The sequence below is a fragment of the Burkholderia crassaminum genome (assembly GCF_964265005.1).
GTDB lineage: Bacteria > Pseudomonadota > Gammaproteobacteria > Burkholderiales > Burkholderiaceae > Burkholderia.
In genome coordinates this window covers 1,424,395-1,482,065 of the sequence record NZ_OZ183800.1, presented here as the reverse complement: position 1 = coordinate 1,482,065, position 57,671 = coordinate 1,424,395, and the positions used below count along the sequence as shown (strand labels likewise).

At 66.8% G+C, this 57,671-nt stretch carries 47 protein-coding genes (2 of these 47 only partly in view); 19 read left to right on the top strand and 28 right to left on the bottom strand.

The window, feature by feature from the left end; translation table 11 throughout:
* Together ACPTTF_RS23665 and ACPTTF_RS23660 are read right to left on the bottom strand one after the other, a co-directional pair.
* Nucleotides 1-306: the start of a LysE family translocator gene (locus tag ACPTTF_RS23665; protein ID WP_423369861.1), read on the bottom strand. It extends 327 nt beyond the left edge of the window; only the first 306 of its 633 coding nucleotides appear in the window; its start codon is at nucleotides 304-306; its stop codon lies beyond the left edge, outside the window.
* A gap of 124 nt (nucleotides 307-430) precedes the next feature.
* Complete coding sequence (locus tag ACPTTF_RS23660) at nucleotides 431-1,327, bottom strand: LysR family transcriptional regulator (protein ID WP_423368445.1); 897 nt, start codon at nucleotides 1,325-1,327, stop codon at nucleotides 431-433.
* A gap of 317 nt (nucleotides 1,328-1,644) precedes the next feature.
* Between ACPTTF_RS23660 and ACPTTF_RS23655 the strand changes: the two genes are divergently transcribed.
* The gene (locus ACPTTF_RS23655; RefSeq protein WP_166952065.1) at nucleotides 1,645-2,493 is read left to right on the top strand and encodes a sulfite exporter TauE/SafE family protein; all 849 of its coding nucleotides are present in this window, start codon (nucleotides 1,645-1,647) and stop codon (nucleotides 2,491-2,493) included.
* Between the two features lie 369 nt (nucleotides 2,494-2,862).
* On the opposite strand, the gene ACPTTF_RS23650 is transcribed toward ACPTTF_RS23655, so the two are convergent.
* Nucleotides 2,863-3,813: a LysR substrate-binding domain-containing protein gene (locus ACPTTF_RS23650; protein ID WP_423368444.1), complete on the bottom strand. Its 951-nt coding sequence runs from the start codon at nucleotides 3,811-3,813 to the stop codon at nucleotides 2,863-2,865.
* A 108-nt stretch (nucleotides 3,814-3,921) separates the two neighbouring features.
* Between ACPTTF_RS23650 and ACPTTF_RS23645 the strand changes: the two genes are divergently transcribed.
* The 3 genes from ACPTTF_RS23645 to ACPTTF_RS23635 all read left to right on the top strand — a co-directional run bounded on the left by ACPTTF_RS23645 (nucleotide 3,922) and on the right by ACPTTF_RS23635 (nucleotide 6,138).
* A complete protein-coding gene (locus ACPTTF_RS23645) occupies nucleotides 3,922-5,247 on the top strand; it encodes a D-serine ammonia-lyase (protein ID WP_423368443.1) in 1,326 nt (441 codons plus the stop codon).
* A gap of 54 nt (nucleotides 5,248-5,301) precedes the next feature.
* Nucleotides 5,302-5,556 carry a hypothetical protein gene (locus ACPTTF_RS23640; RefSeq protein WP_423368442.1) on the top strand — a complete coding sequence of 85 codons (255 nt, stop codon included), beginning with the start codon at nucleotides 5,302-5,304 and terminating at the stop codon, nucleotides 5,554-5,556.
* Nucleotides 5,557-5,838: 282 nt separating this feature from the next.
* Complete coding sequence (locus ACPTTF_RS23635) at nucleotides 5,839-6,138, top strand: DUF4148 domain-containing protein (RefSeq protein WP_423368441.1); 300 nt, start codon at nucleotides 5,839-5,841, stop codon at nucleotides 6,136-6,138.
* 99 nt (nucleotides 6,139-6,237) lie between these two features.
* Here ACPTTF_RS23635 and ACPTTF_RS23630 read toward each other — a convergent pair whose 3' ends face one another.
* The 3 genes from ACPTTF_RS23630 to ACPTTF_RS23620 form a co-directional block, all read right to left on the bottom strand.
* Nucleotides 6,238-8,028, bottom strand: coding sequence for a diguanylate cyclase domain-containing protein (locus tag ACPTTF_RS23630; RefSeq protein ID WP_423368440.1), 1,791 nt, complete (start codon nucleotides 8,026-8,028; stop codon nucleotides 6,238-6,240).
* Nucleotides 8,025-9,155, bottom strand: coding sequence for an extracellular solute-binding protein (locus ACPTTF_RS23625; RefSeq protein WP_166952036.1), 1,131 nt, complete (start codon nucleotides 9,153-9,155; stop codon nucleotides 8,025-8,027). Before ACPTTF_RS23625 ends, ACPTTF_RS23630 begins: the two co-directional genes overlap by 4 nt.
* Before the next feature lie 162 nt (nucleotides 9,156-9,317).
* Nucleotides 9,318-10,040, bottom strand: a complete 723-nt coding sequence (locus ACPTTF_RS23620; RefSeq protein WP_166952031.1) for a FadR/GntR family transcriptional regulator — start codon at nucleotides 10,038-10,040, stop codon at nucleotides 9,318-9,320.
* Nucleotides 10,041-10,306: 266 nt separating this feature from the next.
* Between ACPTTF_RS23620 and uxuA the strand changes: the two genes are divergently transcribed.
* The 6 genes from uxuA (at nucleotide 10,307) to ACPTTF_RS23590 (ending at nucleotide 17,234) form a co-directional block, all read left to right on the top strand.
* Entirely contained in the window at nucleotides 10,307-11,371 is a 1,065-nt protein-coding gene (gene uxuA / locus ACPTTF_RS23615; protein ID WP_423368439.1) for a mannonate dehydratase, read from the top strand.
* A 71-nt stretch (nucleotides 11,372-11,442) separates the two neighbouring features.
* Nucleotides 11,443-12,753 carry an MFS transporter gene (locus tag ACPTTF_RS23610; protein WP_423368438.1) on the top strand — a complete coding sequence of 437 codons (1,311 nt, stop codon included), beginning with the start codon at nucleotides 11,443-11,445 and terminating at the stop codon, nucleotides 12,751-12,753.
* 129 nt (nucleotides 12,754-12,882) lie between these two features.
* Complete coding sequence (locus tag ACPTTF_RS23605; protein ID WP_423368437.1) at nucleotides 12,883-14,316, top strand: PLP-dependent aminotransferase family protein; 1,434 nt, start codon at nucleotides 12,883-12,885, stop codon at nucleotides 14,314-14,316.
* Between the two features lie 103 nt (nucleotides 14,317-14,419).
* Nucleotides 14,420-14,815 carry a hypothetical protein gene (locus ACPTTF_RS23600; protein ID WP_423368436.1) on the top strand — a complete coding sequence of 132 codons (396 nt, stop codon included), beginning with the start codon at nucleotides 14,420-14,422 and terminating at the stop codon, nucleotides 14,813-14,815.
* A 206-nt stretch (nucleotides 14,816-15,021) separates the two neighbouring features.
* Nucleotides 15,022-16,806 carry a nitrite/sulfite reductase gene (locus ACPTTF_RS23595; RefSeq protein ID WP_423368435.1) on the top strand — a complete coding sequence of 595 codons (1,785 nt, stop codon included), beginning with the start codon at nucleotides 15,022-15,024 and terminating at the stop codon, nucleotides 16,804-16,806.
* Nucleotides 16,803-17,234, top strand: a complete 432-nt coding sequence (locus ACPTTF_RS23590; RefSeq protein ID WP_423368434.1) for a DUF934 domain-containing protein — start codon at nucleotides 16,803-16,805, stop codon at nucleotides 17,232-17,234. The genes ACPTTF_RS23595 and ACPTTF_RS23590 overlap by 4 nt, the downstream gene beginning before the upstream one ends.
* A gap of 78 nt (nucleotides 17,235-17,312) precedes the next feature.
* Here the strand turns inward: ACPTTF_RS23590 and ACPTTF_RS23585 are convergent, their stop codons facing one another.
* The 6 genes from ACPTTF_RS23585 to ACPTTF_RS23560 form a co-directional block, all read right to left on the bottom strand.
* Nucleotides 17,313-18,593, bottom strand: a complete 1,281-nt coding sequence (locus ACPTTF_RS23585; protein ID WP_423368433.1) for a virulence factor family protein — start codon at nucleotides 18,591-18,593, stop codon at nucleotides 17,313-17,315.
* Nucleotides 18,590-21,184 carry a bifunctional lysylphosphatidylglycerol flippase/synthetase MprF gene (mprF, locus tag ACPTTF_RS23580; RefSeq protein WP_423368432.1) on the bottom strand — a complete coding sequence of 865 codons (2,595 nt, stop codon included), beginning with the start codon at nucleotides 21,182-21,184 and terminating at the stop codon, nucleotides 18,590-18,592. Before mprF ends, ACPTTF_RS23585 begins: the two co-directional genes overlap by 4 nt.
* A gap of 541 nt (nucleotides 21,185-21,725) precedes the next feature.
* Nucleotides 21,726-22,361 (bottom strand): hypothetical protein, encoded by a 636-nt coding sequence (locus tag ACPTTF_RS23575; RefSeq protein WP_423368431.1) that lies wholly within the window; start codon nucleotides 22,359-22,361, stop codon nucleotides 21,726-21,728.
* Nucleotides 22,362-22,472: 111 nt separating this feature from the next.
* On the bottom strand, nucleotides 22,473-22,901 hold the full coding sequence (locus tag ACPTTF_RS23570; RefSeq protein WP_423368430.1) for a hypothetical protein: 429 nt from the start codon (nucleotides 22,899-22,901) through the stop codon (nucleotides 22,473-22,475).
* A 357-nt stretch (nucleotides 22,902-23,258) separates the two neighbouring features.
* Nucleotides 23,259-23,693, bottom strand: a complete 435-nt coding sequence (locus ACPTTF_RS23565) for a hypothetical protein (RefSeq protein ID WP_423368429.1) — start codon at nucleotides 23,691-23,693, stop codon at nucleotides 23,259-23,261.
* 71 nt (nucleotides 23,694-23,764) lie between these two features.
* Nucleotides 23,765-24,673, bottom strand: coding sequence for a LysR family transcriptional regulator (locus ACPTTF_RS23560; protein ID WP_423369860.1), 909 nt, complete (start codon nucleotides 24,671-24,673; stop codon nucleotides 23,765-23,767).
* A 95-nt stretch (nucleotides 24,674-24,768) separates the two neighbouring features.
* Between ACPTTF_RS23560 and ACPTTF_RS23555 the strand changes: the two genes are divergently transcribed.
* Together ACPTTF_RS23555 and ACPTTF_RS23550 are read left to right on the top strand one after the other, a co-directional pair.
* Nucleotides 24,769-25,206: a GlcG/HbpS family heme-binding protein gene (locus tag ACPTTF_RS23555; RefSeq protein WP_423368428.1), complete on the top strand. Its 438-nt coding sequence runs from the start codon at nucleotides 24,769-24,771 to the stop codon at nucleotides 25,204-25,206.
* A 4-nt stretch (nucleotides 25,207-25,210) separates the two neighbouring features.
* A complete protein-coding gene (locus ACPTTF_RS23550) occupies nucleotides 25,211-25,987 on the top strand; it encodes an SDR family oxidoreductase (protein WP_423368427.1) in 777 nt (258 codons plus the stop codon).
* Between the two features lie 175 nt (nucleotides 25,988-26,162).
* Here ACPTTF_RS23550 and ACPTTF_RS23545 read toward each other — a convergent pair whose 3' ends face one another.
* Genes ACPTTF_RS23545 through ACPTTF_RS23530 form a run of 4 tightly spaced genes read right to left on the bottom strand, consistent with a single transcriptional unit; the run spans nucleotide 26,163 to nucleotide 34,697 of the window.
* Nucleotides 26,163-30,350, bottom strand: coding sequence for a molybdopterin-dependent oxidoreductase (locus tag ACPTTF_RS23545; RefSeq protein ID WP_423368426.1), 4,188 nt, complete (start codon nucleotides 30,348-30,350; stop codon nucleotides 26,163-26,165).
* Between the two features lie 16 nt (nucleotides 30,351-30,366).
* A complete protein-coding gene (nirD, locus tag ACPTTF_RS23540) occupies nucleotides 30,367-30,714 on the bottom strand; it encodes a nitrite reductase small subunit NirD (RefSeq protein WP_011354949.1) in 348 nt (115 codons plus the stop codon).
* 38 nt (nucleotides 30,715-30,752) lie between these two features.
* Complete coding sequence (nirB, locus tag ACPTTF_RS23535; RefSeq protein ID WP_423368425.1) at nucleotides 30,753-33,350, bottom strand: nitrite reductase large subunit NirB; 2,598 nt, start codon at nucleotides 33,348-33,350, stop codon at nucleotides 30,753-30,755.
* A 21-nt stretch (nucleotides 33,351-33,371) separates the two neighbouring features.
* Nucleotides 33,372-34,697 carry an MFS transporter gene (locus tag ACPTTF_RS23530; protein ID WP_166951978.1) on the bottom strand — a complete coding sequence of 442 codons (1,326 nt, stop codon included), beginning with the start codon at nucleotides 34,695-34,697 and terminating at the stop codon, nucleotides 33,372-33,374.
* 676 nt (nucleotides 34,698-35,373) lie between these two features.
* Here ACPTTF_RS23530 and cobA point away from each other — a divergent pair.
* From cobA to ACPTTF_RS23495, 7 genes are all read left to right on the top strand, one after another.
* Nucleotides 35,374-36,144, top strand: a complete 771-nt coding sequence (cobA, locus tag ACPTTF_RS23525) for a uroporphyrinogen-III C-methyltransferase (protein WP_423368424.1) — start codon at nucleotides 35,374-35,376, stop codon at nucleotides 36,142-36,144.
* A gap of 165 nt (nucleotides 36,145-36,309) precedes the next feature.
* Nucleotides 36,310-36,906: an ANTAR domain-containing response regulator gene (locus ACPTTF_RS23520; RefSeq protein WP_166951972.1), complete on the top strand. Its 597-nt coding sequence runs from the start codon at nucleotides 36,310-36,312 to the stop codon at nucleotides 36,904-36,906.
* Between the two features lie 5 nt (nucleotides 36,907-36,911).
* Nucleotides 36,912-37,964 carry a CmpA/NrtA family ABC transporter substrate-binding protein gene (locus ACPTTF_RS23515; protein WP_423368423.1) on the top strand — a complete coding sequence of 351 codons (1,053 nt, stop codon included), beginning with the start codon at nucleotides 36,912-36,914 and terminating at the stop codon, nucleotides 37,962-37,964.
* A gap of 121 nt (nucleotides 37,965-38,085) precedes the next feature.
* On the top strand, nucleotides 38,086-38,685 hold the full coding sequence (locus ACPTTF_RS23510; protein WP_423368422.1) for a uracil-DNA glycosylase family protein: 600 nt from the start codon (nucleotides 38,086-38,088) through the stop codon (nucleotides 38,683-38,685).
* 60 nt (nucleotides 38,686-38,745) lie between these two features.
* On the top strand, nucleotides 38,746-39,531 hold the full coding sequence (locus ACPTTF_RS23505; RefSeq protein WP_423368421.1) for a YkgJ family cysteine cluster protein: 786 nt from the start codon (nucleotides 38,746-38,748) through the stop codon (nucleotides 39,529-39,531).
* Nucleotides 39,532-39,650: 119 nt separating this feature from the next.
* Nucleotides 39,651-40,592, top strand: coding sequence for a helix-turn-helix transcriptional regulator (locus ACPTTF_RS23500; RefSeq protein ID WP_423368420.1), 942 nt, complete (start codon nucleotides 39,651-39,653; stop codon nucleotides 40,590-40,592).
* A gap of 125 nt (nucleotides 40,593-40,717) precedes the next feature.
* Complete coding sequence (locus tag ACPTTF_RS23495; RefSeq protein WP_166951951.1) at nucleotides 40,718-41,416, top strand: fumarylacetoacetate hydrolase family protein; 699 nt, start codon at nucleotides 40,718-40,720, stop codon at nucleotides 41,414-41,416.
* 63 nt (nucleotides 41,417-41,479) lie between these two features.
* On the opposite strand, the gene ACPTTF_RS23490 is transcribed toward ACPTTF_RS23495, so the two are convergent.
* The 12 genes from ACPTTF_RS23490 to ACPTTF_RS23435 all read right to left on the bottom strand — a co-directional run.
* A complete protein-coding gene (locus tag ACPTTF_RS23490; RefSeq protein WP_423368419.1) occupies nucleotides 41,480-42,019 on the bottom strand; it encodes a DUF4303 domain-containing protein in 540 nt (179 codons plus the stop codon).
* Nucleotides 42,020-42,180: 161 nt separating this feature from the next.
* The gene (locus ACPTTF_RS23485; protein WP_423368418.1) at nucleotides 42,181-43,392 is read right to left on the bottom strand and encodes an MFS transporter; all 1,212 of its coding nucleotides are present in this window, start codon (nucleotides 43,390-43,392) and stop codon (nucleotides 42,181-42,183) included.
* 227 nt (nucleotides 43,393-43,619) lie between these two features.
* The gene (locus tag ACPTTF_RS23480) at nucleotides 43,620-45,227 is read right to left on the bottom strand and encodes a trypsin-like peptidase domain-containing protein (protein WP_423368417.1); all 1,608 of its coding nucleotides are present in this window, start codon (nucleotides 45,225-45,227) and stop codon (nucleotides 43,620-43,622) included.
* Nucleotides 45,228-45,485: 258 nt separating this feature from the next.
* Nucleotides 45,486-46,355 (bottom strand): hypothetical protein, encoded by an 870-nt coding sequence (locus ACPTTF_RS23475; protein ID WP_423368416.1) that lies wholly within the window; start codon nucleotides 46,353-46,355, stop codon nucleotides 45,486-45,488.
* Nucleotides 46,356-46,501: 146 nt separating this feature from the next.
* Complete coding sequence (locus ACPTTF_RS23470) at nucleotides 46,502-47,371, bottom strand: DUF6708 domain-containing protein (protein ID WP_423368415.1); 870 nt, start codon at nucleotides 47,369-47,371, stop codon at nucleotides 46,502-46,504.
* A gap of 122 nt (nucleotides 47,372-47,493) precedes the next feature.
* Complete coding sequence (locus tag ACPTTF_RS23465; RefSeq protein ID WP_423368414.1) at nucleotides 47,494-48,363, bottom strand: hypothetical protein; 870 nt, start codon at nucleotides 48,361-48,363, stop codon at nucleotides 47,494-47,496.
* A 146-nt stretch (nucleotides 48,364-48,509) separates the two neighbouring features.
* Nucleotides 48,510-49,379, bottom strand: a complete 870-nt coding sequence (locus ACPTTF_RS23460) for a hypothetical protein (protein WP_423368413.1) — start codon at nucleotides 49,377-49,379, stop codon at nucleotides 48,510-48,512.
* Nucleotides 49,380-49,394: 15 nt separating this feature from the next.
* Nucleotides 49,395-52,544 (bottom strand): T6SS effector BTH_I2691 family protein, encoded by a 3,150-nt coding sequence (locus ACPTTF_RS23455; protein ID WP_423368412.1) that lies wholly within the window; start codon nucleotides 52,542-52,544, stop codon nucleotides 49,395-49,397.
* Between the two features lie 16 nt (nucleotides 52,545-52,560).
* Nucleotides 52,561-53,517: a hypothetical protein gene (locus tag ACPTTF_RS23450; protein WP_423368411.1), complete on the bottom strand. Its 957-nt coding sequence runs from the start codon at nucleotides 53,515-53,517 to the stop codon at nucleotides 52,561-52,563.
* Between the two features lie 13 nt (nucleotides 53,518-53,530).
* Entirely contained in the window at nucleotides 53,531-56,371 is a 2,841-nt protein-coding gene (locus tag ACPTTF_RS23445; RefSeq protein WP_423368410.1) for a type VI secretion system Vgr family protein, read from the bottom strand.
* 37 nt (nucleotides 56,372-56,408) lie between these two features.
* Nucleotides 56,409-56,963 carry a hypothetical protein gene (locus ACPTTF_RS23440; protein ID WP_423368409.1) on the bottom strand — a complete coding sequence of 185 codons (555 nt, stop codon included), beginning with the start codon at nucleotides 56,961-56,963 and terminating at the stop codon, nucleotides 56,409-56,411.
* An 80-nt stretch (nucleotides 56,964-57,043) separates the two neighbouring features.
* Nucleotides 57,044-57,671: the 3' portion of a hypothetical protein gene (locus ACPTTF_RS23435; RefSeq protein WP_423368408.1), read on the bottom strand. Its footprint extends 641 nt past the window's final position; the window shows 628 of its 1,269 coding nt (coding positions 642-1,269); the start codon falls outside the window, past its right edge; the stop codon is at nucleotides 57,044-57,046.

Sequence of the window (57,671 nt, the reverse complement as noted above, 5' to 3'; positions counted from 1 at the left end):
GACCTGGAACGCCGAGCGACCGCCCGGCTTCAGTGCCTGCCACGCCAGGTACGCCAGATAAAGCGCACCGGCAAAGCGCAGCACATCGTACGCATACGGCACGGCCAGCACGAGCGCGGTGATGCCCAGCGCCGCGCACACCATGTAGAAAACGAATCCCAGTGCGACGCCGCCGAGCGATACCAGCCCGGCACGGCGGCCCTGGCAGATCGAGCGCGACACCAGGTAGATCATGTTCGGCCCGGGCGTCAGCACCATGCCGAGCGATACGAGTCCGAAAGCAAGCAAGGTGGGCAAGGCCGGCACGGCAATCTCCTGCGGGACGAAGTGGTCAGGGGGCGAGTTCGAACAATGTATTGCATCTCGACCGCTATCGACATGAATAAACTGCAAGCCGCCCATGAGCGCTTTTCATCGCACCTGCCGTTCGTTACCGGCTCTTTCGCGCGCGCGCGTGGATCGCCTTCGCCGCCTTCGCGCGCTGCGCGTCGACGAGCCGCACGAACGCGTCGGTGATCACGTTGCCGGACGTGCTCCACGACAGCCGCACCGAGCGATGCAGCCGTGGCGACAGTTCCAGCACGCGGCCACCGAACGGCGTGTACGTAAGCGTGATGCGCGGAACGATCGACACGCCCATGCCCGCCTCCGCCATCGACAGGATGGTGCGCATCTCGACCACGTTGAACGCGGCGCGCAGCGGCGTGCCGCCGCGCGCGAAGTAATCCGCGATCACCGGCCCGCATCCTGCCTTCGAGAAAATGAACGGGGCCACGGACAACTGCTTCGCCGACACGCTCTTGCGGCCGGCGAACATGTCGTGCGCCGCCACCGCGACGAAATCCTCGTCGAGCAGCGGCAGATTGTGCGCGAACGTTTTCGTGCCGGCCACCACGCCGACGTCGGCCGTCCCGTCTTCGATCCACCCTTCGACTTCGCTGTCCGTGCCTTCGAGCAGCACCGCCGACACGCCCTGGTGCATCTCCTTCAACGCCTCGAGTGCGGGCACGACGAACGCCAGCGACACGCTCGGCAACGACGCGACCACCAGCTTCCCTTCGAGCTTGCCGCGCGACACGCTGAACTGCTGGCGCAGCAGCTGCGCTTCGCGCACCACGTTCTGGATATATGGCCACAGGCGTTCGCCGGCCGCCGTCAGGACGACCGGCTGCCGGTCGCGCCAGAGCAGCTTGACCTCCGTGATGTCTTCCAGCTCGGTCAGTGCATGACTGATCGCGGATTGACTGCGGCTCAGCCGGTCGGCCGCGGCCGTGAGCGAGCCGAGTTCGACCACGGCCGCCAGGGCCTGCAACTGGGCAAGCGTCATCGGGTCTCCTTGTTCCGGGGAATGTAGATCGCGCATGAGGCGACGAACTGTCATGAATTATATTGAACCGCAGGCGTGACCACGCCGACGCCACCTGTGGCGCGCCGCGACCAGCGCCGAATGTCCTCCGCAACGCTCAGGTAAGATGCACCCTCGAACCGCGTGTCGACTGCCTGCAGCGCCGGCCGAACAACGGCGCCGCCATGCGATCGACGCACGGTTCAAGCCGATCCAGAACACATGCGTGCACCACGCACGCGCCGCAACGGGCTCCATCGACAGCGCTCGCTGCCGGATATGCCGCGACATGCCATTCCATGATGCATTTCAATCTGACTGAAGGTGTGCTGGTTTCCAGCCTGCAGGGACTCAGCGCGTTCGATCTGGCCGGCATCGCGGTTGCGCTGCTGCTGGGCGGCATGGCCAAGGGGATCACGGGCATCGGCGTGCCGCTGATCGCGATGCCGATACTCAGCCAGTTCCTGCCGATCCGGCATGCGGTGCTGCTGCTGTCGATGCCGATCATCCTCGGCAACATTCCGCAGGCGCTGGAAGGCGGCCAGGTGCTGGCAACCGCACGCAAGATCGCCGCGCCGATCGCGGGCACCGTGATCGGCAATATCGTCGGTGTCGCGATCCTGCTCTCGCTCAATCCGGGCCATGCGCAGGCGGCGTCCGGCGCACTGCTGATCGTCGCCGCGACGCTGATGCTCGCCGCGCCGAAGCTCAACCTGCCTCCCACGTGGCAGAAGCCCGTCGGCTTCGCGCTCGGCTTCGGCGCGGCGCTGATGGAAAGCATCGCATCGGTTCCCGGCCCGCTGCTCGCCACCTACCTGATTTCGTCCGGCGCGACCGGGCGCGTCTTCACGAAGCAGATCGCAATCATCCTCGTGGTGTCGATCGTCACGCTGATCACGACGTTCAGCGGCACCGCGCACGCGAGCGGCGCCGACCTCGCGATCTCGGCGGCGGCCAGCCTGCCGGCCATTGCCGGCATGTGGCTCGTTCGCCCGCTGCGGGACAAACTGTCGCCCCGGAGCTTCAGGATGGTCGTGCTGCTGTTCGTGCTCGTCGCGGCATCGCAGATGATCTGGAAATCGGGCGTGTTCCGCCACGGCGGATCGCACGTTACGCAGATGGACAACGCGCACGCGGGCAAGAACTGACCGGCGGCGGACCGCCATCGATCGCGCATGCGTTCTGAAAGCTGCCAAGCGTAGTATTCGCGGACCCGGCATATCGCCGCGCCTGGCGGTGCGGACGATACGTCACCGACTGTGCTGCTCGCACGCTGATGTCCACATCAGCGCTGCCACGCTTTCAGAGACATGAAATGGAAACCTACGTGTTGCTCGGCTGCGGATTCGGCCTTGGCCTGTTGATCGCCATCTGGGGCATCTGGCAGCTCAAGTAACGCTCGCCAGCCCCGTCCGCGCGCAAGCAATCCGTATGGAGACGGACGGGAAATTGTAGTTTGCGGCGGCATTCGTCGCCCGACTATTTCGCACTCCGATGCAGCCGTCCGGCAGCATCGGCTACGCGTGCCGGCTTCCGTTCGACAGCATTCGTGACCGAGTTGCATCGAAGCGCGCGCACTCGGCCTTGAACCAGTCCGAAAAAACCGCGGTGCGCGGATCGTCGGGATTGCGCGACAACAGCATGTAGCGCGCCGGCGCGCGTACATGCCGGCCAAAGACATCCACGAGCCGCCCGCTCGCGATCTCGTCGTGCACCAGCGCGGCGCGCCCCATCGCGACACCTTGATGGTTCAGCGCGGCCGTGATTGCCAGGCTGGAGAAATTGAACTGCGGGCCGTCAAGATGCGCCGCCCACGCGGGACGGACCGCCTCCAGCCACGTGCGCCACTCCACGAACTCGGGTGCGCCGCCCCACGGCGCAGCGTCGTGCAGCAGCACGACGTCGTCGAGCGATTCCCCGCTGGCAAAGGACGGATGCTGCGCCAGATAGGCAGGCGTGGCGACCGGAAACAGGATTTCGTCGAGAATGGCCTCGGCATGCAGCCGCTCGTATTGCACCGGGTCGTAGCGCACGGCCACATCGATGTCGTCGGTCTCCATCGCCTGACGATCCAGCACCTGAAACTCGGCCTTCACGCGAACCGGCACGTTCGGTTGTTGCCGGTGAAATTCGGACAGGCGCGGCATCAGCCATTGCAGTGCGAGCGACGGCAGACAACTCACCTGCAGCGGCGCATCCGGCATGCCGAGTGCCTGAAGCGTGCGATTGATGTCGCCGAACGCACCCGACATCGTCCCGAGCAGGATCCCGCCCTTCTCGGTCAACCTCAGCCCGCGCGCCTGGCGCACGAACAGCGGATAACCCAGCCGGTCCTCCAGGTTCCGGATCTGCTGGCTCACGGCGCTTTGCGTCAGGTTGAACGCCTGTGCCGTCTTCGTGAAGCTCAGCAACCGGCCGGCCGTTTCAAAGCAGAGCAACGCACCCAGGATCGAACCGTCGAGTCGCATAGATATAAATCAGGCTAATGCATTCATTAGAAATCGGCGCTTTTGCGCAGCCGTCTTGAATCGTAGCATCTCGGTCAAGCTTCCGTTTATCCGATGCAAGACCGATCCATGACCCTCACGCTCCAGCCTGCCGATCTATTAGCCAAACTGCAATCCCGCCAGCCGCTGCTGTGGCTGAACCCCCATGCCGGCAGCCCGCTGCCGCACGATGCACCGGCAATCGACGCCATCGCGATAGCCGAAGCGCGGCTGGCGCGCTGCGAGCCGCTGATGGCCGAGCTGTTTCCCGAACTCGCGGCGAGCGCGGGAAAAATCGAATCGCCGCTGATGCCGGCAGACAGTCTGCAGCGCAGGTTGTCGCTCCCGACAGGCGAACACGGCGCCTGGTTCATCAAGCGCGACGACGCATTGCCGGTCGCCGGTTCGATCAAGGCGCGCGGCGGCTTTCATGAAGTGCTCGCGCTCGCGGAGTCGATCGCGATCGAACACGGGCTGCTCGACCCCGCGGGCGACCGGCGGCTCCTTGCATCGACCGCCGCACGCGACCTGTTTGCCACGCACACCGTGATCGTGGGCAGCACCGGCAATCTCGGCCTGAGCATCGGCGTGATGGCCGCCGCGCTGGGGTTCGAGTCGGTCGTCCACATGTCGACCGACGCGAAACCGTGGAAGAAGGCGCGCCTGAGAAAACGCGGCGTTCGCGTGATCGAACATGACGGCGACTACGCGCAAGCCGTCGCGGCCGGACGCGCGCAGGCACGCAATCGGCCGCGCAGCCACTTCGTCGACGACGAAGGCTCGCTGATGCTGTTCCTGGGCTATGCGGCCAGTGCCCGGCATCTGGCCGCGCAGCTCGCCGGGGCGGGCCGCCGCGTGGACGCGGCGCATCCGCTCTTCGTCCACATACCGTGCGGCGTCGGCGGCGCACCGGGCGGCATCGCGTATGGTCTCAAGGCGCTTTTCGGCGAGCACGTGCATTGCTTTTTCGCCGAACCCGTCGCTTCGCCGTGCATGCTGGTCCAACTGGCCGCCGGCCCCGGGAAGCCCGTGTCCGTCTACGACGCGGGGCTCGACAACCGGACCGAGGCCGATGGCCTGGCAGTCGCTCAGGCATCGCACCTCGTCAGTCCGCTGATGGCATCCCTGCTGTCGGGCGTCTTCACCGTCAGCGACGCGCAGCTTTACGCCCAGTTGCTCGCAGTCAAGCACGCGACGGGCGTGGAACTCGAACCGTCGGCCGCCGCTGCCGTCGGCGGTCCCGGCTGGTTGACGCAGTCCCCGGCAGGGCAGGACTACTTGCATCGCCATGCGATCGACCTGCGCCGGTCGACGCACGTCATCTGGGCAACGGGCGGCTCGCTCGTGCCACCGGAAGAACATCGCCGTTTCCAGTCTCATGCGAACGCGCTCGCCGGTGCCGCTCCCGAAGCATGACGCGGTTCAGGCCGGCGACCAGCCCCGTTCGCGAAGACGCGTTAGACTGTCCGGATGGAACAATGCCGTTATTGCCAGAGAGTCCGCGATGAATGGGATTGCCACGGTGACGAATGCCGCCGGGCCATCGCCAAGGCGCTGCGCCGGCAGCGCGCGGGCCTGCCCATGGTGGCCGATCGCATCCGCAACGAACTGCCGTCCGGCGCGCCGACCCAGCAGGTGATCGCCGTGCTGTCGCGGCAGCGCCTGCGCGCGCGCCGCGGCAACGAGGAACGCCGGGAACGCAAGGAAATCGACGACGACGTCTGACCCGGCAGCATCGCAGCCTGTCCGCCTCCCCTCCGCCCGTGCCTTCGCCGTCGGGCACTCGTCCGTGCGCACCCTCCGCGCCGCGCGCATCCGCCCCGCTCCCTTGCAAATCCGGCAATATCGAATAGGGACGGAAGGCATTTTTCTCGAAATTATTACTCCAGCGGCAACGATCTTTCACCAAAACTCACGTTTACCCTAGGTCGACCGGCGCCTACGATGTAATCAACCGCTTACGACATGGTGTCGAACGCGGAAAGCCAACAAACATCGGAGGTCATCATGAAATCGCTCGTTTCCGCAGTCGTTGCCGCTGTCGCCCTGTCCGCCTCGTTCGGCGCATTCGCCCAAAGCACCGTGACCCGCGCCCAAGTGAAGAACGAACTGGTCCAGCTCGAAAGCGCCGGCTACAAGCCGAGCCAGTCGAGCCCGTACTACCCGGCCGACATCCAGGCTGCGCAAGCCCGCGTGCACGGCGCCGACAACAGCGGCTACGGTGCGCAATCGGCCGCGACTGTCCAGGGTGGCGCACCGGTCGCCAAGGTGCAAAACCCGCGCGACTCGGTCTACTTCGGCCACTAAGCCCGCCCCTGCGCGCGCCCGCGCGCAGTTCGCACCGGCAACGAGCCCGTCCCGCGACGGGCTCGTTGCGTTTGCATCGGGTGTATCAGCGAACGCCCGTCACCGGCTTCCGCCCGACGCGACACGACCGGCCGCCTCGTCCGTCCCGCTGCCGGTGCCACTCCCGCCGCCGACCAGTTCCTGATAGCGCACGTACGCGCTCTGCGCGGACGCCTTGGCCGCATACATCGCCGCGTCGGCCTTGACGAGCAGTTCCTCGGCCGACGCGCCGTCGGCCGGAAACTCGCTGACGCCGATGCTCGCGCCGACGGCCACGCGCCGGTCGCCGAATTCCAGTTCCTCGGCCATCACCAGCTGGATGCGCGACGCGACATCGCCGATCACCGCCGGCGAGCGCACGTCCGCAATCAGCACGATGAATTCGTCGCCGCCGAGCCGCGCGACCATGTCGCCGCCGCGCAGCACGAGGCTCAACCGCTTGGCGACCGCGACGAGCGCACGATCGCCGGCCGAGTGCCCGTGCTGGTCGTTGATCTGCTTGAAGCGGTCGAGATCGACGAACATCACGGCCAGCCCTTCGTGCATCGCGGCCGCCCGCCGGATCGCGGCATCGAGATGCTCCATGAACAGCAGGCGGTTCGGCAGCGCGGTCAGCGCATCGTGGCCGGCGAGGTGCGTGAGCTCCAGCTGCTTTGCGCGCAGCATCGCGACCTGCGTGCGAATCTCGACGCGCATGCTGTCGAAACAGCGCGCGAGCACGCCGATCTCGTCGGCGCGCCCGACCGGCAGCTGTTCGGCGGCCGGATCGTCGAACACGTGCGTCGCGGCGCGCGCGAGCGTCTGCAGCGGCCGCGTGATCGCACGCGCGAACAGGATCGCGAGGATCACCGCCATCAGGCTCGACACGAGCACCATCCGGACGATCCGTTCGCCGAGCATGCCGGCCGGCGCCAGCACGTCCGCCAGCGGGCGCCCCATCCCGAGCACGACGAAGCGGTTGCCCTCGTCGTGCCCGAACGGCGTGCGCGCGAACGCGAACATCTGCCCCGGCGCCTCGGCGGGGTCGGCAAGGCCATTGAGGGTAGCGTTTGCGCGTGCGCTGTCGAACAGCGCGCGCGTGACGGCGAAGCGATCCTGCATCAGCACGCGCCGGCCGCGATCGAAGCCGAACGTCTGCGCCGGATCGGGGTGCACGAGGAAATCGCCCCACTCGTTCGCGAGAAATACCGCGTAGTCTTCCGGCAGATCGCGCTCGAGCCGGTCGAACACGCGCGACAGCTCGACGTCGACGACGAGCGCGCCGACCGTGCGGCCCGACGTGTCGACGACCGGTGTGCCCACGCGCAGGATCGGCAGCCCTTCGGCCGCGTGCGACCCCGTCTCGTGGTTGATCACGATCGGCGACAGGTAGATATGACCGGGTGCCGTCGCGAGCGTATCGAATACGTAGGAAAACTGTCCTTTTTCCTGGAACGCGCTGTCCGGCAGCACGACGATGCCGTGCGCATCGCGATCGACGCGAATGCGCTCGAGCCCGAAATCCCCGCGCGCGATCAGGCGGATCTGCAGGTACTCCGGGTGATTTCTCATGAAGCTGTAGAACACCTGCTCGAGCCGCGCGCGTGGCGCGCCATCCCGGTTGTCGCCGCCCGAAACCAGCGCGCTCGACGGCAACTGCGCGAGCACGAGCGCATCGTCCGCGACGTCGGACAGCGCCGTGGTGAAGCGTTGCCCGAGCAGTTGCGTCGACATCAGCAGGCTGTGCTGCGCTTCCTGCACGAGCATCGCGCGGTTCGCGCGATACGTGTAATAGCCGGTCGCGCCGGACGCGATCACGCCGATGCATGCGAACAGCACCGACAGTTTCGACGTGAGCCCGAGCCGGATCATTTTTCGAACCGCTCCGGACGGTCGCCCGACACGATGCGGCTCCACAGCGATTCGCGCCGCGCGATGTCCTCGACGGGCTGGAGCCAGACGAGATGCTGGTGCCCGGTGTCGAGGCCCGGCGGCGGCGCGAGCGTGTTCGCGAGGCCCTGGCGTTCGGTCAGCAGCGCGCCGATCGCCGGTTCGAGCATGTAGTTGATCCATGCGAACGCAAGCTCGGGATGTTGCGCGCCGCGCGTGACGGCCCAGCAGTCGAGCCACGCGAGCGCGCCTTCGTCCGGGATCACGTAGCCGACGTCCGCGCCGGCGCGCCGCAGCAGCTCCACCTGCTGCGTGCCGTAGTTGCCGAACATCAGCGCCGCGCGATGCTGGACGAACAGCGCGGTCGCCTCTTCAGGAAGCGTGTAGTACGTCAGCAGGTTGCGGCGCAGGTCGATCAGCTTGTGCGCGACGGCAAGCGTCTGCGCGGGCGACAGGCGAAACGGATCGGGATAGCCGAGCGCCAGCGCCGTGAACGAAAAATTGTGCTGCGCGCTGTTGAAGTCGAGCACCTTGCCACGGTAGCGCGGATTCCACAGCTCCCGCATCGAGCGCGGCGCGGCCGGCACCTGCTTGCGGTCGTAGATCAGCCCCATCGACGAATACGTAAACGGGATCGCATAGGCGGCGCCCTCTTCCACGAGCCCGTCGATCGTCGCGAGCTGCTGGAAGTTCGGCAACTGCCGCCGCCGGTTCGGGATGCGCGACAGGTCGATCGGCGCGATCAAGCGTTCGTGCGCGTAGCGCTGGATCTCGGCCGTGTTCGCGGCCAGCACGTCGTACGGCGGTGGCGCCGCGCTGTGCATCCGCGCCCACAGTGCTTCGTCGGAGTCGACGAACGTCACTTCGACGCGTACGTGAAATTGCGCCTCGAATGCGCTGACGACGTCGCCGTCCGCATAGCCGGGCCATGCGAGCACGCGCAGCACGTTGTCGTTGACGGTTTCGGGAGAGGCGGCGAACACCGGAAGCGCAGCGGCAAGTAAGCCCGCCGTCAAAATGATGAGCAGCCGGCGCACGGCGATACGTACGCGCGTACGTGCGCCGATTCCCCTGATCAATCGGTCCCCGCGTGAATCGCCCCGTTGCATTCGACTGTCCTTTTTCGAGTCGATGCGATATCCCGCAACAAGACCATAAAAGCTACCGTCGCGCAATTGGAAGAAGCCGTATACGACGCACGCGCGGCATCATCGACGCCGCATGCCGGTGCCGTTACGGCGCCCCGCTTCCGCTGACCGGACCGAAGAACCTCAGCGCCACGCCTGCGTGAATTCCGCGATCACGCGCGACAGGTGTGCACGCATCGCATCGCGTGCAGCGGCCGCGTCGCGCGCCATGATCGCCGCGAAGATCCGCTGGTGATCCTCCTGCGATGCCTCGCGCAGCGCGCTCGAGTGGAAATGCTCCTCGATCTTGTCCCACAGCGGATCGCTGCGCGCGCAGTCCCACATCGCCGTGACCATGTGCAGCAGCACCGTGTTGCCGGTCGATTCCGCGATGCGCAGGTGGAACTGGCGATCGGCCGCGTCGTATGCGGCCTTGTCATCCATCTGCTCGCGCATCGTCGTCAACGAGAAAAACAGCCGGTCGAGATCCGCATCCTTGCGCTCGGTCGCCGCGAGCGCCGCGACCTCCGCCTCGATCAGCCCGCGCGCGCGCAGCGTCTCGATCGGCCCCGGGCCGCGCGGCACCTCGAACGTCACCGGTCGCGCGGCATCAGCCGCCGATATGTAGATGCCCGAACCGATCCGCACCTCGACGATCCCCTGCACCTCGAGCGCGATGATCGCCTCGCGCACCTGCGTGCGGCTCACGCCGAACTGGTCGGCCAGGCTGCGCTCGGACGGCAGCCGCGCACCGGCCTCGAACGCACCGGCGGCCACCATCGCGTGAATCTGCCGCGCAAGGCCGATATAGGAGCGGTCCGCGGCATCGGTATCGCGGCTGGCTGGCTGGCTGGAAAGATCGGTCATCGAAAGGCTCGCAACAGGCTGGCCGGCGCCGTCGCGGCGCCGGATCGCAAAATGGTACACCAATTTCGTCCAGTGTCCGGTTCGGCGTGTTGGCCGGCGTGCCGGGGTGCCTCCCGATGCGCCATGCCGGCCGACTGTGTGTCGACAACTGGTAAACCACTATCCCACACAACTGGCATACCAATCATAATCCGCTCACCGGAAACGGGCCGGCACGCTGCCGCCCGTCCGTCCGATGCATCAACCGCCAGCCAGGAGCCGCTCCAGTGAAGATGTCTTTCCGTTGGTACGGCGAGTCCGATCCGGTCTCGCTGCAATACATCCGCCAGATCCCGGGCGTCACGCATATCGTGTCGGCGATCTACGACGAACCGGTGGGCGAAGTCTGGCCCGCACACAAGATCGACGCGCTGAAGGCGACGATCGAACGCGCCGGCCTGCAGTTCGACGTCGTCGAATCGGTGCCGGTCCACGAGGACATCAAGCTCGGCAAGCCGGGCCGCGACCGCCTGATCGACAACTACCGTCAGACGATTCGCCATCTCGGCGCGGCCGGTGTCCGCGTCATCTGCTACAACTTCATGCCCGTCTTCGACTGGACGCGCACCGAGCTCGCGAAGACGCTCGACGACGGCTCGACCTGCCTCGCATTCAGCACCGACGCAGTCGACCGGATCGATCCGGACGAAGGCATCGCGCTGCCCGGCTGGGATTCGAGCTATCGGCCCGAACAGTTGCGGGCGCTGCTCGCCGAGTATCGCGACGTCGACGAGGCCGCTCTGTGGGCGAACCTCGAATATTTCCTGAAGGCGATCATCCCGGTGGCCGAGGAAGCCGGCGTGAAGATGGCGATCCACCCCGACGATCCGCCGCGCCCGATCTTCGGGCTGCCGCGCATCGTGAAGAACCGCGACGATCTCGCGCGGATCGTGCGCATCGTCGACACGCCCGCAAACGGGCTGACGCTGTGCTCGGGCTCGCTCGGCGCAGGCCCGCAGAACGATGTCGAGGCGCTCGTGCGCGAATTCGGCGCGATGGGCCGCATCCACTTCGCGCACATCCGCAACGTGAAGGTCGACGCGAACGGCGATTTCGAGGAAACCGCCCACCTGTCGAGCTGCGGCTCGCTCGACATCGCCGCGATCGTGAAGGCGTACCACGACACCGGCTTCACCGGCTACGTGCGCCCCGACCACGGCCGCATGATCTGGGGCGAGACGGGCAAGCCCGGCTACGGCCTCTACGACCGCGCGCTCGGCGCGGTCTACCTGAACGGCCTGTGGGAAGCGCTCGCGAAGTTCGACCGCACGCCGTCACACACCACGCGATAACCCGCCCATCGAGGCGGCCGGCGCAGCGGATCGCCGGCCGCCCGTCACGACATTCCGCGAGGAGACACCGCATGCCACGCATCCGATGGGCCATGATCCTGATGTGCTTCCTGGCCAACGTTATCAACTTCATCGACCGCGCGAACCTTGCGATCGCGGCGCCCAGCATCCGCGCCGACCTCGGCCTCGACGCGGTCGGCATGGGGCTCGTGCTGAGCGCGTTCTTCTGGACCTACGCGTTCCTGCAGTTGCCGGCCGGCTGGTTCATCGACAAGGTCGGCGTGCGCGTGAGCCTCGCGCTCGCGGTGGGCTGGTGGTCGGTGTTCACCGTCGCGACGGGCGCCGCGCGCGGCCTCGCGCAGCTCGTCGGCGTGCGGCTGATGCTCGGCGTCGGCGAAGCGGCCGCGATCCCGTCGTTCGCGAAGGTCGCGTTCAACTGGTTCCCGCGCAGCGAACGCGGGCTCGCGAGCAGCATCTTCGACAGCGGCTCGCGCGTCGGCTCCGCGCTGTCGCTGCCGCTCGTCGCCTGGCTGATCTCGATCGTCGGCTGGCGCGGATCGTTCGTGATCACGGGCGGCATCGGCATCGTGTGGGCACTGGCGTGGTGGTTCATCTATCGTGACCCGGAACGCTATCGCGTGATCGCGCCCGATGCCGTCGATGCATTGCTCGCGCAGCGCGGCGCTCAGACCGTTGCGGCCGCAACCGACGGCGCGAGGGTGTCGTGGCTCGACCTGTTCCGCTACCGCACCGTGTGGGGGATGATGATCGGCCTGTTCTGCCTGAACTTCGCGATCTACTTCTTCATCACGTGGTTCCCGAGCTACCTGCTGCAAGCGCGCGGCTTCTCGCTCGCGTCGCTCGGCACGTGGGGCATGCTGCCCGCGCTGCTCGCGATTCCGGGCGGCTGGCTCGGCGGCTATGTGTCGGACAGCCTGTTCCGCCGCGGCTGGAGCGCGACCGCCGCGCGCAAGACCTGCCTCGTGCTCGGGATGCTGCTGTCTTCGTCGATCGCGCTGTCGGCCTTCGTCGAGAACGTCTGGGCGTGCCTTGCGCTGTTCGCGCTCGCGTATGCCAGCCTGTCGTTCGCGGGCGCCAACGTGTGGACGCTCGTCGGCGAAGTCGCGCCGACGCCGGCGCATGTCGCGTCGCTCGGCGGCATCCAGAACTTCGCGGGCAATCTCGCGGGGATCTTCATCACGACGTTCACGGGCGTGATGCTGTCGATCACGAAAGGCTCGTTCGTCGTGCCGCTCGCGGTGGCCGGCGCGTTGTGCGTGGTCGGCGCGCTGTCGTACCTGTTCATCGTCGGCAAGGTCGAGCCGTTGCCGCCGCTGCGTGGCGGTGCGAACCGGCAGAATGTGGAGCCGAACGCGGCCTGACGCAGCGGGAAAGCGCGGCCGACGCGCCTGCGCTTTCTTTTTCGGGCCGCGCATCGGACAATGAGCCGCGCCCGCCGGCGCGGCGCCAGTCCGGCCCGCGCGTGGCGACGGCGCGCGCCACCCTCGCCGATGAAACGCTACGAAACCCTCGCCCACACGATCGCCGACGACATCCGCAACGGCAACCTCGCCGTCGGCACGCGCCTGCCGTCGCTGCGGCAGATCATCGCGCAGCACGGCGTGAGCCAGTCGACGGTGTTTCGCGCGTACTACCTGCTCGAACAGTGGGGGCTGATCCGCGCACGCGAACGCTCGGGCTACTACGTCGCGCCGGGCGCAACGCCGCAGGCGAGCCCGGCTGCCAAGCGCCGCACGGGACGGGCCGGCGCCACGCGCAAGGTCGACATCAGCAGCCTCGTGTTCTCCGTCCTCGACGCGGCCACGCAACCCGGCATCGTGCCGCTCGGCTCCGCATTCCCGTCGCCGCAACTGTTTCCGTTACCGCGTCTCGCGAAATCGCTCGCGCAGGCCACGCGGCTCGTCAGCCCGTGGAGCACGGTCGTCGACCTGCCGCCCGGCAACGAGGCGCTGCGCCAGCAGATCGCACGGCGCTATCTCGCGACGGGCATCTCGCAGCCCATCGACGAGATCGTCGTCACGAACGGCGCGCTCGAAGCGCTGAACCTGTGCCTGATGGCCGTCACGCGGCCCGGCGACGTCGTGGCCGTCGAAGCGCCCGGCTTCTATGCGGCGCTGCAGGCGATCGAACGGCTCGACCTGCGCGCGGTCGAGATTCCGGTCGATCCGCGCACGGGCCTCGATCTCGATGCGCTCGCGAACGCGCTCGACCGGCACGACATTCGCGCGTGCTGGTTCATGACCAATTTCCAGAATCCGACCGGCGTCACGCTGTCCACCGAAAAAAAGCGTGCGCTGGTCGAGTTGCTCGCCGCGCGCGACGTGCCGCTGATCGAGGACGACGTATACGGCGAGCTGCATTTCGGCCCCGACTATCCGCTGCCCGCGCGCGCGTTCGATCGGCATGGACTCGTGATGCACTGCAGTTCGTTCTCGAAGACGCTCGCGCCCGGCTACCGGATCGGCTGGGCCGCCGCCGGCCGGTTCGCGGAGAAGGTTCAGCGGCTCAAGCTGATGACGACGCTGTCGGCCAGCATTCCCGCGCAGGCCGGCATCGCGAACTATCTCGAGCATGGCGGCTACGACCGGCACTTGCGCAAGCTGCGCGGCGCGCTGCACACGCAGCTCGACCGGATGGACGACGCGCTGCGGCGCTGGCTGCCGCCTGGCGTCGAGTGGGTGCGGCCCGAAGGCGGCTATTTTCTGTGGCTCGCGTTTCCCGACGCGATCGACGCGATGGAACTGCATCGCCAGGCGATCGCGCGCGGGATCAGCTTCGCGCCGGGCCCGCTGTTTTCGGCCGCGCACGGCTTCGAGCGTTGCGTGCGCGTGAACTTCGGCCATCCGTGGAGCCGCGACATCGAGCGCGCGATCCGCGTGCTCGGCGAGCTGGTCGCGCAGCCGTCGGTCCGCAAGGGCGGTTGAATCGCACACGATGCACGCGGCGGGCCACCTGCGTCATGGCCGCCATGCATGCAATCCGCGCGCAGGTTACAGTGCTGATCCCACCGCCCCTTCATGATGTTCCATGAGTCAACTGCCCTACCTCGATCACGACGCGCTGTTGAAACTGACGGCCGAAGCGGCACACGTCACGCAGCCGTGCACCTGCACGAAAACGCCGCTCGCCGGATGGACGACCCTGCCGCTGTCGCTGCAGGACGCGCAACTGACCGAAGTCGCCACGCTCGCGCCGCCGGATGAAACGGAGCCGACCTACGCCGAATATCATCCGGGCGGCACGCGCTACGCGTCGGACGATGCGCCGATCGCGCTGCGCCATTTCCCGTACAACCGCTGCACCGTCAGCCGCTGCCGCGCGTGCCGCCGCCTGTTCCTGCGCTACCAGGAAGGCGGCGGCTACTTCATCGACCAGCGCATCCGCGCGCTCGATCCGGCGCTCGTCGTCGACGCCGACGCGTAAACACCCGTCACGGGCATGCACGCATGCCCGGTCCGCGCCGACCCGCACCGACGTCTCGCCGGCCATCTGCTGCGCCCTTTTCGTCCCGATCTGCTGCTTGTCCCGCCGCCCCGCGTTCCCTACGCTGTCTCCGGTTGCCTGACACCCGTCGCAACGCCCCCCTGAGCCGCGCGCATCGCGCCGTGGCTCTCCTCGCGTATCACGTCATGTATCGATATACCGTTTTCGACCGGGCGCTCGTGCACAGCCGCGCCGCCCAGTTTCGCGACCAGCTCGAGCGCTGGCAGCACGGCACGCTGAGCGAAGACGCGTTCCGGCCGCTGCGCCTGCAGAACGGCTGGTATGTGCAGCGTCACGCGCCGATGCTGCGCGTCGCCGTCCCGTACGGCGAACTGTCGAGCGCGCAGTTGCGCGTGCTCGCGCGGATCGCGCGCGACTACGACGTGCCCGACGACGCCACCTACCGCGCCGCATGCGACGCGCAGGCGTTGCTCGGCACGCTGCGCCTGCCGACCCGCAGCGCGCACTTCACGACGCGCACCAACGTGCAGTTCAACTGGATTCCGCTCGCGAAGGCCGCCGACGTGATGGACCTGCTCGCGACCGTCGACATGCACGGCATCCAGACGAGCGGCAACTGCATCCGCAACATCTCGTGCGACGAGCGCGCCGGCGTCGCGCCGGACGAGATCGCCGATCCGCGCCCGTTCGCCGAAGTGATGCGCCAGTGGACGACACTGCACCCTGAATTCGCGTTCCTGCCGCGCAAGTTCAAGATCGCGATCACCGGGTCGGCCGAAGATCGTGCCGCGACCGACTGGCACGACGTCGGACTCAAGCTCGTGCGCGACGACGCGGGCGCTCTCGGCTTTCGCGTGAGCGTCGGCGGCGGGATGGGCCGTACGCCGACGATCGCGACGCTGCTGCGCGCGTTCCTGCCCTGGCAGCACGTGATGAACTACATCGAGGCGATCGTCCGCGTGTACAACCGCTACGGACGGCGCGACAACAAGTACAAGGCGCGAATCAAGATCCTAGTGAAGACCGAGGGGCAGCGCTACATCGACGACGTCGAGGAGGAGTTCCGCCAGATCGTCGATCACGACGGCGGGCTGCATACGATTGCCCAGGTCGAGTTCGACCGCATCGCCGCTTCGTTCGTCCCGCCGAGGCTCAAGCCGCGCACGGCCGGCCTGCGCGACGCGAACCTGCGCGTGTCCGCCCAGGCCGCACGCCATCCGGCCTTCGCGCGCTGGCTCGCACGCAATGTCGCCGACCACCGCGACCCGGCGCTGCGCATCGTCACGCTGTCGTTCAAGCGCCGTCTGCAGGCACCAGGCGACGCGTCGCCGGACCAGCTCGACGCGCTCGCCGATCTCGCCGACCGTTTCTCGGCCGGCGAGGCGCGCGTCACACACACGCAGAACGTCGTGCTGCCGTGGGTGCATGTCGACGACCTGTTCCTGCTGTGGGAAAACGCCCGCGCGATCGGGCTCGCCAGCGCGAACGTCGGACTCCTGACGGACATGATCGCGTGCCCGGGCGGTGACTTCTGCGCGCTGGCGAACGCACGCTCGATCCCGATCGCCGACGCGATCACCGAGCGCTTCCAGGATCTCGACATGCTGCACGACGTCGGCGACATCGACCTGCACATCAGCGGCTGCATCAATTCATGCGGCCATCATCACAGCGGCCACCTCGGCATCCTCGGCGTCGACAAGGACGGCGCCGAGTGGTACCAGGTCACGCTCGGCGGCTCGGACGGCTCGACCGCGAGCGGCCCCGCACGGCCGGGCAAGGTGATCGGTCCGTCGTTTTCGGCGGACGAGATCGTCGATGTCGTCGACGCGATCGTCAACGCCTACCTCGACGCGCGGATTGACGACGACGGCCGCAGCGAACGATTCATCGACACCGTACGCCGCATCGGCATGGAACCCTTCAAGGCCGCCGCGAACGACGCGCGCCATCAGGTGGAGCACGCATGAAGCAGGAACACCCGAACGCACGCATCCGGCTGCTGACGCCGGACGAACACGCCGCCGACACGCCATCGCACGACGCCGCGACGCTGACGATCGGCAACGACGAGGAACTGCCGCCGCTTGCCGCGCAAATCGCGCAGGCCGCGCGCATCGACCTGCAGTTTCCGTCGTTCACCGATGGTCGCGCGTACAGCCAGGCGTACCTGCTGCGCAAGCGCTACGGCTTCGCCGGCGACCTGCGCGCGACCGGCGACGTGCTGGTCGACCAGTTGCTGTTGATGGAGCGCACGGGGTTTTCGAGCGCGGTGCTCGGCGACGGCACGGACATCACGGCCGCGCGGCGGCAGCTCGACCGGTTCCCGGGCTTCTATCAGCGCGATGCGAGAGAGGCGATGCCGCAGCAGAACGCGGCAACGCAAGCCGGAAAATGAAACGGGCGGCACGCTGGCCGCCCGTACGATGAACCGGAAAGGTCCGGCCGTCCCCCGCCGCGAAGCGGGCGCCGGCGTTCAGCGCGCCGCCACCGGCTTGCCGAACGCGCCGAGAATCTTCTTCTCGAGCGCGATGTAGTCACGGCCGAAGTGGTGATCGCCCTGCGTCTTGATCACGTCGGCGCCCGTGTTCACGAGTGCCGGACACATCGTGTCCTTCTCTTCCGCGCCATAGAAGCACTGCACGAGCTGCGGCGGCACCTTCGCGAGTTCCGGCGCAACCTTCAGCGCCTTGTCGCTCGCCGGCATGCCGAGCCAGCCCGTCACGCGGATCTGGAAATCGGCGGCCGGCGCGAAGCCGAGCAGCGACATCACCGCGACCTTGTCGCGCAGGTCGGCCGGCAGCCGGTTGTACGCGAACGGCATCACGTCGGCACCGAACGAGTAGCCGACCAGCGCCACGCGATTCGCATGCCAGCGCGCCATGTAGGTGCGCATCACGCGCGCGAGATCGCGGCTCACCTGCGCCGGCGGCTTCTCGCTCCAGAAATAGCGCAGGCTGTCGATGCCGACCACCGACACGCCGTCGCGCTGCAGCGCCTCGGCGATCGTCTTGTCGAGATCGCGCCAGCCGCCGTCGCCCGAGATCACGATCGCGAGCTGGCCGTTGCCACCCTTGGCCGGCAGCTCGACGAGCGGCAGATCCGACACGTCGAGTTCGTCGCCGCTGGTGGTATCGCGCAGGTGCGCCGTGACGAGCGATACGAGCTTCGTGTTGTCGCCCGCGGCTGCCGTTTCGACGAAACCCGGCATCGCGCGGCGCACGATCGTCGGGTCGGGCGGGCACGGCTTGAAGCGCGGATCGAGCTTCGCGGCCGGGTCGACCGATACGACGCCCGCGATCGTGTTCTCCGGCGCCATCGACAGGATCTGCTTCGCGATCGCACCGCCCTGGCCCACACCCGCGACGATCGGCGTGAAATAACGCGACGACTGCGCGAGACGTTCGAGCTGGTGGCTGACCGCTTCGGCGTCGCCGTCGAGGTGGTGGCAAGTCTCCTGCTTCGCGGCGAGATTCGTCGCATAGCGCTCCGAATCGACGCCGACCGTCATCGCACCGGCCTTCGCGAGCGCATCGGCGGCCTGCTGGTCGGCCGCATTCCAGCCGGCCTCGCGCGAGAACAGCACGACGAACCCGCGCAGCGGCCCGCTGGGTTTGGTCACGGTGACGGGCCCGTAGCGGCCGCCCGATACGGTTTCCGCCTTCATTGCGGCCGGCTGCGTGGCGCACGCGGCGCCGGCCAGCATCATTCCCGCGCAGGCGGCTGCCGCCCGCGCGATTCCCTTCTTCAAACTCATGAGCGCCGACCTCCAGCCAGCAATGACAGATCCGCAAGCGTGACGAACACGCCGACCGAGCCCGAGGCCGCGAGATAACGCGGCTCCCAGTGCGGTTCGAACTTGCTCTTGAAAGCGCGCAAGCCGCGGAAGTTGTAGAAGCGGCCGCCGAAGCGCCAGACCATCAGGCCGAGCCGGTGCCACGGCGACGGCATCTTCGCCGCCCCCATCCCCGAGAACGGCGCGATGCCCAGGCTCAGCTTGCGGAAACCCGCTTCCTTCAGATGCAGCGCGAGCTGCGTGAACAGATACTCCATCGCGTACGGCGACGCGTCCGGCAGATGGCGCATCACGCCGACCGTCGCCTCGGTGTTGAGGTCGGTCGTCATGAACGTGACGAACGCGATCGGCTTGTCGGCCTGCCGCACGAGCATCACCGACTGCGTCGCGAGATAACCGTCGTGGAACGCGGCCACCGAAAAGCTCTTCTCGCGTGCATCGCGGCTGTCGAGCCAGCCGTCGGAGATGTCGCGCAGCGCCGGCAGCGCGGCCGGCACGTCGTCCGGCGCGATCACCTCGACCGTCAGCGCATCCTTGTCGCCGCGGCGCAGCGCGTAGCGCAGGTGCGACCGGTTCGAGCCCTTCAGGTCGAACCGGTCGAGTGCGATATGCGCTTCCTCGCCGAGCTTCATCAGCGTGAGGCCTGCGTCGAGATACAGCGGCAGCGCGTTCGCGCGCACCTGGTAGAACGCCGCGCGACCGCTGTGCGCATGCGCGAGCGCGATGAACTTGCTGATCAGCGCCGGCCATTCCTCGCGCGGCCCGACCGGGTCGTGCAGCGCAGCCCACGTGCGGCCGTTCTTGGCATACATCAGGAAGGCCTGGCGCGATTCCGAAAACAGGAACGACTTGTCGCCCATCAGCGCGAGGCCCGCATCGCTGCATTCCTGCGCGCGGATGATCCGTTCGGCGTCGAACAGGTCCTGCGGCACGGGCTTCACGAACCGGCCGGGCGCCGGGCGCAGCAATTGCCACAGCGCGAACAGCGCAACGAACACGCCGGATGCAAGCGTCGCGCGCAGCGCACGCGGCGCACGCGCGTCGAACGAAAAATGCGACCACAGCTCGCGCGTGTACGGCACGTCGCGGAACGCGAAAAACAGCACCCACACGGCCAGCATCAGCACCATCGTCACCGACACGAACCAGCTCACCGTGAAGCGCTCGGCGAGCAGCGACGAATGGCGGTTGAAGCGGCGACGGCTGACGAGCAGCAGCACCAGCAGCGTGCCGAGCACGCCGGCCTCGACGAACGCGAGGCCTTTCGCCAGCGACAGCGCGAGGCTTGCGAGCGTCAGCGCGAAGGTCATCCACCAGGCGCCGTCGAGGCGGCGCAGCAGCCCGCGCGCGACGAACAGCAGCGCGACGCCGAGCACGCTGCAGATCACCTGCGAGCCTTCGAGCACCCACAGCGGCACGAGGTGACGCAGGATCGCGATCCGGTGCCAGAACGCGGGCGTCGCGCTCGAGATCACCAGCATCCCGCCGACCGCGAACGTCACGAGGCTCAGGAACACCGGCGCGAGTTGCGACACGCGCACGGCCTGCCGCGTCACGAGCCGGCGCCGCAGCGCGCGGCCCTCGAAACCGGCCAGCAGGCCGGCCGACAGCACGAGCGGCACGCCGAAATAGATGGCGCGATACGCGATCAGCGCGGCGACCATCGCGTGCGCGGGCACTTCGCGACCGAGCGTGAAGACCATCGCGGCTTCGAACACGCCGATCCCGCCCGGCGTATGACCGATCATCCCGAGCAGCAGCGCGGCTGCGTATACCGTGATGAAGGTCGGGAAGCCGACCGGCGCGGCCGGCAGCAGCACCCACAGCGTCAGGCCAGCCGCGACGACGTCGAACACCGCATAGACGACCTGCGCGACGAGATCCCGCCGTGCCGGCACGTCGAACGACAGCCACTTGAAGCGCGTGACGACCGGGCGCGCCGTGTTGCCGCACATCACGACCATCGCGGCCAGCACCACGAGCAGCGCCGCGCCGGCCCACGTCAGCACGCCGGGCGCGACGTGCAGCATCGCGGCGAGTGCCTCCGGCACGCAGACCATGCCGACCGCCGTCATCAACACCATGGCGAGCGCCAGCGTGCCGCTCGTGAACACCGTCATCCGGCCGATCTGCGCGGGCGTGACGCCCGACACGCCGTACACGCGTGCGCGGACCGCGCCGCCCGTCAATGCGCCGAAGCCGGTCGCGTTACCGAGCGCGGAGCCGGCGATCGCGCCGATCCACAACGCGACACGCGGCACCTTCGCGGCGACGTAGCGCAGGCCGACCGCGTCGCGGGCGACGAGTGCGAGGTAACTGAGGGCCGTCGCGGCCAGCGACGCGCCCCACTCGCCGGCGGACATGTGACGCAACTGGCGGATCACCGACCGGTAGTCGACGGATTCCGACAGGTGCTGGAAAACCACGATCAGCAGCAGGCCGATGCCGAGCGCAAGCAGCGGCGACAGCACACGCTCATGGCGGATCAGCGCCCGGACACGGGCGATCACCGCCGCGGCGCGGCCGGGCGAACCAGAGTGGCGGGAAGACATAGATTGTTCAGTGGTGGTGCATAGCGTGTCGCGGCGCAAGGAGGCCAGGCGGCGACGAATCTGGTTGTTCTGCGTGGGCGGTCGGCCGGAAGAAATGGCAAGGAGCGCCTGAATCAGAACTTACAAGTATACGGGTCTTATATTACAAAATCTTTCACGCGCTCGTTGTGCGGATTTGTAGCGCCGCGTGTATCAATGTCGTATCAAAATCGACGACCGATCACGCGCGAGGTGCGCATCATACCGGGAACCGACGGGGATTTTTCATCGGATGAATGACTTGTGATGCATTTGGGAGAAAACTGCCCGAACGGTGCGCCGCGACGAGCACGAATCCGCAAGCCCGAGCGGGCTCACTTAAATGGGGTCAAATATCTTCGGGCTAGCGGGTCATGTTTTGCCGGCACGCCGCCGCCCACGCGTGCAGGGATGCCGGGGCGATCCGATATCAAACAAACAGGCTTGCCATGATGGCCGCGGCTCAACGCGTCAAGTCGTCGGGCAGACGAAACGGGACGCTCGCCGCGGCCAGGCGCGGTGCTTACCGTTTCAGGCGCACCACGTACAGGCAGGGAGCGTTCGGATAGACGCTCAGGCTGAAATTCGGCGGAGTCGAAATGAGACTCCCCTGGATCGCCGGCTTGTACGCGACCGTTCCGCTCGATACGTCTGCCAGCTCAACGACCGGCGGGAATGGATCGGGAATGAGGTTCGACGTGAAGTTCAGGGTCAGCTTCCGGTCGGACATTTCATAGAAACCGCCATACGCCTTGATCTCGTAGATCACGTCGGCCTGCACGCCTGCGGGAACCGGATCGGGCTTGCCCAGACACACCGTCCCGTCACGGACCACGCCGTCCTGCGGCGTCTTGAACGTATACGTCGCCACGCCGTCGTCGGTCACGAGCGTCATGGTTGCATTCGGGATCGTGCTCTTCGTCAGCTGTATCGACTTGTAGCCGCTCGGACACTTGAATGGGGTGGTTTGATCGGTCGACGTGGCATCCGTTCCCGCACCGGTCGAGCCGTTATTGCTGTTGCCGGTGTTGCCAGTGTTGCTGCTGGTGCTGCTGCTGTTGCCGGTTGCCGTGGCGCCGCTACCGTCACCATCGCCCCCCCCACATCCCGCCAGCAATACCGCCGCTCCGATCACGGTTGCCAGACACAGTCGATTCATTTTCATTTCCTTTTGTTTGAATTGTTAAATACAGCCAATTACTGATGTTGCATGCCCTGCTAGATCGATGCGGGCCGTTCCCCTCTTGGCGGGCTACGCCCGCTTTCCGTCTCATGGCCGTTGGTTGACGGTGATCCGCGCCGACTGGCCGGACCCGAAATTCGGATTCCCGTTGATATAACCGGCCTGCTGCGTATTGACGAGAATCGGCGAGTTATTCAGGATCGCGCCGTTCTTCTGAACGTCGAACCGGTTATTGATATTGACCGATACGCGAGCGCCGGCAGGCTTGCCGATATTCACCTCCGGCAAACCGTTTTGCGTCTGGATCACGTGGGTGGGCGTGCCCGGCGTCAGCGCGAGCGAAGGCGCGCCGGCCAGCGATGCGGCCGCGGTCGGCCGGCCCGAACCGCCGAGTGCACGCCGGCAGGCACGGCGCTCGCCGGAGGCTTTCTTCCCCGAAGCAGCAGCCGTCTCTTCGACAGCCACCACCATTCCCCGGAATCTGGAATACCCCAGACGGCACGTCTTCTTGTTCATCGTTCTTTATTGGACTTCTTTTCAGATCGATGAACGGTAGCAAAGCAATCGTCAGCAAACCATAGGGCGACTGTCAACAATTGCCAAACGTTGTAAAGATATGAAGCAATGCATTTTTTGGATGCTTCTTATCCCCCACCACTTCAAATCAATTCATGCGATTTTGATTGCAATTAATCAGAATTCGTTTGCATTGATTCTCGATTTACCTCGTCGCAGGCAAGAATCGTCCCGATATCGCACTGCGTGTCGATAATCGGGAAACAGTCAGAATGTCTTGCCGGCCATTCGCCACATCGGGCTATTCGGCCTCGGTTTGCATTCTTACGGGCGCCACAGCACGCGCGCGCACACTCATCACTTCCCCCGCTCATGCGCTGCCAGCCCGATCGCCTTGTAGTCGTAGGTCGGATAGAACTCCGTCCGATACGCGCCCCACGCCGTATCCTCGAGCACGCGATTCACTTCACGCACCCGCGACGCGGGCAACCGCAGCACGACGATCTGCCCGATCCCCATAGCCACGGTCCAGCTCACCACTTCGACGCCCGGCGGCGGAAACGCCTTGTAGAAGCCCTGCTTCGCCAACTGCGCGTTCAGCTCGGCAAGCGGGCGCGACTGATCGTGTTTCAGGAAAACCGTGAGCAGCACCGCATTGTCGGGTGTTGCCGCGTCCGTGCCGGCCGGCACGGTCGAGGTCTGGGCGATGGCCGGTGCGCTGCAAAGCGCGACAGCAATGGCAAGCGAAACGGTGACACCAAGCGCGCGCAACGAAAACGGAATAGTCGGCATGACGTGACTCCGTCGACACAGGATGGAGCCGCCATCATGCACCGTCCCGCGCGTCGCTGCCGGCGGCCGCGCTACGCCACCCCCGCACGCTCCCGCAGCACGTCGATAAACGCGCGCAGCTTCGCCGGCACGTGCTTGCGATTCACGTAATACAGCCACATCGGCGGCAGCGTCCGGCACGCGCCCGGCAACACCTCGACGAGCGCGCCGTCGCGCAGGTCCTGCTCGATCCGTTCGCGCATGAACGCGAACGCGATCCCGACACCGGCGCGCGCCGCGTCGATCACCGCATCGGCATCGTTCGTCACGAATACGCCTTCCGGATCGAGATCGACATCGCGGCGCCCGTCGTGCAGCAGCCATTTGTGCAGCCGCCCGCTCTCCGAAAACCGAAAGCGGATACATGCATGCCGCTCGAGCGCCGCGATCGACGCAGGCGTGCCGTGTCGCGCGAGATAGCCGGGCGATGCGACGAGCGCGCACGACAGCGCAGGCGCGATCCGCACGCCGATCGTGCCCGGCTGCAGCCGGTCGGCGAGACGAATGCCCGCGTCGAAGCCGTCCTTCGCGATATCGACGAGTTCGTTCTCGTAGCGGATCTCGAGCCGCACTTTCGGATAGCGCTCGCGGAATACGGCGAGCACCGGCGCGACCACGAGCGTGCGCGCCAGCGGCAGCGCGGTCACGCGCAACACGCCGCTCGGCTCGCTGCGCGCATCCTTCAGCTCGTCGCGCGCCAGCACGACCTGCCGGTACGCGGGCTCCGTCTGCCGCCAGTAGCGCTGCCCGGCTTCCGTCAGGCTCACGCCGCGCGTGCTGCGATTGAACAGCTTCACGTTCAGCTCGCCCTCGAGCTGCCCGATCGCGAGGCTGACGGCAGCCGGCGTCAGGCCAAGCGTGGCGGCCGCCCGCGTGAAGTTGCCGGCCGTCGCGACCGTCATGAACACGTGCAGCCCGGCCATCGGATCGCGTCGGCTCATCATTAGAAAAACTTGAAACTCTTTCGAGTGGAATGCGGATTCTCCCATATACCGCAACTGTCTACACTGGCCCTGTCGCGTCACCGGAGCATCGAATGGACCCGCTCACCAACACCCTGCCGCTCGCAGCCGCCCGCCGTACGATCGAAACCGCACTCGCGCATGCCGCATCGTTGCCGGTCGCGGGCATTGCCGTCGCGATCGTCGATGCGGGGGCGAACCTGCTCGCGTTCGTGCGCACCGACGACTGTTTTCTCGGCGCGATCGATCTCGCGCAGCGCAAGGCGCTGACGGCGGTCCGCTTCCGTATATCGACCGGCGCGCTCGGCGCGATGTCGGGCGACGGGCCGCTGCGCGGGATCGAGCACAGCCACGGCGGGCTCGTCACGTTCGGCGGCGGCGAACCGCTCGTCGACGACAGCGGACGCTGCGTCGGCGCGATCGGCGTGTCGGGCGGCAGCGTCGACGAAGACACCGCGATCGCCCGGCACTGCCGCGACCGCTTTCAGGCCACCTACCACTCCACGAGGTAAGCACATGACCCAGAAACGCATCCTCATCACCGGCGCAGGCACCGGCTTCGGCCGCGAAGTCGCGCTGCGGCTCGCCGCACGCGGTCACGACGTGACGGCCGGCGTGCGCGTCACCGTCGAGATCGATGCACTGACGGACGCCGCCGCGCAACGCGGCACCGCACTGCGCGCCATCAAGCTCGATGTCACGTCGGCCCACGATCGCGCCCGCGCGGCCGAGCTCGACTTCGACGTGCTCGTGAACAACGCGGGCGTCGGCGAAGCAGGCGCGCTCGTCGACCTGCCGGCCGGGATCGTCCGCGACCTGTTCGACGTCAACGTGTTCGGGCCGCTCGAACTCACGCAGCAAATCGCGCGCGGAATGCTGTCGCGCAAGCGTGGCAAGATCGTGTTCGTGTCGTCGATCGCGGGCCTGATTACCGGGCCGTTTACGGGCGCCTATTGCGCATCGAAGCATGCGGTCGAATCGATCGCCGAGGCGATGCACGCTGAACTGGCGCCGCACGGCATTCGCGTCGCGACCGTGAACCCCGGCCCGTACAGCACCGGCTTCAACGACCGGATGATGGAGACCACGAAGCGCTGGCACGATCCGGCCGTCCACACCGTGACACCCGAGCAGCTGACGTTCCCGCTCGAACAGCACGATCCGGAAGAGATGATCGCGAAGATGGTCGACGTGATCGAAAGCGACGGCGGCGCATTCCGCAACCTGTTGCCGCAGTCGTCGGAAGCGTTCGTCCGTGCCGAACAGGCGCGCGCCTGGGATCGTCAGCAGTGATGTAAACCGGCGGCGGCCGGCGGTTCACGCAGGAACGCGACGCTCGCCGCCCGGCCTGTCGCGCGCCGCGTTCGCGGTCGCCAGCCGTCCCGACGGCCCGGGCCGCCGCAGGCCAGCGCGTCGCCGAAGCCGGGCCCGCATAACGGCAGACCGCGTCAAGCCGCGCCGCCCGCGTTCAGTACACGTCGCGCATGTAGCGGCGCGCCTTCGCGAGCCGCGCGACATAGTCGCTCGCATCGTCGTCCGACATGCCGCCGTGCTCGGCGACCACCGCCTTCAGCGCCGTATCGACGTCCTTCGCCATCCGCGCGGCGTCGCCGCACACGTAGAAGTGCGCGCCTTCCTCCAGCCATGCGAACAGCTCGGCGCCCTGCTCGCGCATCCGGTCCTGCACGTAGATCTTGTCGGCCTGGTCGCGCGAGAACGCGAGATCGAGCCGCGTCAGGAAGCCGCTGTCGTGCATCGCGCCCAGTTCGTCGCCGTAGTAGAAATCGGTCTGCGCATGCTGCTCGCCGAAAAACAGCCAGTTGCGCCCGCGCGCGCCGCGCGCCTGCCGCTCGTGCAGGAAGCCGCGGAACGGCGCGACGCCGGTGCCGGGGCCGACCATCACGATCGGCACGTCACCGTTCACCGGCGGCCGGAAATGCGCGGACTTCTGCACGAACACGGGCACGCGGCCGTCGTCCGCGCGATCGGCGAGGAACGTCGACGCGACGCCTTTGCGCGCGCGCCGGCCGTTGTGATAACGCACGGCCGACACGGTCAGGTGGATCTCGCCCTGGTGCGCGCTCGGGCTCGACGCGATCGAATAAAGGCGCGGCTGCATGCGCTTCAGCATCCCGACCAGTTCCGCGCCCGACAGCTCGACCGGAAACTCGTGCAGCACGTCCGCGAGCTGCTGCCCCCACAGCCATTGCTTGAGGTCGCTCTTACGGTCGTCGCCGAGCAGCGACTTCAGCGCGCCGTTCGCGCTGCGCGACGCGATGAAGGCGAGCGCGTCCGGATGCGGACGCGTGATGTCGAAGTGGCGCGCGAGTGCATCTCCGAGGCGCATGTCGCCGGCGCCCGCCACCGACACCGGCGCATCGGCCTTCAGCGCGGTGACGGACAACAGTTCGTCGACCAGTTCCGGGCAGTTGGTCGGCCACACGCCGAGCGCGTCACCGGTTTCGTATTCGAGGTTCGCGCCTTCGGTCGACAGCGACACGTAGCGCGTGTCCTTCGCGGCGCCCGGACGGTTGAGCCGCAGGTTCGCGACGAGCTTCGACGGCGCCGGATGCGCCTTCGTCGGCAGCAGCCCAGACGGGCTCAGGCCACCGGACGGCACCGCGTGCAGCGCGGCATCGGCCTCCTTGATCCGCGCGACGACGCGTTCGAGCCACTGGTCGGCGTCGCGCTGGAATTCGACGTCGCAATCGACGCGTGCGCACAGACGCACCGCGCCGAGTTCCGCGAGCCGCGCGTCGAGCCGGCGGCCGTGGCCACAGAACTGGTCGTAGTTGCGGTCGCCGAACGCGAGCACCGCGAAGTGCACGCCGTCGAGGCGCGCGGCGCTGCCGGCCTGCAGCGCTTCCCAGAATTCACTGCCGTTGTCGGGCGCATCGCCGTCGCCGAACGTGCTCGTCATCAGCAACACGTATTGCGCACCGGCGAGCGACGCCACCGGATAGTCGGACATGCACGCGGTGCGGATCTCGAAGCCCGCGTTCATCAACTGCGTCGCGTAATCCTCGGTCAACGATTCGATGTTGCCGGTCTGCGATGCCCACAGCAGCACGACCTTCGGCCGCGTGCGCACGATCCGCACGCCGCCGGACGCGGCGGCATCGGTCGGCAGCGCGGGCGCCGCGGCACCCGGCAAGCTCGCCGGCAACGAGCGGCTGAACAACCCCGCGAGCATCCCGTCGAGCCAGAACCGCACCGGCGGCGTGAGCGGCGCGCCGGCCGGCAGCACCGGCACGCTGCCCTCGCGCCGGCCGGCGCTTGCCTTCAGCCCGCTGACGAGCCCGGCCACGTACAGCCGTTCGTTGTCCGTCAACGGCGGCGGCGCGAGGTCGGCCACGCCGAGCGCGGCCGCGAAAGTGTCGATATCTGCCATGTCGGATTCCTGTGAAGCAGTCGCCTGCACCGTCGCCGGCGCGGGCCGCGCGTCGGCGGCAAGTGCATCGGGTTGCGCCGTTTCTTCGTCGGCGGACGCGAACGCATCGGTCTCGACGCGCCGCAGTGCAACCGCGCAGTATTTCAGTTCGGGTTGCTGAGATTCCGGATCGATCGCGTCGTTCGTCACCGCGTTGATGCACAGGTCGTCGCCATACACGTCGTTCCAGTGCATCGGCGCGAAGCAGTTGCCACGTTGCACGCGCTCGGTCACGACGGCCGGCAATACCGCGCGGCCGCGCGCCGAGCGGATTTCGACGCTATCCTTCGCGGCGATGCCGAGCGCGCTTGCATCATCAGGATGCAGCTCGACGAACGGGCGCGGGTTGAGCTTGTTCAGCATCGCGACCTTGCCCGTCTTCGTCATCGTGTGCCATTGGTGCTGCAGCCGCCCGGTGTTCAGCACGATCGGGAACGTGTCGTCGGGCAGTTCGGCCGGATCGACGTGCGGCCGAGCGAAGAAGCGCGCCTTGCCCGACGGCGTCGGGAACGCGATGCTCGGTGCGGCGTTGCCGTCGGCGGCCGCGCGCAGCGTCTGGCTCACGCCGTCGTTCAGGTAGCGGATCGGGTGCCGCTCGCGCGCGGTGCCCGGCGCGACCGGCCACTGCACGGGCCCGTCGCGCAGCGCCGCATGGCTCGCGCCGCGCAGGTCGTAGCCCGTCGCCGGATTCGAGAAACGGACGATCTCGTCGAACACGTCGGCCGCCGACGCATAGTCGAACGCATCGCCGAAGCCCATCGCGCGCGCGACTTCCGCGACGATGCGCCAGTCGGGCAGCGCGTCGCCCGGCGGCGCGACGGCCGCGCGCATCAGCGTCATGTTGCGCTCGGAGTTGATCATCACGCCGTCGCCTTCGGCCCACAGCGCGCCGGGCAACAGGATGTCCGCGTAGCGGTTGGTTTCGGTATCGAGGAAGGCGTCCTGCGCGATCACGAGTTCCGCGGCCTGCAATCCGGCGATCACGTTCTGCCGGTTCGGCACCGTGGCGACCGGGTTCGTGCAAATGATCCAGCATGCCTTGATGTCGCCGGCCGCCATCCGCTCAAACAGGTCGACGGTGCCCTTGCCGGTTTCCTTGCGCAGCGTGCCGGCCGGCACGCGCCACAGGTTCTCGACGAAGCGGCGATCGTCGTCGGACGCTACCGAGCGCTGGCCCGGCAGCCCGGGGCCCATGTAGCCCATCTCGCGCCCGCCCATCGCGTTCGGCTGGCCGGTCAGCGAGAACGGCCCGCTGCCGGGGCGGCAAATCCGCCCGGTTGCGAGATGCAGGTTGCAGATCGCGTTGGTGTTCCACACGCCGTGCGTGCTCTGGTTGAGCCCCATCGTCCAGCAGCTCATCCATTCGTGCGCGTCGCCGATCCATTGCGCGGCCGTGCGCAGGTCGGCTTCAGCGAGCCCTGTGATTTCCGCCACGCGCCCGGGCGTGTAGTCGGCGAGGAACGCGGGCATCGCGTCCCAGCCTTCGGTGTACGCGTCGATGAACGCGGCGTCGGTGCGGCCGTTCGCATGCAGCAGGTGCAGCAGCCCGTTGGTCAGCGCGAGATCCGTGCCGGGCCGGATCTGCAGGAACAGGTCGGCCTTGTCCGCCGTGCCGGTGCGGCGCGGATCGACGACGATCAGCTTCGCGCCGGCCTTCACACGATCCATCATCCGCAGGAACAGGATCGGATGGCAGTCGGCCATGTTCGCGCCGATCACGAAAAACAGGTTCGCGCGATCGAAATCCTGGTACGACCCGGGCGGGCCGTCCGCGCCGAGCGACTGCTTGTAGCCGGTGCTCGCGCTCGCCATGCAGAGGCGCGAGTTCGACTCGATGTTGTTGGTGCCGACGAAACCCTTCGCGAGCTTGTTGACGAGGTATTGCGCCTCGATCGACATCTGCCCCGATACGTAGAACGACAACGCGTCCGGCCCGTGCGCATCGAGCACCGCGCGCAGGCGGCGCGCCGTGTCGGCGATCGCGTCGCGCGCCGGCAGCGGCACGAGGTCGTCCTCGCGAGCCCGGCGCACGAACGCGCGATCGAGCCGCCCCGAGCGGCGCAGCGCGACGTGCGCCGACGAGCCCTTCGTGCACAGCCGCCCGAAGTTGGTCGGATGGTCGGAGTCGCCGGACACCTTGACGACTTCGCCGTCCTCGACGTGCAGCACCATCCCGCAGCCGACGCCGCAGTACGGGCACACGCTCTTGACGCGGGTGGCGCTCATGCGCGCTCCGGGGCGGTCAGGCCGCGATCCACACGAAACCGTCCTCGACCCGCGACGGGTACGCGCTCACCGATTGCTCGGGCGCCTCGAGGCATTCACCGGTGCGCAGGTCGAAATGCTGCTTGTACAACGGCGACGCAACGACAACGCGCTCGCCGAGGCTGCCGATCAGCCCGCGCGACATCACGGCCGCCTGCGACACGGGATCGACGTTGTCGATCGCGAACACGCCGCCCTCTTCGGCATGCGCGACGTGAAAGACCGCGACCTGCTCGCCGTTGACGAGTGCGCACACGCCGGTGTTCGGCACGATGTCGTCGAGCGGGCACACGCGGGTCCAGGACAGCGGAAGACGATCGTTCATGATGGGCTCCTTGGAAAAGATGCGGGTGTCGGTCAGGGTCAAACGGTTGCGGGTTCGGTTACGGCTTGCGCCGCGCCTGCGGCGACGACGGGAATCGAAACGGGCTTGCCGCCCGCGCGTTCGCCGGGCGTCGCCGGCCGGATCTGGCCGCGCGTCTCGACGAATTCGATGGTCGTGTCCGGCGCGTCGCTGTTCACGAAGTGACGGAAGCGCTTGCGCGTGTCGGGATCGGTGACGGCCTTCTTCCACTCGCATTCGTAGGTGTCGACCACGTGCTGCATGTCGGCTTCGAGTTCAGCCGCGATCCCGAGCTTGTCGTGCACGACGACATCCATCAGGTAGTCGAGGCCGCCTTCGAGGTTGTCGCGCCACACGCTCGTGCGCTGCAGCCGGTCGGCCGTGCGCACGTAGAACATCAGGAAACGGTCGATATAGCGCACCAGCGTGGCGCGGTCGAGGTCGGACGCGAGCAGTTCCGCGTGGCGCGGCTTCATCCCGCCGTTGCCGCATACGTACAGGTTCCAGCCCTTCTCGGTCGCGATGACGCCGACGTCCTTGCCTTGCGCTTCCGCACACTCGCGCGTGCAGCCGGACACACCGAACTTGATCTTGTGCGGCGCGCGCAGCCCCTTGTAGCGATTCTCCAGGTCGATCGCGAGGCCGACCGAATCGTCGACGCCGTAACGGCACCACGTCGAGCCGACGCACGACTTCACGGTGCGCAGCGCCTTGCCGTACGCATGGCCCGATTCGAAGCCGGCCGCGATCAGCTCCTCCCAGATCGACGGCAATTGCTCGACGCGCGCGCCGAACAGGTCGACGCGCTGGCCGCCGGTGATCTTCGTGTAGAGCCCGTACTTCTTCGCGACCTGGCCAACGGCGATCAACCCTTCCGGCGTGACTTCGCCGCCCGGCATACGCGGCACGACCGAATACGTACCGTCGCGCTGGATGTTCGCGAGGTAGTAGTCGTTCGAATCCTGCAGCCCGGCGTGCTCCTTCTTCAGCACGAATTCGTTGAAGCACGACGCGAGAATGCCCGCCACCGCCGGCTTGCACACGTCGCAGCCGAGGCCATGGCCGTGCTTCGCGAGCAGTGCGTCGAAGGTCGTGATGCGCTCGACGCGGATCAGGTGGAACAGCTCCTGGCGCGAATGCGGGAAGTGCTCGCAGATGTGGTTGTTGACCGCGAGGCCCTGCTTCTTCATCTCGGCCTTCATGATCTGCGTGACGAGCGGCACGCAGCCGCCGCACGACGTGCCCGCCCCCGTGCATGACTTCAGCGCGCCGAGGCTCGTCGCGCCGTCGGCAACGGCCGTGCAGATCTGCGACTTCGACACGTTGTTGCACGAGCAGATCTGGGCGCCGTCAGGCAGCGCGTCGACGCCGAGCGCCGGCTTCGCGACACCGTCCGACGACGGCAGGATCAGGAATTCCGGCGACTCGGGCAGCTCGATGCGGTTCAGCATCATCTGCAGCAGCGTGCCGTATTCGGCCGCGTCGCCAACCATCACCGCGCCGTGCAGGAACTTGCCGCAGTCGGACACCACGAGCTTCTTGTAGACCTGGCGGCGCTCGTCCGCGTACTGGTAGGTGCGGCTGCCGGCCGTCGTGCCGTGCGCGTCGCCGATGCTCGCAACGTCGACGCCCATCAGCTTCAGCTTTGTGCTCATGTCGGCGCCCGCGAATGCAGCCGCGCCCGTGCCATCAGCGCCGCCTGCAAGCTGCTTCGCGACCACGCGCGCCATGTCGTAGCCGGGGGCGACGAGGCCGTACACCATGCCGTTCCACGCCGCGCATTCGCCGATCGCATAGATGTCGGCGTCGCTCGTGCGGCAGGCGTCGTCGATCGCGACACCGCCGCGCGGGCCGATGTCGAGCCCGCACGCACGCGCCAGTTCGTCGCGTGCCCGGATGCCGGCCGAGAACACGATCATGTCGGCGTCGAGATGCGAGCCGTCGGCGAATGCCATCCGGTGCGTGCCTTCCTCGCCATCGACGATCTCGAGCGTGTTCTTGCCCGTATGCACGGTCACGCCAAGCGACTCGATCTTCGCGCGCAGCATCCGGCCGCCGCCGTCGTCGACCTGCACGGCCATCAGCCGCGGCGCGAATTCGACGACGTGCGTGTCGAGCCCCATGTCGCGCAGCGCCTTCGCGCATTCGAGGCCGAGCAGCCCGCCGCCGACCACGACGCCGCGCGTCGCGTGCTCGCCGCACGCCTGCATCGCCTCGAGATCCTCGATCGTCCGGTACACGAAGCAGCCCGCGCGATCGTGCCCCGGCATCGGCGGCACGAACGGGCGCGAACCCGTCGCGAGCACCAGCTTGTCGTACGCGAGCGTTTCGCCGGACGCGAGCGTGACCGTATGCGCGGCGCGGTCGATCGACGCGACGCGCGCATTCAGGCGCAGGTCGAACTGCGGATGACGCTCGAAGAAACCAGGTTCGACGAGCGACAGGTCGTCCGCCGACTTGCCCGCGAAGAATTCGGACAGGTGCACGCGGTCGTAGGCCGGGCGCGGCTCCTCGCCGAGCACGGTGACCTGCAGCGCGCCCGCGGTGCCCGCTTCCGCCGCGACGCATTCGAGGAGCTTGTGGCCGACCATGCCGTGGCCGATGACGATGAGTTTCATGATGACGTTTCCTTCGGTCGATCAGTTCGCGACGCTGCTGGCAGCCAGCGCGCGATCGCGCAGCTCGGCTTCGCGTGCCTTGTGTTCTTCGCTGAAGCGCACGGCCATCGCGCACAGTGCGGTCGCGGTGACGGCCAGGCCGAGCAGGCTCAGCGTGTACTGCACGTCGCCGACGCCTTTCAGCAGGAAGCTCGCGGCGACCGCGCCGACGTTGCCGCCCGCGCCGACGATCCCCGCGACGCCGCCGAGTGCCTTGCGGTCGATGAAGGGCACCAGCGCGTAGGTCGCGCCGCAAGCCATGTGCGTGAAGAGGCCGAACGTGAGCATCGCGACGAGTGCGATGCCGACGCTTTGCGCATGCGAGAACCAGATCAGCCCGAGCCCTTCGCCGACGATCAGCGCGCACAGCAGCGTCGCGCGCACGTCGAGGCTGCGGCGCGCGGCGATCTTGTCGGACAGCCAGCCGCCGAGCGCACGGGCGAACAGCGCGAGCAGCCCGAACAGGCCGACCGCGAAACCGGCGTCCTTCAGCGAGAGGCTGAAGTGATCGACGTAGTACAGCGCGGCGATGTTGTGGATGAACACCTCGACGCCGAAGCACGCGCCGTACGTGACGAACAGCATCCACACGCGATAGTTGCCGCAGGCCGCGACGAAGCTCGCCCAGCCGCCCTTCTTGCCGCTGTCGACCGTCACGCCTTCCTTGCGCAGCGCGACGAAGTCGCCTTGCGGGCAATCCTGCGTGAAGCGCCAGTACGCCCAGGCCATCACGAGCATCGCGACGCCCGGCACGAACAGCGCGATACGCCACGACGAATCGTCGCCGAAGCCGAGCATCAGGCCGGCGGCCACCAGCAGCGGCATCAGCGCCTGCGTCGCACCGGCCCCTGCGTTACCCCAGCCGGCCGTCGTCGCGTTCGCGGTGCCGACCACGTTCGGCGCGAACATCACCGACGTGTGGTATTGCGTGATCACGAAGCCCGCGCCGATCGCGCCGATGCCGAGCCGGCAGATCAGGAACGACAGGTAGTCGTGCGTGAACGACACCGCGAACACGGGGATCGCGCCGAGCAGCAGCAGGCCGACGTACACGCGGCGCGGGCCGAAGCGGTCGCACAGCGGGCCGACCAGCAGCCGCACGGCGATCGTCGCGGCCACGGCCGCGATATTGATGTTGGCGACCTGTGCGGCGCTCAGGTGGAATTCGCGTGCGATCAGCGGCATCAGCGGCGCGCACGCGAACCATGCGAAGAAGCACACGAAGAACGCCATCCACGTCAGGTGGAACGCGCGCATCGGCGCGGTGCGGAAGCTGAAGAGATCGATACGGGTAGCTTTGTCGGTCATGTCATCCGCCAAACGAAAAACGGCGTCCTGCGCACCCGGTCTCGTCGAGACCCGATGCGTAGGACGCCGTTGCCCATGAAGCCCGTTGCCGGGCGCGTCTAGTAATCGGTACTGCGGACGAATCGCCATTGATGCGCCCGAACCAGCTTATGCAAACGCCGTGCCATGTCGACGCGAATCGGCCCTGCTGCCCCGCCGCACAAGGCGCATCGGGCGCCGTGCGACGCGCGGCGACACCCGGCACACGATGCGCGTTGATGCAGCGAGGCACAGATGTGGTGCGCTGCAGCACTGTCGCCGTGCGACATCACGGTGCGCGCTGACGGGGCACGATGCACGCCGATGCGGCATTGCGGCTGCCCGCGCGCGGCGGCCGCCTGCGCGCACGGGGCCCGCACGTGGCCATCATGCGGCGCGGTGCGCGCCGTTCCCGCCTCGCCTGCGCGACTTGCCGTGCCGGTTGGCCCGGATATTGCTGAACCCGATGCATGACACCGGCAACGGCGCCGGTGGGCAGTCCCCGCAAACCAGACCCGTCGCGCAGGCGGGCCGACCAGGACAACGGCGTCCCCCCCGTGCGCGGCACGGCCGGATGCCGGTGCGTTTCGACCGCCCGCCGCCGCCGCGCAGACAACGCGCTATCGGCCGCCACATGCAGGCGGCACTGGAACACGACATGACGACAGGCAAAGTCACGCTGCTGGGCGCCGGCCCCGGCGATCCCGATCTCCTTACACTGAAGGCCGTGAAGGCGCTGGCCGCTGCCGACGTGCTGCTGCTCGACGATCTCGTCGCGCCCGGCATCGTCGAACTCGCGCCGCAGGCGCGCGTGATCCGCGTCGGCAAGCGCGGCGGCTGCCGCTCCACGCCGCAGGCGTTCATCGAGAAGCTGATGCGCCGCCACGCGCTGCGGGGCGCGCACGTGGTGCGCGTGAAAGGCGGCGACGCGCTGCTGTTCGGGCGCGCCGGCGAAGAACTCGCCACGCTGCGCGCCGCCGCGATTCCGGTCGAGATCGTCAATGGCATCTCGTCGGGATTCGCGGCCGCCGCGAGCCTCGGCATCTCGCTCACGCACCGCGAGCATTGCCACGGCGTCACGTTCGTCACCGCCCACCGCCAGGACCACGGCGAACCCGACTGGGCGCGTCTCGCGGCGGCCGGCACCACGCTCGCGATCTACATGGGCATGAGCCGCGTCGACAGCATCGCCGCCGGCCTGCTCGCCGTGCTGCCGGCATCGACGCCGGCCGCGGCCGTGCAATGGGCCGGCACGCCCGACGAACGCCGCTGGACCGGCACGCTCGCCAATCTCGCGCGCGGCATCGACGAAGCACGGCTCGGCAGTCCGGCCGTGATCCTCGTCGGCGGCGCAATCGGCGAAGCGGTCGTGCAGGACGTGCCGGACGCGGGGGCCGCGATCGAAACGGCCTTGTCCCGGGCCGCGTAGCATGCGCGACACCACGCGGCACCGGCCGCCCACCTATCATGAAGACAGCGGCACCGTTCGCACCGGCCGCCGGGTCGCCGTGCGCGGCGCCGACACGATGTCCGCACGGCGCCACCGCCTCCCATCGGCGCATCGCGCCATGATTTCGCCGCCGCCGTTCGCGTCATGAGTACGCCTGCTTCCTCCACCCGCCTGCGCGTGCTGCTCGTCACCGATACCGACAAGCCGATCGGCGAGCTCGGCGACGCGCTCGCGCAGCTCGGCTACGACATGCTGAACGACGTCGCGACGCCCGCGCGCCTGCCGGCCGCCGTCGAGGAGCAGCATCCCGACGTCGTGATCATCGATACCGATTCGCCGTCGCGCGACACGCTCGAGCAGCTCGCGGTCATGCATGCCACCGCGCCGCGCCCCGTGCTGATGTTCAGCCACGACGCCAACCAGTCGCTGATCCGCGCAGCGGTCGGCGCGGGGGTCAGCGCGTATCTCGTCGAAGGGCTGTCGGCCGAACGCCTCGCACCGATTCTCGAAGTCGCGCTCGCACGCTTCTCGCACGACGACGCGCTGCGCCGCCGGCTTGCGGATGTCGAGCGTGAACTCGCCGAACGCAAGCTGATCGACCGCGCGAAGCGGATGCTGATGGACCAGCGCAGGCTGTCCGAACACGACGCGTACGCGGCGCTGCGCAAGCGCGCGATGGATCAGGGCCTGCGTATCGTCGACGTCGCGCGGCAACTGCTCGACGCAACACCCGAGTCATGACCGCTATGGATACCTCCTCTCCCGTCGCGCCGGAACGCGCGCATCTTCGCCTCGGGTTCGTCGCGCTGAGCGACGCGGCCCCGCTGATCGTCGCGCAGCGCCTGAACCTCGGTGCGCGGCACGGCCTCACGCTCGAACTCAGCCGCCAGCCATCGTGGGCCGCCGTTCGCGACAAGCTGCTGAGCGGCGAGCTGGACGCCGCGCATGCGCTGTACGGGCTCGTCTGCGGGCTGCAGCTCGGGATCGGCGGCCCGCAGGCCGACATGGCCGCGCTGATGGTGCTGAACCGCAACGGCCAGGCGATCTCGTTGTCGCGCGGCCTCGCCGACGCCTATCGCGGCAGCGGCAGCGTGCGCGAGGCATTCGCAACGCTCGGCCGCAAGCCGCTCCTCGCGCAGACGTTCCCGACCGGCACGCACGCGATGTGGCTGAACCACTGGCTCGCGTCGCACGACGTCGACCCTCTGCGCGACGTGCGCAGCGTCGTGATCCCGCCGCCCGAGATGGTGGCCGCGCTCGCCAGCGGCGAACTCGACGGCTTCTGCGCCGGCGAGCCGTGGCATGCGGTGGCCGAGGCCTGCGGCGCGGGGCGGACCGTCGCCGTCACGAGCGAGATCTGGCCCGATCATCCGGAGAAGGTGCTCGCCGCCCGGCGCGATTTCGTCGCGCTGTATCCGGCCACCGCGCGCGCACTGATCCGCACGCTCGTCGATGCCTGCGCGTGGCTCGACAGCGCCCCGCACCGTCGCGAGGCGGCCGACTGGCTCGCGTCGCCCGACGCGCTCGGCGTGCCGGCCCGGCTGATCGCGCCGCGCCTGCTCGGCGACTACGGATCGGGGCCGTTCGCCGTGCCGCCGCTGCCGATCCGCTTCCACGACGGCGGTGCCGTGAACCGCCCCGATCCGCGTGAAGGCCAGTGGTTCCTGTCCCAATACCGGCGCTGGGGCATGCTCGACGGTTCGCACGACGACGCGGAGATCGCCAGAGCGATCGCGCAAACCGCGTTGTATGATGCTGCCGTCGCCGAAAGCGGCGCACCGGGCCCGTCGCGGGCGTGAGGCGCGCCGCGTGATGCAGGCGGCGCGCGCTCCCGCGCCACGCCTGTCCGGGCCGCCTGTCGGCGCCCGGCACGCGCCCCCGGGTGACGCCGCATGACCACTCCGTCCCCGATCAGATTCGATGCCGAAACCCACGCGCGCGCCGCTCGACGTGCTGCTCACTGAAATCCGCGCGTGCCGTGCCTGCGAAGCCGACCTGCCGCTCGGCCCGCGCCCGGTCGTGCGTGCCCATCGCGATGCGCGCATCCTGATCGTCGGGCAGGCGCCGGGCACACGCGTCCATACGAGCGGCATCCCGTGGGACGACGCGAGCGGCAAGCGGCTGCGCGGCTGGCTCGACGTCGACGCCGACATCTTCTACGACGAGACGCGCTTCGCGATCGTGCCGATGGGCTTCTGCTACCCGGGCCGCGGTGCCAGCGGCGACAACCCGCCGCGCCCCGAATGCGCGCCGCTGTGGATCGACCGGTTGCTCGCCGAGTTGCCGTCGATCCGGCTCACGCTGCTGATCGGCCAGTATGCGCAGCGGCATTTCCTGCGCGACACGCGCAAGGCCACGCTGACCGACACCGTCCACGCATGGCGCGACTACGGCCCCGACGTGCTGCCGCTGCCGCATCCGTCGCCGCGCAACCAGGCGTGGTTCAAGCACCACCCCTGGTTCGACGCCGACGTCGTGCCCGAGCTGCGGCGCCGGGTCGCGCCGCTGGTCACCCGGTAAACGAAACCATTGCCCTGTCGCGACGCTTCGCGACGTCCCCGTCATCCGAATCGAAACAGAATGAACGACACCCCCACCGATCTCGACTTTGCCTGCAACGGCTGCGGCGGATGCTGCCGCGACCTGCGCATTCCGCTGACGATCGACGAGGCCACTGCGTGGCTGCAGCGCGGCGGCCACGTGGAACTGCTGTGCGACGCGATGCCGTGGCTCGTCGAGCCCGAGCCCGACAACGCGTTCGCCGCGTACAAGCGCGTGCGCTCGACCGCCGCGCTCAGCGGCTCGCTGCCCGTCCGCATCACGGTCATGCTCACCGCGACCCATGCCGGGCCGTGCCCGAACCTGCTCGACGACCTGCGGTGCGCGATCTACGACGAGCGCCCGCTCGTGTGCCGGATCTATCCTGCCGAAGTAAATCCGTTCGTGCCGCTGGTGCCGGGCGGCAAGCAATGCACGCCCGATGCGTGGCAGCAGGCACCGTTCGTCCGCGGCGGCACGATCGTCGACGCGGCTACCCGCGAGAACATCGCACGTTCGCGTGCAGCGAGCGAAGCCGAGACGCCGCTGCGGGCACGGCTTTGCGCGGCATTGGGGATCGATACGGCGGCGGTTGCCAACGAAGGGTTCGCGATCCATGCGCCGCCGGCCGCCACGCTGCTCGCGGCGCTGACGGCGCTGCGCGCGGCGGAGCCGGCACCGGCCCGCGCCGACGACGCCATCGCTTGGACGCTGGTGTCGAACCGTACGTCGACCATGGATGCGCTCGTGTCGGTCGGCGCGACCAGTCAGCGTGCAGGTAGCGGCAGCCAGCACGCCCGTTATCTCGGCTTCCACCCGGACGAATGACCGCCGCGCGGCACGCCGCGAGCGACACCGGGCAAAGCCGTGCGGCCGCACGGATCGCCGCCGCGCCCGGTTCGCTGTACCATCGCGGCTCAACCGCGTCACGAACAGCAGAATCCTTCATGCCCTCCACCGCCCCGCCGCGCCTGTACGGGATGCCCGAACGCAGCGACCGGCTCGACTTCTACATCCGCGACCAGGCGTCGCGCCAGGCCATCACCGAGCCGCACCGGCACGCGTATTTCCAGATCCAGTTCAATCTCGGCGGCGACACCGAGCAACGGATCGGCGGCGTCACGCGGCCGTTTCCGCGCGGCGCGCTTGCGTTCGTGCTGCCGCACCGTGAGCACCTGATCCCGCATCCGGAAGGTGCGCACTTCATCGTGATCAACTTCAGCCAGGCGTTCCTGCGTGCCGACCTCGACGTCGATCCGCTCGACCTGGAGGACGTGCCCGCCCACCGCTTTCCCGAGCTGACGCCGTTCCGCTTCCAGGAACACCTCGATTTCATCCTGACCGGCGACACCTACGACGAAGCGCGCCGCCTCGCGCTGTGCATGCTCGATACCGATCGCGTGCGCACCTTCGGCTCGACCACGTTGCTGCGCGGCTACCTGCTGCAACTGATCGGGCTCGTCTGCACGCAGTACGCGGGTGCGCTCGACAAGCTCGCACAGCGCGGGGCCCAGCGCGCGGGCCGGCGCGATGCGCTCGCGCGCGTGCTGCGGCACGTGCGCGCCAACCTGACCCGCGAGGACCTGACGCTTGCCGCGACCGCCGAGGCCGCGTTCCTGTCGCCCAACTACCTCGCGCACCTGGTCCGCAAGGAAACCGGCAGCACCTTCACCGATCTCGTAACCGAGCGCCGGATCGCGCTCGCGCAGTCGCTGCTGGCCCACACGAGCCGGCGCATCGCGGATATCGCGCGCTCGGTCGGGTTCCGCGACGAAGGGTATTTCGCGCGGCGCTTCCGCGCGCGGGTCGGCGTGTCGCCGAAGGCGTACCGCGACGCGAATGCCGCGCTGCCCGGCGGCGACGACACGCCGACGGCGGCCGACGCGTAGTTTTGTCCCGGTAAAACGCAGTTGCGTCGCATCCGGCCGCACGGGCGTCGGGTATCGTTGCACGCATGCCGGCCCGTGCGCCGCACAGGCGCGGCATCCGTCTTCCCACCGAACGAGGCCCTCCGATGTCCGCATATGTCATCGACGCTGCCGAGCGTCCTTCCGTCGAAGTCGAACAGTCGTCCGCGCGCTTTCCGGTGCGCCGCGTCTTCTGCGTCGGCCGCAACTACGCCGACCACGCGCGCGAAATGGGCGCCGATCCCGACCGCGAACCGCCGTTCTTCTTCACGAAACCGGCCGACGCGATCGTCCCGGCCGGCGGCACCGTCCCCTATCCGCCGCTGACCAACGACCTCCATCACGAAATCGAGCTGGTCGTCGCGATCGGTAAGGACGGGCGCTCGATCGACCCGGCCGACGCGCTGTCGCATGTATGGGGCTACGGCGTCGGCGTCGACCTCACGCGCCGCGACCTGCAGGCCGAAGCGAAGAAGCTGAGCCGTCCGTGGGATTGGGCAAAGGGCTTCGACGCATCGGGCCCCGTGACCGCGCTGCGCGCGGCGTCGGCCACCGGCCACCCGGCGACGGGCCGCATCTGGCTCGCAGTCAACGGCGAAACGCGCCAGCAAGGCGACCTCGCCGACATGATCTGGGCCGTGCCCGACGTCATCGCGTATGTGTCGCGCTCGGTCGAGCTGAAGGCCGGCGATTTGATCTTCACCGGCACGCCGGCCGGGGTCGGCGCGCTGCAGCCCGGTGATCGCGTCACGGGCGGCGTCGACGGCGTCGCGACGTTCGAGTTCGTCGTGGGCGCGAAGCCGTAAGCCGTCACGCAGCAAGCATGGCGGCCGCCAGTCCGGGGCCGCCGTGCGATATCCCGATGCCGGTCAGTCGTAGCGGCGCAGGAATGCGTCGGCGACGGCCGGTGGATTCAGCGCTTTCGCCGCTTCGTTTTCCAGCGCCTCGGCAGCGTTGTCGTCGCTGATCGACACGAACAACGTGATCGCCGCCCTTTCGTCGCCCGTGCCGAACAGGCCCTCGCGGTCGAGCAGGCGCAACGCACCGATCATGTCGGCGTGCAGTTGCCGCGAAAATTCCGAGAATCTCGACCGGACAAACTGCGGGCTCAGCACGTCATCGGCGAGCTTGCCGCAGATCGCATTGAACGGCGACGCTTCCGCCGCCGCATACGCCCATTCCGAAAAGCCCCACGCATACCACGGGTCGTCATCCGCGACGGCCTGCTGCTCGCGGATCCGGCGCAGCCCCTCGACCGAATTGGCCGCCGGCACCACCGTCATCGCGCCACTGTCGGTATACAGCGCGAACGCGTAGAAATGCTCGTCCGGGTGCAGCGCCCGCAGCGCCCTGAATGTCGCTCTCGCGGCGTCGGCGATTTCTCGCTGGAAATCAGAAAAGTCGCTCATCGCTCCCTCGTCCAATCGCCCTTCGCGCGCCGGAGCATGCCCGGCGCGCGGCGGGTTCGTCGTCTCCCGATATTCGGTCGATTGTCCGCCAATCGCCCGCGGCACGGTAGCGGTGCCCGCACCCATGCCCGACAACGCGCGGCGATACCGCGTACTCGCGTTCACCGCCCGGCATCCCGCGCCTCGAACACCCGCACGCAGACGGCCGCCGCCAGCGCGATCGCGGCCGACAGCAGCATCATCGCCAGCGGCGCATAACCCGCGTTGCCCGGTGTCAGCACCGCGCCCGTCAGCGACGAAAGCGCGGCGCCGCCGGCGATCGTCATCGCGCCGGCCAGCCCCGACGCGCTCCCGGCCAGCTCCGGGCGCACCGACACCGCGCCGGCATGCGCGCCGGGATTGGTCAGCCCGTTGCCGATGCCGACCAGCACGCACGGCCCGAACCACGCGATCGCCTGCGTCGCGCCGCCGAACATCAGAGCGAGGCCGAGCAACGGCCCCGCACACGCGACGATCCGCCCGCACAGGATCGTCGTGGCCAGCGCGAAGCGGCGCGCGTAACGCGCGGCCAGGAAGCTGCCACACACGAAGCCGGCCGTGATGGTCCCCATGTAGAAGCCGATCTCCGCGGGCGCGATGCCGAACACCGTCTGCGCGGCGAGCGGTGCGCCGGCCAGGAACGCGTAGAACGAGCCGGTCGAAAACGCCATGCAGAGCGCATAGGCCCAGAAACGGCGCGCACGAAGCAGCGCCGGATACGCGCGAAGCTGCTGCCCGAGGCTCGACGACCGGTTCGCATGGGTTTCGACGAAATCGAACGCGCACCAGACGAACAGCGCGATGCCCGCCGCGCCGAGCAGCCAGAAACTCGCGCGCCAGCCCGCCGTCTGGTCGAGCGCGCCGCCGAGCGTCGGGCCGAGCATCGGCGCGAACGCGGCCGCCATCGCCGCATAGCCGATCCGGCTCGCTGCGCGCGCACCGCCGCCGGTGTCCCGGATCGTCGCCATCGACACGGGATAGACCGACGTGATCGCCGCCTGCATCAGCCGGCATGCCAGAAACGCCCGAATATCGGTCGCCATCGCGCAGCCGAGCGAGCCGAGCGCGAACACACCGACGCTCGCCAGCACGACCGGCCGCCGCCCGAACCGGTCCGACAGCGGCCCCATCACGAACTCGAGCGACGCGGCCACCGCCGCGTATCCGCCGAGCGACAGCGCGACGAGCGCATAGTCGGTGTGCAGGTCGCGCGCGATTGCCGGCAACGACGGCAGGAACAGGCTCAGCGGCAGCACCGAGAGCGCGCACAGCAGGATCAGCGTCGCGTGTCTCGGCGACGCCCGTTCGGAAGCGATCGGCAGGTTCGATTGCAAGCGGATGCCCTCCGCGCACATGCCGCACGGCCGTGCGCAATGCAAAAAAAAGCCCCCGAGCGAGTCGGGGGCGCATGGGTGCCGGCGCGGTGCCGCTACCGGACCCTGCGCCTGTGGACTACTACGATGAAGCAAGCCGTTTTCATGCCGAATGGCTCCTGAATGCCGGGCTGACTGCCCGCGATATCGAACGATGTTAGGCGGGCGACACCCGCCGCGTCAACGCCCTAACGCGCCCGCACCGACACGAACTTCCGCGCGTTGTTGCGCTGGATCAGCACCGCGATCACGCTGCCGCCGTTCGCTTCGAGCGACTGCACGTCGTCCGGCGTCTCGAGCAGCGTGTCGTTGAGCTCCAGCACGACATCGCCCGGCTGGATGCCCGCGGTCGCGGCCGGGCCGTGCACCGCGTCCACCATCATCCCGACCGCGAGCCCCGTCGAGCGGCGCTCGTCGTCGCTCAGCGCGTGCATCGTCAGCCCGAGACGGTCGCCGCCGTCGCCCGCGCCGGCCCCCGCGCCCGGTCGTGCGGCCGCCTTCGGCGCGGCCATGCCGATGGTCGGCCCCGCGTTGCCGGCGGCCTCGTCGGCACCCGTGATCGTCAGCATCACCGGCGCGCGGTTGCGGATCAGCCGCAGCGGCGCCTTCTGGCCGGGCGGCAGCGCGGCGGCCAGGTCGTTCAGCTCGGCCGAGCGGCCGATCGTCTTGTCGCCCAGCTTCACGATCACGTCTCCGGGCTTCACGCCGGCCGCGGCGGCCGGCGAGCCGGGCGCGACGCCGTTGACGAGCGCGCCCGCCGGACGCGGCAACCCGAACGCCGCGGCCAGCCCGATCCCGACATCCTGCACGTCGACGCCGATCGCATTGCCGGACGACGACTCGCCCGGCGCCTGGGACTGCTGCGCCTGCATCTGCTTCTGCAGTTGCGCACGCACCTTTGCGGCAAACGCGATCGGGATCGCGAACGTCGTGCTCGCGTAGCGGTCGGTGCCCGTATAGACCTGCACCGCGATGCCGATCACGTCGCCCGCGCGGTTGAACACGGGGCCGCCCGAGTTGTCGGGGTTCGGCGCGATGTCGGTCTCGAAGAACGGGAATGCGCTGCCGTCCGGCAGCCGGTGCGACGTGGCGCTGACGATGCCGGCCGTGACCGTGTTGCCCGATCCGTCCGGCGCGCCGATCGTCATCACCGGCTCGCCCGCCCGTACTTTCGACGAATCGCCGACGCGCACGAACGGCAGCTTCGTCGCGTTGACGCGCAGCACGGCGACGTCGCTTTGCGGATCGACGGCCAGCACGGTCGCCTTGAATTCGCGGCGGTCGGTGAGCCGCACCGTCACGTCGGTCGCATCGTCGACCACGTGGGCCGAGGTGAGAATCAGGCCGTCGGCGCTGACGATGAAGCCCGAACCGCTACCCGATACCGCGCGCGGTGCCGTGTCGGGCGCCGGCGCCTGTGGAGCCTGTGGAGCCTGTGGAGCCTGTGACGCCTGTGGCCCCTGTGCTGGCCCCTGCGCTGGCGGCGGCGCGTCGTGCCGGAAGAATGCGGTGAGCGGATCGTCGGGATCGAGAATCGCGAAGGACGGGCCGCCACTTTGCTGGTCGGGCGCGGTGGCCATGATGGTCACGACCGCCGGACCGTAGCGATCGACGATCGCCGGAAAATCGACCGGCATCGCATAAGGCGAAGCGGGCGGCCGTTGCTTCAGGGCGCGTGGCGCGGCGGGCGGCGCGAGGGTGGCGGCAATGGCAGCCGGCGGCGGCAAAAAAACGGCAAACACGCCCCCGATCAACGCGGTGCGAAGCACGGCGCGAGCAAGCGTCTGGCGAACCACGGTGCACCTCCCCCGGCAGTCGCGGCGACGACCTGCGCGAGACGCGCAGGCGCCCGACAAGCACCGGTACACGCATCCATTTATAGTCCACGCGGCCTGTTCGAACATACGAATCGAAACCCGAATGCCGGGCGGCACGGCGGGCGCGGAGCCGCGACGGCGTTCGTTTCGAACAAAGTGCGCGATTCGTCAATCCGCACAAGTCCGATTGTCCTGAGCGGCGGCTAACTTGCCGCACCGCCGAGAGACGGTATCGCGTCAAAGGTTGGCGGCTTCCTCTATCTTGATCGCCGCGCCGCCGGCTGCGGCAATGATCTCCACCGGGAACTCGGGCAGCTTGCCGGTACCTGTCCGGCGCAACGCTTCTCCACGCGGGATCGGAGGGCCGTCCTCCTCCATGTAACGCCGGATATGTTCATACAGTCGCCAGAGCATCGCGTCTTCCCACCATCCGGTGTAGCCAATATTGACGATCTCCGCACACGACTGCGGATTGCTAACCTCGCCCCACAACAGCGACAGGAAATAGGATTCACGGCCCGCCGCCCCCGTAAATTGCGTCCATTTGTACGATCGGACCTTCACGTCGTCCCATGCGCGCGTGCGTACGGCTCCTGCCCCGCCTTTCTCCCAGAATCGCCAGAACGGTGGCGGCACATAAGGAATAAAGCTCACGCTGCGATCTTTCCGGTTGAAGAGAACGGGAAGATCCCGGGGAGAAAAGAGCGCCCCCCGGAGGCAGAACACTGCAAACAAAAAGAACGGCACGGTGGCAACGGACATGAAGACGCCGAAGACCGGAATTTCTAGCAAAGCCAGAACTGCCAGATAGCCGATGCACCCCGTGCCGAACAGCCCGATCAGCACGCCAAGCATCAGATACACCGTTTTCCCGCCGGCGCCCATCGGCGTACCAACTTCGATCGCATTCGGGTAGATGTTCAAAAGGGCGTCGCAGGCGCTGGCCATTTCGTGAGCAGGTCGCCGCTTGTCATCGCTTGCCACCCGCCACGGTGGCGTGACGCCCTGCCGGGTATTCGCCAGTTTCCCGGGGAATTTATTGAAATACGGATCCGCTTGATTCCATTCCGGCAACAGCACGCGGTAGTCGCTCTTCTCGTTTTTCATTTCGATGTACCGGAACCGTACGCTCTACTATCTCGGCAATTTCGATATCGCCGACGGAGTGATGATCGAGCCGAACATGAGTGTCATCACGTCCAGCCACACGCTTGAACCGCGAGAGCAGCAAGCCTTCGCTATCGCGAAACCGATCAGAGGTTCACCGCCCCCTCTACCTTGATCGCCGCGCCGCCGGCAGCGTCAATGATCTCCGCCGGGAACGTGGGCAACTTGCCGGTACCTGTCCGGCGCAGTGTTTCTCCGCGCTGTATCGGGGGGCCGTCCTCCTCCATGTAGCGTCGAATGTGCTCGTACAATCGCCACAGCATCGCGTCTTCCCACCATCCCGTGTAGCCGAAATTGACGATCTCAGCACACGACCGCGGATTGCCTGCTTCACCCCACAACAGCGACAGAAAATAAGATTCACGCGCCGCCGCCCCCGTAAACTGCGTCCACTTGTACGATCGGACCTTCACGTCGTCCCACGCTCGCGTGCGTACGGCTCCTGCCCCGCCTTTCTCCCAGAATCGCCAGAACGACGGCGTTACATAAGGAGTGAAACTCACGCTGCGATCCTTCCGGTTGAACAGAACGGGGAGATCCCGCGGAGAAAAGAGCGCCATCCGGAGGGAGAACACGGCAAACAAAAGGAACACCAAGGTGACGAGGCACATGACGACGCCAAGAACAGGAACCTCCTGCAAGGTCAGCACTGCCCCATAGCCGATGCCCCCCGCGCCGAGCAGCCCCATCAGCACACCGAGTATCAGAAACACCGTTTTCCCACCCGCGCCCATCGGTGTGCCAACCTCGATCGCATTCGGATAGATATTCAAAAGAGAGTCGCAGGTGCTGGCCGTCTCGTGAGCAGGTCGCCGCTTGTCATCGCTTGCCACCCGCCACGGTGGCGTGACGCCCTGCCGGGTATTCGCCAGTTTCCCGGGGAACTTGTTGAAATACGGATCCGCTTGATTCCATTCCGGCAACAGCACGCGGTAGTCGCTCTTCTCGCTTTTCATTTCGATGTACCGGAACCCTACGCTTCACTATCTCGGCAATTTCGATATCGCCGACAACGTGATGATCGAGCCGAACACGAGCGTCTTCACGTCCGACCATCCACTCGAACCCGCGAAACCGATCAAAGGTTCACCGCCTCCTCTACCTTGATCGCCGCGCCGCCGGCAGCGCCAATGATCTCCGCCGGGAACGTGGGCAGTTTGCCGGTGCCTGTCCGGCGAAACGATTCGCCGCGCGGTATCGGGGGACCGCCTTCCTCCATGTAGCGCCGGATATGTTCGTACAACCGCCACAGCATCGCGTCTTCCCACCACCCGGCGTAGCCGATATTGACGATCTCGGCGCACGACTGGGGATTGCCAACCTCGCCCCACAGCAGCGACAGGAAATAGGATTCACGGCCCGCCGCCCCCGTAAACTGCGTCCACTTGTAGGACCTGACCTTCACGTCGTCCCACGCCCGAGTTCGCACTGCCCCTACACCACCTTTCTCCCAAAATCGCCAGAACGACGGCGTCACATAGGGAATGAAGCTCACGCTACGATCCTTCCGGTTGAACAGAACGGGGAGATCACGGGGAGAAAAGAGCGCCCCCCGGAGGCAGAACACCCCACACAAAAGGACCAGCAAGGTGAAAAGGAACATGACGATACCAAGGACAGGAACCTCCTGAAAGGTCCGCACCGCCGCGTAGCCGAATCCCCCCGCACCAAGCAGCCCCATCAGCGTGCCGAGCAACAGATACACCGCTTTTCCCTCTGAGCCCATCGGTGTGCCAATCTCGATCGCATTCGGGTAGACGTTCAGAAGGGAATCGCAAGTGCTGGCCATCTCGTGAGCAGGCCGCCGCTTGTCATCGCTTGCCACCCGCCACGGTGGCGTGGTGCCCTGCCGGGTTCTCGCCAGTTTCCCAGGGAACTTGTTGAAATACGGATCCGCTTGATTCCATTCGGGCAGCAGCACGCGGTAGTCGCTCTTGTCGCTTTTCATCTCGATGCACCGGAACTGTACGCTCTACTATCTCGGCAATCTCAATATCGTCGACCACGTGATGATCGCCCCGAACATGAACGTCATCACGTCTGGCCACCCGCTCGAACCCGCGAAGCGGTGCGCCTTCGTCGTCGCGAAGCCAATCAAAGATTTGCGGCCTCCTCCACCTTGATCGCAACGCCGCCGGCTGCGGCAATGATCTCCGCCGGGAAGGTGGGTAGCTTGCCGGTACCTGTCCGGCGCAACGCTTCTCCACGCGGGATCGGAGGGCCGTCCTCCTCCATGTAACGCCGGATATGTTCATACAGCCGCCAGAGCATTGCGTCTTCCCACCACCCGGCGTAGCCGATATTGACGATCTCGGCGCACGACTGGGGATTGCCAACCTCGCCCCACAACAGCGACAGGAAATAGGATTCCCGCGCCGCCGCCCCCGTAAACTGCGTCCACTTGTAGGATCGAACCTTCACGTCGTCCCATGCACGCGTGCGTACGGCCCCTACCCCGCCTTTTTCCCAGAATCGCCAGAACGGCGGCGACACATAGGGAATGAAGCTCACGCTGCGATCCTTCCGGTTGAACAGAACGGGGAGATCGCGGGGAGAAAAAAGCGCCGCTCGGAGGCAGAACACCCCACACAAAAGGACCAGTAAGGTGAAAAGGCAGACGACGGCACCGAGAACTGGGACTTCCTGCAAGACCAGCACCGCCAGGTAGCCGAATCCCCACGTACCGAGCAGCCCCATCAGCGTACCGATCAACAAAAACACCGTTTTCCCGCCGGCACCCATTGGTGTGCCAACCTCGATCGCATTCGGGTAGATGTTCAGAAGAGAATCGCAGGTGCTGGCCATCTCGTGAACAGGCCTCCGCTTGTCATCGCTTGCCACCCGCCACGGTGGCGTGACGCCCTGCCGGGTTCTCGCCAGTTTCCCGGGGAACTTGTTGAAATACGGATCTGCTTGATTCCATTCCGGCAACAGAACCCGGTAGTCGCTCTTCTCGTTTTTCATCTCGATACCCATCTCCTAGTTCGGCAGCCGTTCGTTCAGGACCTCGTCTCCATCCTTCGTTTCCACGGCCACTTCGGCATACGCCCCGCTGAATTCAATGACACTCAGATCGAGCGACAGCCGAATGTCCTGATCCTGATCTTTCACCCCGGCGTTCAGTTTCGCGAGCGCCGAAGCGCCACCTGCCGCTAGCCCTGAAGGGCGCGCGGAGCCGCCTGTGCGTTCCAGCAACAGCGTCGCCCCGCCTTTCTTGCTCTTGCCGTAGATGCGTGCAACCCAGTCCAGTTGCGCCCGCAACCCCACGGGGATGCGCAGGCGCAAATATACCTCCCGATAATCCATCGGATTGCTGTTGTTGCCGCCGGGCATGGGCAATCCTCCCATCATGCCAGCGCCCGCGCTCCGGCCGGCGATATCCCAAAAGCCGTCCTTGTAGCTGAAGTCGACACTGATCCCCAGCAACAGCTTGTTCGACTCTTCCTGCTCGCGAGCCAGACTCCCCCATTTGTCACTCGCACCTCCCCAGATCGTGCGCGCCGCCCACTCTTCCGCAGGCTGATTTTGCAGAAGCTGAGCTAAATAACCAGCAGCCATACCGACCGCAACCAGCACCAGTCCCCATCCGGTCCAGGAAAGCCCGAAACCACTCGCTGTAACAACGCCCATGGCTTCTAGGAAACCCGCCCCGGCGGCAAAGGTCGCCGCGCCAAAGAATATCGCCTGGATCGTATAGGCCGACACGGCGCCGGGGTTGTCTCGCCCAGCTCTCGAAACGGCTTTCATAATCGCCGTCGCAGTATCAAAACCAGCGGCAATCGTCGCGGCTGCGCCTGTCAAGATCTTCGTGCGCAACGCAGCGCCAACCGCTTCCCATTTCTTCGCGGCGGCATTCCCGACTTCGAATAACGCGGCAGCGCAACCCATCGCCGCCGACCCGATGCCGAGAATACCCTCCAGCCGCTCGTCGTCATTTCCGTACCTGTATTTGTCGATCGCATCCCGCAAGCTCAGAGCCTGCAGCCATCCGCCCGCGACCGACAGCACCGCGCCCCCCTCGCGCATCAATTCGCCGACCTTGCGGGCAAACTTCCTGAGTTCGCCCATGTCAGCCGGCAACTGCGCAATGGCGGTCGTCGTAACACTGACCTGTTCGAAGACGAATACCTCCACGGTCCCACCTTTTCCCGATACGTCAAAAGCACCACCACCGCTTCTTGAAACACTGACGGTACGCGTGTCACCCACCTTCGACGTCGATTTGCCGCCCCCCTCGGGACTGTTTTTCGCATTGGCGACTTCCCGCCAGTAAAACTTCGCCTGCTTGTATGACGCCTTGACCCGCGTGACGCGAATGCCATCCTTGGTGGCACCGATGATGCCGATTCTTGCTATCCCTACCTCGACTTTCTTGACGAGATCCGGGGACGGCGGATTCTTGAGACCGCGCAACGCAAGACTGGAAGCGCTCAGCAATGACACCAAGCTGTAACTCCAGATCGAAGCCAGCGCCCGCAAATACGGCAGATTGCGCGCCAGGGCCCCGACCAGTTCTCCGCCCTTGTGCTTGCTCTCGAGATCCTCGATCACGTCGAAAAACGCCTTGGATTCATCGATCGTCTTGGATCGCTGATCCTTGTCCTTGAACCACGTGAAGAAATCCTGCTGGTTGCCGAGCATCGCACGGATCATCAGGTTGTTCTTGTCGTCCGGATTGTCCTTCATGAAATCCGCGTACCACTGCAGGCCGACGTCGGTCTTGTGGCCGCCATGGCACACCTTGCCCACCAGTACCGCATAGTAGACACCGTCCTGCCGCGTCGTGTCGTCACAATCGTGTTCGGTCACCAGCTTGCGCGCCCCGCTTTGCAACCACGCGCCGTAATCCGGCTCGATCGTCGCAAGCAATCGGCTGTCGTCGTTGCACGCGGACTGGTACTGGTCCAGGAATTTCTGATACTTGTCACCCAGCTTCTTCTTGATCTGCTCCGCCGGCAGTTCGTCCTCCGGTATCGCGACGATGCCCATCGACGGGTTCGTATAGGTGCCGGCGAACATCCCCGATCCGGAGATCGTCTGCGGCATGAAGGTCGCGCCCGGCGGGAGATTCCCGCTCGCCTTCATCGCGTCGAACTGATCCCTGGCCATGTACGTGTTCGGGTCACCCTGCATCCCGGACAGATTGCCGATATGGCTGTATTGCTGCTGCATCGTCTCGACCAGGCCCTTGATGCACAGCGCCGACTGCAGCTTCCAGTAGCCTTTGTCCGTCATCATCGTCTTGGCCTTCTTCGGCACGGTGATACGGAAGTTCGCTGCCTCGTACGTCACACCGATCGCATCGGGTACGCTGACGATCATCGCCTTGCCGATGTCGAACGTCTGGCTTTTCTTGACGATCTCGACAGCCTGGTCGTAAATGTCCTTCGCCGTTTCGCGACGCCCTCCCTTCGGGTCCATTCGCGCCGGCTTCCTCAACGGAAACACATTGTCGTCGCCATACAGCGCAGCCGACGCCACCGGATAGTTCGCGCCGTACTCTTCGACAATCTTGCCGATTTCGGCCTCCGTCAGCGGGGCCGAACGATCGCATTTCGCATTCGGCGCATCGATGCACACCATGCGCTGTCGCCGCAGCGTTTCGTTCTTGGGATTTCCGTATGCATTCCGAACCTTCTCGCTCCATGGCGTATCGCTGAAGCCGATCCACACACGCTGCGTCTCGGACGCATTCGGGATGACGAACAGCATGGCAGCTGCATAACCGGCAGTGCGCTGGCATGCGAACACGGGTGCGTTGCCAGGCAAGGGCAATTCGCTGAGCGAATAGGGCGTCATGTAGCCGCCGTCGTCGACCTGGAATGCCTGCCACCCCTTCTGCTCCTTCAGCTCCGGGGTGTGCGCTCGCTCGTAATACGCGTAGACGTAACCACCGCGCAAGGTTCGCATCGTGTAGCCGAAGTAACTCAACCCGACGTCGGCAACACCTGGCTTCAGCTTCGCGATCGCGCCTTTCTTCGCATCGGCATATTTTTTTTCGGCCAGCGCCGGCCTGACCAGCAAAACCGGCAAGCCGGCCTTCACGCATGACGGGCACCCGCCTGCGGAACAGTGCGGCGCACCGGCGGCGGCGGCATTCGCGTTCTGCGCATATTTGCCATCTGACATGATTCGATTTCCTTTGCTAGCGGCGAGCCATCGCGAAGGATGTGTCGCGCGACGTCTTCTGATCCAGTTCGAGACGCATCGCGTCCCACACGTCATCCCCGACCGCGCCGAGCCGCTCGCTCAAGCTTGCCCGATCGCTCAATGTCGACTTCACCAGTTCGATCACATGCGCGTGCTTGCACAGTGCCGGATGAATCTGCAGCACATACGCGCCCAACAGCACGATGTCGGCTACCTGCGTCAAACCAAGCACCTGCGCATCGGCAACAGCCGCGTCCGCCCGGTTCAGGTAATCGTCGGGCAATTCTCGCTCGAACACGCACCAGCCCCTGAGGAGGTCCTGCACCGTCGAGCATCGATCCACCCGGCTCCATTGCGCGTCGTCGAGCGCGAAGAACGTGGCACGCGATCGCGATGCGCTCGGGTCGAAACCCACCGGTGAAATCCGCTCCACGAGCCTGGCATGTCGGTCCAGCGCATGCCATGCCGCGATCGGGCCGAACAAGTCGCTTCGTTGCAGATCGTTCAGTGCCGGCCACATCCATTCGAGTACGCGCCGATCGGCCCATCGCACGTACTTCCGGCCAACGCGGGGGCGCGGAGAAACCATCACGCGCGCCAGGTGAACCGCGACGATTTCCGGTGGCAGCGTCGAAACCAGCCAGCCGCCCACCGTGAACCCGCGCACCACTTCATCATGGGGATCGCGTTGTTCGTCGCACGCGGCCCGGACCGATGCCTCGATCAATTGGACATCGTCATGATCGAAGCAGATCAGCCGCGGACGCTGATGGTCGAGAAGCGACTCACTGGCCACCGGAATCGGCACGACCTCGCGTTCTCCGGGCATCGGCCCATGCTCGACAAGCGGCTCCCGCAGGTACGGATCGACGAGCAGATACCCGTGCAACGAATCCTGTTTCCGCAGCGCGTCCTGTATCTGCGACGTCGTCAGTTCGATCGATGTGCTCACGCCCCTCTCTCCGTCACAACGTGGCGGCGCCGCGACCGGCCGCATCGCCGTCTTTCGTCGGACAGGCCTTCACCTGACTTTGCGCGATCTGCGGGTTCATGTCCGAACTGCGCGGGCCGGTCAGCACGTGATTGGCTGCATGAAACTTCACTGTGCCCGGCACGCCGATCTCGATGCCGCCCCCCTCCATCTTCAGATAGGCTTTCGCTGCGGTGAGCAATACCTTCCGGGATGCCTGCGCGGTCACGCTTGCCGTTGCACTGGCCAAGCTGACGCCTTGCTGGGCAACGGCCCCGAGATTCCCGCCACGCTGGGCCTGCAGGCCGACCGATCCACATGCCGCATGCAGCGCGATGCCGGATACGGCAACGGGCCGCCCGTCGCCTTTCTTGCCATCCGTGTACAACAGGATTCCCTGGTTCGCGACGACGCTCGTCTTGTTCTGCGCCATCCACTGCAAATCCTGACCGGCGGCAAGCACCGCCTCGGTACCCGACAACCAGACGTGGCTCTTGGCCGACACAGCCACCACGCCGTCCTGGCCGTAGGCCACCAGATGCGGGCGACTCCACGCGGTCGCGTTGCCGTCGCCGCCTCCGGTCGCCTGACCGGACGTGGATCCTGCTCGTGCTGCGCTGATCGCCTGCTTGCCGTCACTCAGCCCCGTGACCGCCGCCGGCGTGGAAGACGAAGCGCCTGCATCCGTTGGTTCGGGCGACGACGCATCCGCTTGCGCCGAAGACGATTGCGACGCGCCCGGCTCGGCACCTTGCGCACGCGCGGCCTGCGCCAGACCGTCGAGCAGGTCGTGACTGTCGCCGAGCACCTGGGCCGCGCCGGACGCATCCATCTGGTTCACACCGGCTGCGGCGCTGACCAGTACGCCGGAGCCGCCGCGCACCGCGCCCGATGCTTCGGTATTCAGCTCCGCGCCATAACCACGATCAGCCTGGCGAACATTGTCGTTCATCGACTTGAGGTGGCCCAGCATCAACCCGCTGCGGCGATCGGTCGTATAGAGATGCGCACTCGACTGACCCGCCGTGTCGTCCATCATGAAGTGACGATAGCCGCCGGTGCCCTGCTGGCTCTGACTCAGATCCTGGGTCTTGAATCCGGTCAGCGTGGCTGCATGGCCGTTGCCCGCGAACCACGCGGCCGCATTGCCGGTACTGCCGCTTGGCCCGCCGGCGCGCGCATTGTGCTGACCGTTGTCGTTGCCGCGCCCGTTATACAGCGACGCCACGGCCACCGGACGATCGGGCTGCCCCTCCAGCCAGTCGACCCACACTTCCTGGCCCACGCGCGGGACGGCGACACCGCCCCAATTGTCGCCGCCGATCGGGGTCATCATCCGCGTCCAGGTGCCTGCACCTTGATCAGCGGGCGCATTGGAATCACGAGGATGCGCTTCGCGGCTGGCTGCATTCTGGCCGCGCTGCGCATGATGCTGGATACGGACGCGGTGGTCGCGGTCGGTATGAATCGGCGCATCCGCACCGACGACGATCGCCGTCTGCGCGCCCTGCACCACCGTTTCCGGATGCAAGCGCGCGCCGTCCACGCCATCCTCGTGCGGACGATAGGACTGCTCGACCGGTAGTGCAACGAAGGTATTTCCGTACACACGGCCGGTGTCGTTTCGCGACACGTCATTGCCTGGATGAGTGCCGGTGCCGGACAGGCCGTCCTGCATCATTCCTTCGACGGCGGCGGATGCGTCGACCTCGGCCGACGGCGGTACCTTGCCGAGCTTGCGCTCGATTTCGCCGTGGACATCGGCGTCCACATTCGCCTGCACCTCGTGCTCGACACGCAGGCAAACGAAGGCTTGCGAGACTTTCAACACCGGATGGTCGCGCATCGCGAATCGCAGCCCCGGCCGCATGTCGCGGCGCGTGCCGCGCCCTTCGCTGCGCGACGCGCACACGCGTTGCGCATCCAGTTGCTGCTGTGCCCGGGAATCGCCGACCGCCGCGGTCTGATACGCGTAGGGGCCGGCAACGTCGCGATCGATACCGGGCATGACCGAGCCTTTCACCCGCGCCTCCGACGGCCGGGTGGACAAGGTGCGATGATCCCAGCTCGCGCGCGTCACTTGCCCGATACGCCAGCGGCGCGCCGCCATGAAATCCTGGATATTCCCTGCCGGACTCCCGTCGCTCGCCTGATGGAACCCGATGACGACGGGATCGTCCGGCTTGAACTGCTGATTCGAATCCGCCAATACCAGCGTGTGCTGACCGAAGTTTGCGGCGTTCGCATCGCCTTCGTGTTCAAACCAATAGAAGATGCCTTCTTCCGCCCACAGGCGTTGCAGAAAATCGAAATCCGATTCGCCGGCTTGCGCGGTCAGGCTGCGCTTTCGATACTTCGACTGATCAGTCAGCGCCCAACGCCACGCAGGTACGATGGCGCCGTGCGTGTAGTAGCCGAAGATCTGCTCGCTGATATCGACCACACTGGCGTGCTGATAGTTGTAGCTGTCCACGCGCTGGCGCAGCAGTGCAAACCACGGCTCGATCGTGAAGCGATAGCGGGCGAGACCACCGTTGCTACCGATCAGTTCCGCGGCAACCACATGCCCATGAACCGGGCGCCGGGTGTCCTGCCCCTCGGTGGCCTGCCACTCGATCAGGATCGGGCCGCCGATCAGCTTGCCGATCGAGAGCCGGGCATTCTCGGACAATGCAGTCAGCTCGAAACGAAACCCGCCGCCGCCAACCGCTTCCCAGCCGCGCAGGCTTTCCGCGATCAACGCATCCGTTCCGAACGACGTGCGCATCCACAGAAAGCGGCTGTGCTGCGACCAGCCTCGCAGCAGCGAACTCAGTGCGCCTGTATTGATGGACATGGCCTTTACCGTTGAATATCGCGAGCGATGCTCACCATCACTTCGAATTGACCGTGTGGCCTTCCGCCAGCGTCTGCAGGCGTCGGGCAAGATTGCCGACCGGATCGGCCGGTGCGCCCGTCACGACGAAACACAGGTTCTTGTAGATCCACACGAAGCCGCGCCCGGGGCCGGCGATGGTGCTGCGGACCGACACGCTTCCGAGCGACGCAGGATCCGTCTCGAACGGCACCTGCGCAATCGACGGCGAAGTCGTCTCGTTGAGGAAATAATCCGCGGCCTTGAAGCGGTCCTTCGCCTGCGCAACCGTGATCGATACGCGTGCGCCGTCGAACTGGCCGTTGAAGATATCCTCCCGGACATCCTTGAGCGGGCCGGTTTCGTTGACGCGCGGTTCGTGACTCTCGATCTTCAATCCCGTCAAGCCGGGGAGGTGCTCCGTTGCAAGCCTGCTCCAGTCGAACGCGACCACCATCCGGCCATCGTCGGTGGCGAACTTCCGGTCGAAGTCGATGCGTGACTTGAATGCATCGACACGGGCGGTCGGGCTGAAGGCCTTCTGAATCGCTGCTGCTCGTTCTTCCGGAGTCATGACGTTTCTCGATTCCGGCGATTGCGCATGGCATGCACCGGTAAAAATGGAACATAACAACAACCCGACGACACGCTTGTTCATTTCACCGCTCCTACACCGGGAAATTCCTTTGTCGTCATCAGGAGCTGCGCAATGTAATCGTCAGGCGAGAGCGGCGGCTGGATCTTGTATTCCTGACTGATTTCGCGGCTCGACCGACCTGTATCGATCGAAGCGACCAGATAGGCGCGCAACGCTTCGTCGTGGTGTGGTCCGGCGCATGCGTCTTCGACTTGATGGCTCAGATGGGCAAAAGCGTGATTGCCGAAGCTGGTCCGCGACGGGGACTCTCCGGCGATGGTCGGTGTCGACCCGTTCGACGAAAAGAACGGGTTGTTGCAAGCACCGATGCCGACGAGATTGGTCGAGTTGATATACCCGAACGGGTTCTGAAAATAGATGCCGGGCTTCACGCCCAGCGCCGCCGCCAGGCTGAACACGGCCGACGCCTGATCGTAGCAGTTCACGGTTCGCCCATCGTCAGCAGCGCCGCCCGACGCGGCGGCCCCGCCCGCCTTGACCGCGCGCTTCTGCATGTACTTCTTCAATTCGAACAGCCCGCCGGTCATTGCCACCGAGCCGCCGAAATGCGCGGCACCGGAAATCGTGTCGTAATGCAACCCGTGGCCGTGGTGGCAATAGTCCGTGACCTTCGCGATGGCGGCC

Bases quoted from the DNA above. Each gene is read 5' to 3' on its own strand.
- ACPTTF_RS23625 (WP_166952036.1), bottom strand. From the start codon at position 9,155: ATGCAACGGGGCGATTCACGCGGGGACCGATTGATCAGGGGAATCGGC.
- ACPTTF_RS23595 (WP_423368435.1), top strand. From the start codon at position 15,022: ATGTATCGATATACCGTTTTCGACCGGGCGCTCGTGCACAGCCGCGCC.
- ACPTTF_RS23605 (WP_423368437.1), top strand. From the start codon at position 12,883: ATGAAACGCTACGAAACCCTCGCCCACACGATCGCCGACGACATCCGC.
- ACPTTF_RS23495 (WP_166951951.1), top strand. From the start codon at position 40,718: ATGTCCGCATATGTCATCGACGCTGCCGAGCGTCCTTCCGTCGAAGTC.
- ACPTTF_RS23455 (WP_423368412.1), bottom strand. From the start codon at position 52,544: ATGTCAGATGGCAAATATGCGCAGAACGCGAATGCCGCCGCCGCCGGT.
- ACPTTF_RS23600 (WP_423368436.1), top strand. From the start codon at position 14,420: ATGAGTCAACTGCCCTACCTCGATCACGACGCGCTGTTGAAACTGACG.
- ACPTTF_RS23520 (WP_166951972.1), top strand. From the start codon at position 36,310: ATGAGTACGCCTGCTTCCTCCACCCGCCTGCGCGTGCTGCTCGTCACC.
- ACPTTF_RS23510 (WP_423368422.1), top strand. From the start codon at position 38,086: ATGCCGAAACCCACGCGCGCGCCGCTCGACGTGCTGCTCACTGAAATC.
- ACPTTF_RS23650 (WP_423368444.1), bottom strand. From the start codon at position 3,813: ATGCGACTCGACGGTTCGATCCTGGGTGCGTTGCTCTGCTTTGAAACG.
- ACPTTF_RS23565 (WP_423368429.1), bottom strand. From the start codon at position 23,693: ATGCCGACTATTCCGTTTTCGTTGCGCGCGCTTGGTGTCACCGTTTCG.
- ACPTTF_RS23515 (WP_423368423.1), top strand. From the start codon at position 36,912: ATGGATACCTCCTCTCCCGTCGCGCCGGAACGCGCGCATCTTCGCCTC.
- mprF (WP_423368432.1), bottom strand. From the start codon at position 21,184: ATGTCTTCCCGCCACTCTGGTTCGCCCGGCCGCGCCGCGGCGGTGATC.
- ACPTTF_RS23500 (WP_423368420.1), top strand. From the start codon at position 39,651: ATGCCCTCCACCGCCCCGCCGCGCCTGTACGGGATGCCCGAACGCAGC.
- ACPTTF_RS23445 (WP_423368410.1), bottom strand. From the start codon at position 56,371: ATGTCCATCAATACAGGCGCACTGAGTTCGCTGCTGCGAGGCTGGTCG.
- ACPTTF_RS23545 (WP_423368426.1), bottom strand. From the start codon at position 30,350: ATGAGCGCCACCCGCGTCAAGAGCGTGTGCCCGTACTGCGGCGTCGGC.
- cobA (WP_423368424.1), top strand. From the start codon at position 35,374: ATGACGACAGGCAAAGTCACGCTGCTGGGCGCCGGCCCCGGCGATCCC.
- ACPTTF_RS23635 (WP_423368441.1), top strand. From the start codon at position 5,839: ATGAAATCGCTCGTTTCCGCAGTCGTTGCCGCTGTCGCCCTGTCCGCC.
- ACPTTF_RS23620 (WP_166952031.1), bottom strand. From the start codon at position 10,040: ATGACCGATCTTTCCAGCCAGCCAGCCAGCCGCGATACCGATGCCGCG.
- ACPTTF_RS23555 (WP_423368428.1), top strand. From the start codon at position 24,769: ATGGACCCGCTCACCAACACCCTGCCGCTCGCAGCCGCCCGCCGTACG.
- ACPTTF_RS23475 (WP_423368416.1), bottom strand. From the start codon at position 46,355: ATGAAAAACGAGAAGAGCGACTACCGCGTGCTGTTGCCGGAATGGAAT.
- ACPTTF_RS23630 (WP_423368440.1), bottom strand. From the start codon at position 8,028: ATGATCCGGCTCGGGCTCACGTCGAAACTGTCGGTGCTGTTCGCATGC.
- ACPTTF_RS23460 (WP_423368413.1), bottom strand. From the start codon at position 49,379: ATGAAAAACGAGAAGAGCGACTACCGGGTTCTGTTGCCGGAATGGAAT.
- ACPTTF_RS23660 (WP_423368445.1), bottom strand. From the start codon at position 1,327: ATGACGCTTGCCCAGTTGCAGGCCCTGGCGGCCGTGGTCGAACTCGGC.
- ACPTTF_RS23465 (WP_423368414.1), bottom strand. From the start codon at position 48,363: ATGAAAAGCGACAAGAGCGACTACCGCGTGCTGCTGCCCGAATGGAAT.
- ACPTTF_RS23470 (WP_423368415.1), bottom strand. From the start codon at position 47,371: ATGAAAAGCGAGAAGAGCGACTACCGCGTGCTGTTGCCGGAATGGAAT.
- ACPTTF_RS23550 (WP_423368427.1), top strand. From the start codon at position 25,211: ATGACCCAGAAACGCATCCTCATCACCGGCGCAGGCACCGGCTTCGGC.
- nirB (WP_423368425.1), bottom strand. From the start codon at position 33,350: ATGAAACTCATCGTCATCGGCCACGGCATGGTCGGCCACAAGCTCCTC.
- ACPTTF_RS23560 (WP_423369860.1), bottom strand. From the start codon at position 24,673: ATGAGCCGACGCGATCCGATGGCCGGGCTGCACGTGTTCATGACGGTC.
- ACPTTF_RS23655 (WP_166952065.1), top strand. From the start codon at position 1,645: ATGATGCATTTCAATCTGACTGAAGGTGTGCTGGTTTCCAGCCTGCAG.
- ACPTTF_RS23585 (WP_423368433.1), bottom strand. From the start codon at position 18,593: ATGAGTTTGAAGAAGGGAATCGCGCGGGCGGCAGCCGCCTGCGCGGGA.
- ACPTTF_RS23570 (WP_423368430.1), bottom strand. From the start codon at position 22,901: ATGAACAAGAAGACGTGCCGTCTGGGGTATTCCAGATTCCGGGGAATG.
- ACPTTF_RS23590 (WP_423368434.1), top strand. From the start codon at position 16,803: ATGAAGCAGGAACACCCGAACGCACGCATCCGGCTGCTGACGCCGGAC.
- ACPTTF_RS23505 (WP_423368421.1), top strand. From the start codon at position 38,746: ATGAACGACACCCCCACCGATCTCGACTTTGCCTGCAACGGCTGCGGC.
- ACPTTF_RS23640 (WP_423368442.1), top strand. From the start codon at position 5,302: ATGGAACAATGCCGTTATTGCCAGAGAGTCCGCGATGAATGGGATTGC.
- ACPTTF_RS23530 (WP_166951978.1), bottom strand. From the start codon at position 34,697: ATGACCGACAAAGCTACCCGTATCGATCTCTTCAGCTTCCGCACCGCG.
- ACPTTF_RS23645 (WP_423368443.1), top strand. From the start codon at position 3,922: ATGACCCTCACGCTCCAGCCTGCCGATCTATTAGCCAAACTGCAATCC.
- ACPTTF_RS23575 (WP_423368431.1), bottom strand. From the start codon at position 22,361: ATGAATCGACTGTGTCTGGCAACCGTGATCGGAGCGGCGGTATTGCTG.
- ACPTTF_RS23440 (WP_423368409.1), bottom strand. From the start codon at position 56,963: ATGACTCCGGAAGAACGAGCAGCAGCGATTCAGAAGGCCTTCAGCCCG.
- ACPTTF_RS23490 (WP_423368419.1), bottom strand. From the start codon at position 42,019: ATGAGCGACTTTTCTGATTTCCAGCGAGAAATCGCCGACGCCGCGAGA.
- nirD (WP_011354949.1), bottom strand. From the start codon at position 30,714: ATGAACGATCGTCTTCCGCTGTCCTGGACCCGCGTGTGCCCGCTCGAC.
- ACPTTF_RS23610 (WP_423368438.1), top strand. From the start codon at position 11,443: ATGCCACGCATCCGATGGGCCATGATCCTGATGTGCTTCCTGGCCAAC.